Genomic DNA, 55,886 nt, shown 5'->3' on the forward strand with positions numbered 1-55,886 from the left:
CGTCGTGCTTTCTTACCGAGTTGGGTGGAAAAGACAGCCGCTTGCTTTGGCGCGAAGAAAGCGTTGATATCGGCACCAGGGGGAAGGGCCTGATTATAATCGGCTTTGCGCGGTACCGTGGCATCCGGATTAGCAGCCAGAAAAGCGGCGAGCGTGGTTCGAGCGCTGTTTGCTAGATCCGTCTGTAATTTCACATCATTGCCGAACCAGAACAGCGCCCGTTTTTCCTTTTCGGTCAGGTGCTCCTTGACGCCTGCCATCAAGGGCCAGCCCGCACCGATTGCAGCCTTCGCGGCGACGTTGGTGCGAAGCTGCGTGAGTAGGGAGGTCGCCACTACGAGCCGTAGAGCATCGTTGTAGGCGTTCTCGTAATCTGCTCGGCGATCTCGGGCCTTGTGGTGGTCGGCGAGCTCAAGGATGCGCTGGCGCTGCCGGTCTATGAACTTGGCGGGGCTTTCTCCCGCTCGACCGATTGAGTAGGTAACGTTCTCTCGCAAGTTGAAACTGCCCTTTGTCAGAGCTTCCATCCAGGCGAGCCCGTCAGGTTCAGGACCTACAAGCGCTCGAACGAGCTTGGATAGAAATTCCTCCCGACCACCTTGCGGCTTCACGATTGCGCGGACTGCTGCTTCCGCCTGCGCAGAGGCAGCGTCGGGCTCGCTCGACCATTGTGCCTGAAACGCAGCGACGATGTCCGGACCGAACAGCTCGTCTAGGGATAATTTTAACATGTCTGACACCAGATCTAGAAGTCCACAGTTTGAACGTATGAATGATGTCAATCGCTCCCATTTTGTTGATGAAGGAGGAAAGCAGATCATAAAAACGAAGGACAACAAGTCAGAAATGGCAGGACAAAAAACCAGATTACACGGGACAACAAGTCAGTTTGTCCGTGACAAGGCAGTTGGCGCAATACCGCAAAACTGGGGCACCCACTTTTGCTTTGGCGGCGCGTGCGCGCGCGGCGGCCTGCGGCCGCTGTGGAGGCGACGCCTCCAGGTCCTCTGATACCGCTGCAACGGCATCTCCGGAAGGCGGACTAGGAAGGATCGACCCGCAAGCTGGCTTAAAAAGAGATAGCGTCCATCGTCGCCCTAGTATCCATCGCGAGCATAGGAGTGCCCGCTGAGAAGATGCCATTCGGACTCTTCGACCGCATACGGCTCAGCAGCGTCGACCAGCGTTAGCCCAAACCCGTTTCCAGTCCGCAAGGCCGCGATCTCGTTCACCCGCGTCGTCGGGTTTTAAGCGCTCGTCCATGCGTGCTGGCGGAAAGCGGGAACGACGGTGCCGCAGTGACGGCGATCGTCTTCAAAGTCGGGAAACACATGCTGGGGCATTCTCGGACCAGCCGGCAATTTCGGGTAGGGAGGTTGCCCCTCCGTGTCGTGATGGGGAGGAGAAAAGGCAGTCCGCCTCGGTCCCCGCGACGCCGGAGGACTTATGGGCAAACTCTACGTCGTGCGCGAGCAACACGAGAAACAGTCAGGTCTGAGCAGTATCGTCACGCTGCCGGAAGGACGCATCAGGATACCGGTCGACCGCCCGATCGCGAAAACCGCACACGGCGCTGAGCCAATCAAGGCGCGTGTGACCATCACCGATGTTGAATGCCTAGAGAGACTTGGCGTCATCGACACTGCGCGCGAGCGCGCTCAGATCGAGCTGGCGGCGCTGTGAAGGGCGGCCGACGGCTTGCCCTGCCGCATCACTGGACGACGACGCGGGGGCTGTGGTTGCGACAGTCCGGTCTAAACGGCAACGTGCTGACCGACAGAGAGATGATTCTCACTTTTGAGCAGCTGCGCGTCATCGAAGTGAATGTCCGCGGGTGGTCAGTGATCGAGATCATCGAATGCCTATCCACGATGCGAACGCCGCCGTTCGCCCAGCCCGAGTTGCGCCACCTTGCCATGGCCGACCTGGAACCGTTGGTCGGCTGCAAGGCGATCAACCATGTCGAGGTGATGCGGCTCATGTCGCTCGTGCCGGGGTGGCAACCATGATCGTCTGCACGTCGTGCAATCCCCAAGCGAGAGCCCGTGTTTGCACCGGTGTCGATCTGCGTTCCAGCCGGTGGTTCCGTATCCCAACTTGCGAGGCGGTGCCAGCCCGTAAGTTTGAAGTTGATAACTTGCTCTGACATGAGAGCAAACGCCTTTACGCCTGAAACCCGGGACATACGCTTCCGCCTACCCGCCGAAAATCGTTCAATCGTCATTCGGTTCGTAAGGGCAAGATTATCGCGCCTCGGTCCGCTTGTTGGCAAATGAGCCGAGCTCAGGAGAGGCAGGCTGACTAGCCAAGACCACATCCGCTTGCCTTCGTGAGCGCAATGTACGGGGCCGGCAAGACGAAGGAAGATTGCAGAGAGGGGGGGGGAGAGCCTTTCGGCTGAACCGGAAGGTGAAACGATCCCTGGCAAGACGACGCGAACAGCCCGCGCGCTTGCTTCCTTGAGAGACCAAGAAGATGACGCATTATTCTACCGAGGCTGCTGCGATCGCGGCGGCGCTGATGGTTGCTCGCCTGGCCGGGTTGCGTTTCGAGCGTGATCTCGAGACGTCAATGCCGATGCCGTCTGTCGGCAACTATCTTCACGCGCGCACTGCACGGCTGGTACTCGTGCCCTCCACCGTGTCGAACGGCAGCGATGTCGCCGCGGTGGGCGAGGTGATGGCGGCGTTCGGTTGCGATGCGCTCGTGGCGCGAGCAGATGGCGCCGATGCAACGCGTGCCCGCTTTACGGTCGGTCTGCATGGACATCGCCTGTTCTGGTCGGCGCCTGCCAGGCTGTGGCTCGGAGCAGGGGCGCCGGCGCATTTCGTTCCCAATCACCCAGACGACACCCTCTTCGCGCTCTTCAGCGTAGGGCTGCGCGGTTGCGAGGTGCCACCGTGGAGCAGCGACGAGGATCGCGACGATGGATTCGCGCTCGGCGCCGACGCGCTTGCGGCTTTGATGGTGGAACGCTGATATGAGCCAGCTCCAGGTTTGGGCCAGCCCCAGCGAAGCGTCGGACATGATGTTCGATGTGCGCCAGCTGGGCGTGACGGGGCTCGGTTACGCTCTACTGCGTCCGCGCTCCAAGGGGCAGGAGCGAAGTCTGTCGCGGCTTGCCTTCGCCAAGATGAACCCGATCGAACCCAGACCGAGCAGCCCACACACCCGCTGCGGCATGCCGACCACCGCTCGAGATTACCGTCTGCTGCTCGCGCCGGGTGTCGCAGACCCGGTGTCGCTCGAACGGCTGTTTGCCGATTACGACGCGGCGGTGCCCGAGCATCAGCGGCTCCTTGCTGCTGTCCTGACACTGCCATTCGTTCGCGGTGAACCGCTGCACGATCAGTTCGACAAGGTGACCACCTGGGCCATGCTGCATCTGGCACGGGCGAGGCAGCTCACCAGCCTCGCCGTGCTGCACGCGCCTGGTGATCAACTCGCCACGGAAGCGCCGCACGCTCACATCGTCGTGTTCAGCCGTATCCATAATGCGTGCGGATGGGCTCAGCTGCATCCGGACCTTGCCGAAAGCGAGCATGGCGCCTGGGCCGAGCGATGGCTCGACTTCTGCGAGGCATGGCGTCGCAGGCCGGAGGCGTGAAGGTGAGGGTTCCGAGCGCCGCCGGCATTCGGCACCACCGGCATCCGGATCCCGGTGGCGAGACGCTGGATGATCTCGATGGGGCAACAAGCCCGATGGAGAAAAGACGATGATCGCGCGCGATCCACCCATGGTGTTCCGCTTCGCCGCCATGCTGCTGCTCAATTCTGCCGTGCTCGGTCTGTGGTGGCAGCGGCAGCCGCTTGGCGCCGATAGCCATGCTTTGGTGACCATGATGCACTCCTATTGTCCTGGCGTCGGTGGCGATGCTGGCCCGCTCACCGTGGCGGACAGCGCCCGTCTGCTCGACCGCTGGGGCTATGCCCTCCTCGGCGATCTGACCGGATGGAACGGCCGGGATCGCTGCACGCTGCCGCGACCGCGGAAAGGGGAGGGGATCGGCAGGACGGGCAGGCGAAGCCCGGGAAGCGCGATGAAAAGCGAGCGGGCCTGATCCGAACCAGTCGGTTCGGGGATCACGCCAAAAAGAAGGTCTACTGTCATGCACCGCATGCTCCACGAACCGCTGCCGTCCACGTCGAACGCGTTGCTCGACTATTTCCTCGCCGCGCTCGGCGGCGAAACTTACTACCCGCTCGGCGGCAACACCGGCTTGCCCGCCGGCGCCCTCGAGAGCCTGGATCACAACGTCGTGCTGGCCGCCACCCCGGTCAGCGTCCGCGTTTTCGATGAGGCGCTGCTGCGCTCGGCTGAGTATCGTGACACACTCCTCGTGCGTCACGGTTTCAGCCCAGAGACGCTCGACCCGGTGCGGGTCGATGTCGCCCTGAGGTCGACAGCCGGGCCGATCCTTGTTCCCGACCTCAGTCTCTTCCGCGACATGGACGGGCAGCTCCACCTCGTGCCACAGCACCAGGACTTGTTTCTCACCGTTGGCCCCGACGGGATCTGGGTGTCGCTCATCGCACCGTTCGACCGCTGGACCGATCGAGCCGCCGGCCTCGAGCGCGCTGCGGCGGACGTTGTTCGCGCCTGCTCCCGCGCGCGTGCTGGTCTGTAAGGGATAAAAAGGCGGAGCGGCAAGTCGCTGCTCCGCCAATGACGCTTAGGATAACGCCGACGGTCGAATATAGCGACCTTCGCTGATCAGGCGGATTGGCTCCGACATCGCTATTGGTAGGCGCTTGTTCCGAGCAACGATAGAGTTGATTTACGCTGCTATAAACTATCGTTGCATATTTGGTCCTCTTTAGGATCACATCGTATGCATAAATGCCGCCCACGACTTGCGTCTACAATTGACCGACCAAGGGTATTAGCTCGACGAGTCGCGGGCCCGTGCCGCCGCGATCAAGCGTGGCCAGTCGATGAACCCGACCTTGAGGTTCTTGAGATGAACATGCTGAAGCTGGATAGAAACAAGCCCGTATTTCTCGCCCTCAGTCAGGTTCGCATGTCCTTTGATACTGTTAGCCACTCGTGTCGGCATTTGGCTCAGGTCGGCGCGGTCTGTAAACTCGTGCCGAGTGGAATGGAAAACATAGCGAGGATCGTCAGTGACTACTCTATCAAGATACCGGTTAAGACGTTGACTTAACCCCTTAGTCAGCGATGCGCCTTTGGTAGCTTTAAGATCAAACAGTCGCTTCTTGCCCGACTTTCGACGGCCTTCTACATAATTGAGGAAGCCGAGCTCGATGAGTTTTTCGTGAAGTACGACGTAGCGTTCGGAGGCCTCGTTCTTGGTCTTTTGCCCCGCACCGGTTCCCGTAATGTGCAGAAATGTGCAATTTCCCGTTATGTCGCCTCCAAACGTGCGATGCAGGTCACAGTCATGGACGTTGTCGAGGGCTAGCTGGCCTATTTCGCCCAGCCGCGGCCCGCCGACGACGCCGAACAGTAGGCACCAATACAGTTCGTCCTGAAACACGTGCGGTCCAGGCTGCGTCCGATCTATGTCGCTGATCCCGGCGCACCCGGTGAACAAGGGGCTGTCGAACAGCCGCTGCATCATTGCGGGTGTGAAAGGGAGGTGAGGTCGCTGCTGGCCCTGCCGGTTTTTGGTGTACCCAGCGATCTGAATACGTGCGGCCACGTTCGTTCCTTCGCCGAGATCGGACTGGACCGCGCCGAGAATCTGGCTGATTGAACCAACATCCTTTTTAACCGAACCCGGTGCCAGCCGGCCCGGCTCTGGCATCTGTCGGTCGCTTTTCTCCCAAGTTTGCCGCTCTTCGCGTGCCTGGTCGATGACCGAGCGAAGCGTTTGGCCTTTAGCGGTGAGCTTGGCGAGTTCGGTTTGAGGAGGAATGTCTGCGATGAGATTGCGAAATTCAATCACTTGCGCTCGGTTAATGGTGCCGATGATTACATCGCCAAACAGTGCGATGTAACGGGCTACACCACGGCGAGCTTCGTTGACTGCCGACTGGCCGGGCCGACGCTGGTCGATCCAGTATTGTAGCCCCTCTGACAAGCGCATCGCCAGAAGGCCCTGATAGCGCATTTCGACTGGGGCAGGTTGTGGTCTCGAAGTAGGGACCGGAGCCGCCCCCCGGCCAAGCGGTGCCAGCGCATCGGCAACATTTTCCGGCCAGCTTTCAAATCGGTATTCTGCCAGTCGACGGAGGAAGGCTTCGGCTACGACTTCGTAGGTCGCGTCCGGTGCGAGGGGCAGCCGGGGCTCAAGCGAGCGCATGTAGCTCACCACGCACCAGATAGGGTGGAACACTCGCCGATCTAAAAGGATGGCGGCAAGTTCCTGGTAAACCAAGCCATCAGCGATGCCGCGACCCTCAACCAGATTGGCTCGCAGGCGATACATCGCGCGCTCGCGCTCGTTGTCGAAAGAAGGGATGGCCTCATCGGAGTTCACGGGCTCGCGGACAAGGAAGTCACCCCACCATTGTGCGCCCATGTCCCTCCCCGTCCCGACCCATGAGTCGAGAACGAAGCTCCCCAGCAACTGTAGCGGTAGCTGAACTGCGCGGTCCATCGTCCCTCGGGCCTGAGCCAGCAAACTAAACGCGCGGTCGAGAAGCACAATAGCGTCGGCCTTTGCCCGGTCGACGATCCCCTCCCGCGCCTGTCTGATCTCTGCCGTGCACCGGATAATCAGCTCGGCGCGCTTTTCACGCGCCACGAACGGGTCAGTGGTGCGGAGCGACTCCGTCCACGCCGTTTTGCCGATGACCTCCCGGACATCCTCGGGAACGATCATGCGAAATTGTTCGAAACGCGATTTGCCGCGTTTGACGGAATGCGACATGCGACGCCCCATTTGTAGCACCCTTCTGTAGCACTGGGCGCCTAACGAAGCGTTGATTTTGTTGATGTTCCGCCAATCTCCGCCGTTTAGCGACGAGATGGTGACCCCTACGGGAATCGAACCCGTGCTTCAGCCGTGAAAGGGCCGCGTCCTAACCGCTAGACGAAGGGGCCTGCGTGGTGGAGGCCGACTAAGGGGAAGGGGGCGGGGCGTCAAGCGTTTCGGTACAAGAATTTAGTCGGCCCACGCCGCGTCCTCGACGTGAAGCTCGGCGGACGGGCGCGAAGACCAGTCGTCGATCTTCGCGCGGCCGGCGAGCCAGAGCTTGCGGTGGGGGGCGGCGCCCAGCAACGCTTGGCCTAGCGCGCTCTCGGCCGAGCGGAAGGCCATCGCCTTGATGCTGCGGCCGTCGTCGCCCGCGACGATCGTGCGGACGTGGCCGTTGCCGACGATGTCCGCCTTGATCACGCGGACCGGGCCCATCGCGACGCGGGGGGCTGGCCAGCCCATGCCGTAGGGGCCGCCGGCTTCCATCGATTCGACGAGGCCTGGGTTTACGCCGCCAGCCGCGAGGACCGCGTCGAGCAGGAGCGCGCGGTCGCCGTTGGAGCGTTCGACCGCGGCGGCGAGGCGCTCCTCAACGAAGTCGGTGAAGGCGGGGATCGCCGCCTCGCTGATCGTTAGCCCGGCGGCCATCGCGTGCCCTCCGCCCGCCACCAGCAGTCCGTGTTCGCGGGCTGCCATCACAGCCGCACCGAGGTCGACGCCAGGGATCGAGCGGCCGGAGCCCTTGCCGATGCCGTTCTCGTCGATCGCGATGACGATCGCAGGTCGGCCGAGCTTTTCCTTGAGGCGGCCGGCGACGATGCCGATCACGCCGGGGTGCCAGCCATGGCCTGCGACCACGGCGACGGTGCGGTCGCGGCTGGAGAGGAGGTCGGCGGCCTCCTGCACGGCGGTTTCGATCGCGCGGCGTTCCTCGTTGAGCCGGTCGAGCTCAGTGGCGATTGCGCGCGCTTCGTCGGGGTCCTGGGTAGTCAGAAGGCGCACGCCGAGGTCTGCGCGCCCGACCCGGCCGCCGGCGTTGATGCGCGGGCCCAGCGCGAAGCCGAGGTCGGTGCAGGTCGGGTTTCGGGTTAGGCGCGACGCCTCGATCAGGGCGGCGACGCCGATGTTCTTGCGCGCGCCCATGACCTTGAGGCCCTGCGAGACGAACGCGCGGTTGAGGCCGCGAAGCTGCGCGACGTCGGCGACGGTGCCGAGCGCGACGATGTCGAGCAGGTCGATCAGTTTCGGCTCGGCGCGGTCCTTGAAGAAACCGCGGGTGCGTAAGCTTCGGACCAGCGCGGCGGCGGCGAGGAAGCACATGCCGACCGCGGCGAGATGGCCATGCGCGGCGCCTTCGGTCTCGTCGAGGCGGTTGGGGTTGACCAGCGCGAGCGCGTGCGGGAGCGCGGTCGAGCATTTGTGATGGTCGATGACGATCACGTCGACTGCTGCGCCGCGGGCGGCGTCGAGCGCGTCGAATGCCTGTGCGCCGCAATCGACCGTGACGATCAGCGTGGCACCTTCGCCGGCGAGGCGGACGAGCGCTTCCCCCGACGGGCCATAGCCTTCGAGCAGGCGGTCGGGGATGTACGGGCGGGCTTCGATGCCGAGATCGCGCAGGACGAGCACCATCAGCGCGGCGGAGGTGGCGCCGTCGACGTCGTAATCGCCGAAGATCGCGACTTGTTCGTGCGCCTGTACCGCGTCGGCGAGGCGCTCGGCGGCGCGGTCCATGTCGCGGAAGATCGAGGGGTCGGGCATGAACGCGCGGATCGAGGGCGTGCGGTGTGCATCAAGCGCGTCGCGGGGGCAGCCTCGGGCGAGGAGGAGCTGGGTGATGAGGTCGTCGCCCGAACCGTTGACCCCGAAACCGTCACGGCCGTCTGCGGCGAGCGCGCGCCAGCGCCAGGGTTGACCGAGGATCGAGGAGGTTACGCCGAGAACTGTCATGCCTAGGACGTAGTGGCTCTGGGGGGATTGTCGAGCGGGGAGGGACGCGTGGTTGGGGCGATCTCGCAACCGCGTGCACCACGTGCGTCTTGTTCTCCCGCGAAGGCGGGAGCCCAGTATGGGTCCCCGCCTTCGCGGGGAAACAGTTTTGCGCGGACTGGCGGAATGTAAACTCTCCCCCCGTTCGTGCTGAGTAGCGACCGAGTAGCTTCGTAGAAGCGTATCGAGGGCGCGTATCGAAGCATGCGTTTCGTGCGCCAACCTGTCCTTCGATACGCCGTCTCGATACGCCGCCTGCGGCGCCTACTCGACGGCTACTCAGGACGAACGGGGAGGGGGCAAGATAAGGCATCCGCGCCGGGCGGATCCGCAACAAGGGAGGGGCGAGCGATGTTGGAGACGGTCTACGCAACCCTCACTTCATCCAAGGCCGCTCACGAAACCACTTCGTCACGATATACTTCACGCCCTCGACCACCGGCATGCCCTCATGCAGCGTCAGCCCGTTCGGGCTCCCGTCCGGGTTCATGTTGTTCCATGCGAGCAGCATGCCGCGCTTCGGCGCGATCTTCACGCCGGCCTGCGGAAACCACGTCGCGCCGCCTTCGGGGACGTCGTTGAGGAACACCATCGCGGTCCAGGTGCGCTGGCCGCCTTGCTCCTGCATCTTCGCCCAATAGCTTTCGGACTCGTGGAAATAGTCGTGGTGCGCGCGGAATTGCTGGCCGGGGGCGTAGCGCTGACCCTGCATCGTCTCGCCGTGGAGAAGGTCTATCCCGAGCAGCGTCGCGATCGCCTCGTCGGTCGGCTGCACGTCCGGCGACCAGCGATCCATGTCGCAGCTCTCGCTGGTCCGGAAATTGCTGTTCGGGCGATCGGACAGCAGCGTCGACGGCCGCCGCTTCGAATCGATCACCGCGATCAGCCGCTTGCAGGTCGCGGGGTCGAGGAACTTGTCCTGATAATAGAACTGCACCGTGTCCATCGCGATGCGCTGCACCGCGGGATTGGCGTCGAGGCGCGCGGCGACCTGCGATCCGAAGGCCTGGCGGACTGCCACGGCCGGATCGACCTTCTTGGCTTTTGAAAAGATACCCACGCCGCAGGATTTGGCGAAGTGCCCCCAAAACGCAAGAGCCCCGCGGTCATCTTCACCACCGCGGGGCTCCCCCTGTTACTGCGTGACGGCAGGCCGCAATTCTCAGAAAGGGCCTACCAGAAGATGTCGTACACCGTGTCGACCACGCGGCCGCTGTCGAGATCGACCAGCAACGCGTCGTTGTAATAGCGCACCCAGCGATACGGGCCGTACGCCTCGGGCAGGCGGTAGGTGTACGGGTCCTGGATCCAGTAATTCTGGTTATAGAGGATGCTGTTCAGCGAAAAGCCGACGCCGAAGCGGCGATAGCCCGAACCCCAGCCGCTCGGCGCGTAGTAGCGTGGGAGGCGGTACGCACCGCGGTTCGACGCGCGGTAGTTGCTCCAGGCGTAGCGGTTGTCGTTGCGCCAGCCGCGGTTCCACGCGCCGCCCTGGTTATAGTGACCCTGGTTGTAGCCGCCGCGACCATAGCCCTGGACGTTGCCGTAGGCGCGGTTGGGCTGGCGGTTCTGGTAGCCATCACGGCCGCCGTTGCGCCAGTCGCCGCGGCTGTCGCCCCGGTTGTCATTGCGTCCGTCGTTACGCCAATCGCCGCGTCCACCGTTGCGGTCGAACTGGCCTCGATCCGCTTGCTGGTTGCCGCGATCGAAACCGGGGCGTCCCTGGTCGCGGTTCCAGTCGGGGCGGTTCTGGCCGGCCTGAGGGTCGGGACGGGTCTGGCCGTTCCAGCCTTGGCCGGGGCCGCGCTGGCCGTTCCAAGCCTGACGGTCTCCACCCTGTCCGCCGCGCTGGCCGTTCCAATCGGGACGGCCTTGACCATCGGGACGGTCGCCGCGGACCTGCGGTTGCGTGCCGAGATCGGCGCGTTGCGGGCGCTGGCCTTGGTCGGGCGCGGCGGGGCGGTCGGGGCGCTGCTGCTGGAAGGGTTGTCCGTCCGGACGTGGGCCCCGATCGCCGCGATCCTGGCGCTGGCCGCGGTCAGGGCGCTGGCCCCGGTCACCGCGGTCCTGGTCGACCTGTTGCGCGGTCGCGGTCGATGCCATCATGGTTGCCGGCACCAATGCGGAAGCCGCCATCAAGAGTTTGAGAAACTTGCCCGTCATCGCCGTCGTCCTCGACCGCCGGCGCACGAGCCGGCTCCTATGATGTGTCGGGTCTAGACGTTGCGGGGTGTGGCGAGGCTGAATGGGTTCGTCAGCGATTAGACAGGTTTAGTGCGAATACGTCGCTACGTCTCTGAAGCATCCACCCCGGCGAAGGCCGGTGCCCAATTGGGGGCGGAGAGTAACAAGGCGCGCGGCCAATCACCTTGGACGTTCCAGTTGGGCCCCGGCCTTCGCCGGGGTGGTGCAGCAGGGGTAGCGGCAGTTACGCGGGCTGTAATCGGGTACGCTACCGAGTCATCACAGACATCTCGTTCTTCCTTGTTCTCCCGCAAAGGCGGGAGCCCAGACTGGACTCCCGCCTTCGCGGGAGAACATGCTTTGGTTGGGTAGTGGAGCGTGCGCTACCGCGTCGGCGGCGGAACCAGCGCCGGCACCAGCCGCGCGGAGTCCGCCGGGTCGATCCCCGGGCGCGGTCCCGCAGCAATAACCTCTTCCCCCCGCGTCGCGCGCCCGGCACGCTGCACCGCCTCGACCACCCGCGGATACACCCCGCACCGGCACAGGTTCGTGATCTGCTCGCGGATCAGATCCTCGCTCGGGTCGGCATTGCGCTTCAGCAAGGCTGCAGCGGCCATGATCATCCCCGGGATGCAGAACCCGCATTGCGACACAGACTCCCCGATAAACGCCAGCTGCACCGGATGATTGCGCTCGCGCGACAACCCCTCGATCGTCGTGACGTACGCGCCTTCGATCGAGCCGATAGGCACCCGGCAACTCCGCACCACGCGCCCATCGATATCGACGGTGCACGCGCCGCACTGCCCCGTGCCGCAGCCATATTTGGTCCCCGTCAGGTTCGACGCATCGCGCAGCGCCCACAGCAGCGGCGTCTCGTTGTCGAGCTTGTATTCGATCGGTTCGTTGTTGACGGTGAAGCGGCTCATGCGCGCCGTCCTAGCCCCGCGAAACGGATCGCACCACGCGGCATTGCCACGCGCTGCCGCCCCGGCTTATGTCGCGCAGATAATACCGCGAGGGGGCGCACTACGATGCACGTCGATACCAAATCCACACCAGCGGCCGGAGGCGATGCCAGCCACGGCTACGACGCGCCCGACCTGCGCGTGTTCGTGTTCGCGCTGTTCTTCATCTTCGGCGGCATCACCTCGCTGAACGACATCATCATCCCCAAGATGAAGGAGCTCTTCACGCTCGACCATGCGACCGCGATGCTGGTTCAGTCGGCGTTCTTCCTCGCCTATGCGCTGTTCTCGATCCCCGCCGCCGCGATCGTGCGCAAAGCCGGCTACATGCGGACCGCGTCGATCGGCCTCGTGACGATGACCGCGGGCTGCCTGTTGTTCATCCCCGCCGCGGGGCAGGCGAGCTTCGGCATGTTCCTGTTCGCGCTGTTCGTGCTCGGCGCAGGCATCACCGTCGTGCAGGTCGTCGCCAACCCGCTGATCTCCGCGCTCGGCCATCCCAAGTCCGCGTCGAGCCGCTTGACGTTCGCGCAGGCGTTCAACTCGCTCGGCACCACGATCTTCCCGTATGTCGGCTCCGCGCTGATCCTCGGCGGACTGGCGACGGTCGACTCTTCGAAGCTCACCGGCGCCGCGCTCGACGCCTACCGGACCGAGTCCTCGCGAACTGTCGTGCACACCTATATCGGCCTCGCGATCGCGCTGCTCATCGTCGCCGCGGTCGTCTGGACCCGTCGCAACCGGCTCAACGAAGAGCAGGACCAGACCGGCAGCATCTTCCACGCATTCACGCTGCTGAAGCGCCCGCGCTTCGCGATGGGGACGGCGTGCATCTTCCTGTACGTCGGCGCCGAAGTCGCGGTCGGCTCGCTGATCGTCAATTACCTGATGCAGCCGAGCGTGATGGGCCTGAGCGACGTCGCCGCGGGCAAGCACGTGCCGTTCTACTGGGGCGGCGCGCTGGTTGGCCGGTTCATCGGCGCGTACGTGCTGAACAAGGTGTCGCCGGGCAAGGTGCTCGCGGGCGTCGCGACCGGCACGCTGATGCTGATCCTGATCTCGGCGAACACCGAGGGCGCGCTGTCGGGTTGGGCGTTGCTGGCGATCGGCCTGATGAACGCCGTGATGTTCCCGACGATCTTCTCGCTGGCGTCGGAAGGTCTCGGCAAGCGCGCGGCGGAAGGCTCGGGCGTGATCGCCACGGCGATCGTCGGCGGCGCGATCGTCCCGTATCTGACGGGTATGCTGGCAGACAAGTCGGGCAGCCTGCACTTCGCACTGCTGCTCCCGGCGATCTGCTACGCGCTGATCCTGGCGTACGGGTTGTATGCCCGGAAGCCGGTGGTCGAAGCGGCCTACTAAGCGTGTTCCCCCGCAAAGGCGGGGGCCCAGACTGGGTCTCCGCCTTCGCGGCGAAACAATTCTACGTTGGTGACCCCAACATCGGCGCCGCCCGCTCAGTCGCGAGATCGGCGTCCGAAAACCGGATCGGCGTACGCAGCCCCGGCACCAGAGACCCATCCGGCCGCACGACGTCGATTGCCATCCCCCGCGCGACAACCTGTGGATCGTCGAAAGCCTGCGCCACCGTATTGATCGGCCCGGCCGGCACACCCACCGCCTCCAGCCGCGCCAGCAACTCGAGCTTAGGCACCAGAGACGTCGCCACCTCGATCCCCGCGAACAACACATCCTTGAACGCCAACCGCCCGGCATTGGTCGCGAACCGCGGATCGTCGCGCATCTCGGGCAAGCCCATCGCGTCGCAGAACCGCCCGAACTGCCCGTCATTCCCGACCGCCAGGATGAACCACCCATCGGCACACGGAAACACCGCATACGGACACACGTTCATATGTGCATTCCCAACTCGCGTCGGCGACACGCCGCTCGCGAACCAGTTCATCGCTTGGTTCGCCAGCACCCCGGTCATCGTATCGAGCAGCGCCATGTCGATCTGCTGCCCCCGGCCGGTGCGCTCGCGCATCGCCAGCGCCGCCTGGATCGCGATCACGGAATACAGCCCGGTCATGATGTCGGCGAACGCCACGCCGATCTTCTGCGGCGCGCCACCAGGCTCACCGGTCAGGTCCATGATTCCGCTCATCCCCTGGACGATGAAGTCGTAGCCTGCGCGCGGAGCGTAGGGCCCGTCCTGCCCGAACCCTGTAATCGAGCAATATACCAGCCGCGGGTTGATCGCGGCGAGCGCGGCGTAGTCGAGCCCGTATTTGACGAGCCCGCCGACCTTGAAGTTCTCGATCACGACGTCGGCATCGGCGATCAGGTCGCGGACGACAGCCTGTCCTTCAGGCGTGGTAAAGTCGGCAACGACCGACCGCTTCCCGCGGTTGGCGGCGTGAAAATACGCGGCGTCGCGCGTGCCGTCAGGGTTATCGATAAACGGCGGACCCCAGGTTCGCGTATCGTCGCCGGCGGGGCTCTCGATCTTGACGACATCTGCCCCGAGATCGCCAAGGACTTGCCCCGCCCAAGGACCCGCAAGGATGCGCGCGAGTTCAACCACCTTCAACCCGGCGAGGGGGGTATCCTTCAACTGTGTTCTCCCGCGAAGGCGGGAGCCCAGACTGGGTCCCCGCCTTCGCGGGGAAACAAGCTGCCTAGCTCGATCAAAACGCAGCGATGCCTGTGATCGCGCGCCCGAGGATCAGCGCGTGCACATCATGCGCACCCTCATACGTGTTGACCGTCTCCAGGTTCATCAGGTGGCGCATCACCTGATACTCGCCAGAAATCCCATTCCCGCCATGCATGTCGCGAGACATCCGCGCAATATCGAGCGCCTTGCCGACGTTGTTGCGCTTGACGATCGAGACCATTTCCGGCGCGAACCGGCCTTCGTCCATCAACCGTCCGACGCGCAACGACGCCTGCAGCCCGAGCGCGATCTCGGTCTCCATGTCCGCCAGCTTCTTCTGGAAAAGCTGCCGTCCGGCCAGAGGCGTCCCGAACTGGTTCCGATCCAGCCCATATTGCCGCGCCGCATGGAAGCAGAACTCCGCCGCGCCGAGCGCACCCCAGGAAATCCCGTACCGCGCGCGATTGAGGCACCCGAACGGCCCCTTCAACCCCTGCACGTCGGGCAGCAACGCGTCGTCGCCGACCTCGACCTCGTCCATCATCACCATGCCGGTGATCGACGCGCGCAACGACAGCTTGCCCTCGATCTTCGGCGTCTCCAGCCCCTTCATCCCGCGCTCCAGGATGAAGCCGCGGATGCCGCCGCCATGCTCGTCGGACTTCGCCCAGATCACGAACACGTCGGCGATCGGCGAGTTCGAAATCCACGTCTTCGCACCCGAGATGACATAGCCGTTGGCCGTCTTCTTCGCCCGCGTCGTCATCCCGCCGGGATCCGACCCCGCATCCGGCTCGGTCAGCCCGAAGCAGCCGATCCATTCGCCGGTCGCGAGCTTGGGCAGGTATTTCCGCTTTTGCTCTTCGGATCCGAACGCGTTGATCGGGTACATCACGAGGCTAGACTGCACCGACATCATCGAGCGATACCCTGAGTCGATCCGCTCGACCTCGCGCGCGACCAGCCCGTACGCGACATAGGACGCACCGACGCCGCCATATTCCTCCGGGATGGTCGGTCCGAGCAAGCCAAGCGCACCCATCTCGCGGAAAATCGCGGGATCGGTATGCTCGTGCTGGAACGCGTCGATGATTCGGGGTGCGAGCTTATCGTCGGCATAGGCCTTCGCGCTGTCGCGGATCATCCGCTCGTCCTCGCTCAACTGATCGTCGAGCAGGAACGGATCCGCCCAGTCGAACTTGCCCATCCCGGCCATATGTATCTCCTTCGTTGACCGCCGACTTCGTGGTTCGGCCAGCGAAAGTCCACCCCTGACGAGACGTTTAAGCGTCGATCAGCGTCAGCACCGCGATCGTCACATGCTCGCGGTCGCCGATCGACTCGATGCGGTCGACCACCAGATCGGCGACGATATGCCCGCGCATCGCGAACTCCGCTTCGGGCAACGCGTCGATCCAGTCTCGAAGACCGGGTACGGGCATTGCCGCGATCGTCAGCCGGTGCAGCGTGCCGACGAACGTAGCGCTTGCCCACGGCGTGCACGCGATCGACTCGACGTGCATCGTCAGGCCTGTCGCCGCCGCATGGCCGCGAACCGCGCGGATCAACAGCGTGCCCGCATCGGGGCCACGGATCGCGTCCATCCTCACGATCCGTGCCGTTCTATGAACGTTTCGATCCGCGCCACCATCGGCGCGCGCGGCTGGCGACCGAGTCGGAGATCGTGGACCAGCCGCGGATCGCCGACCGCCAACCGGCCAAATTTAGAAGTCGGCATGCCGGTCTGCCGTAGATATCGGTCGATCTTGATGAGAACGGACATGGTCGCTCCTTCCTGTTCCTGGCCCCGAGTCCCTGGCCCAGGTCCCTGCCTGTGTTCTTGATCTGTTCCGGAAAATCCTACTTGTCTAGGAAAATTCCTACGCTACGGTTCGGGCGTGGCTAGAACCGTGTCTGATCCCGATCCAAGAACCGCGCTGGCAACGCTGGCAGCGGCGCGTGGCGACAGTCTGGCGGCGCTGTCGGCGATGCTGGGGCGCAACGCTGCGTACCTTCAGCAATATGTCCGGCGCGGATCGCCGCGGGTGCTCGGCGAACGCGACCGCCGATTGCTGTCGGACTATCTGGGGGTGAGCGAGGCGAGGCTGGGCGCGCCCGCCGACCGGCCGGCAGGGTTCCGCATCCGCAAGCTCGACGTCGCGGCGTCGGCGGGGCCGGGCGCGCTGGTCGACGGCGAGATCGTGCTCGGCACGGACACGCTGGACCCCGGTCTCGCGCGGAAACTGGGGCTAAGGGACGGGCAGGTGGCAATCATCCGCGTGCGCGGCACTTCGATGGAGCCGGGACTGTTCGACGGCGATCACATCGTGGTCGACACCGCCGACCGGACGCCGCGCGCAAAGGGCGGGGTGTACGTCATCCGGATTGACGACGCGGTGATGGTGAAGCGCGTCGCCCTTATACGGGGAGCGCTGTTGGCTACGAGCGATAATCCGGACGCGGCGGCTGTGCCGGACGGAGCGATCGCCGTCATCGGCCGCGTAGTCTGGCAAATGCGCGAGCCGCGATAGCAGGCTGGCGTTCAATGCTTGAATCCTCCCCCGCAAGGGGGAGGTGTCGCCGAAGGTGACGGAGGGGGAGGACACGGAACGATGGTCATCGTTTGCCTCCCCCTCCGTCAGGCAAGTGCCTGCCACCTCCCCCTGGCGGGGGAGGATCGACGTGCCATCGATCCGCCGTTTACCGCCCCTGCAACTTGCTCAGGATGGTCATCGATTGTTCCGAGCCAGACTGCGGGACGATCTCACCCGCGCGGTCGATGATCGCATCCCAATGTGCCGCAACACCCTCCACCGACAGGTCGTCGCCGGTCAGCAGCTTGCCCTGAGTCAGCGTGACGTACGCCGCCTGGAACACGCCGGCGCCCGCGCCGACGATCATGTTGGTCGGCGCATCTTCCGACACGAGGAACACCGCGGCTGGCGCGACCTTGTCGGGGGAAAAGGCCTTGAACGCTTCCTCGGGGAAGATGTCCTGCGTCATCCGCGTGCCCGCGGTTGGCGCGATCGTGTTGACCTTGATGTTGTTCTTCGCGCCCTCGATCGCGAGCGTCTTGGTCAAGCCGGCGAGGCCCAGCTTGGCGGCGCCGTAGTTCGCCTGCCCGAAATTGCCGTAGAGACCGGTCGAGGATGCGGTCATCAGGATGCGGCCGTAATTCTGGCTGCGCATCGTGTCCCAGACCGCCTTGGTAGCATTGGCCGAGCCGTTGAGGTGGACGTCGACGACGAACTTGAAGTCGGCAGGCTCCATCTTGGCGAAGCTCTTGTCGCGCAGCACGCCGGCGTTGTTGATGAGGATGTGGACGCCGCCCCATTTCTCGGAGGCTTTCGCGACCATCTCGACCATCTGGTCGTACTCGGTGACGCTGCCGCCGTTCGACATCGCCTCGCCGCCGGCCGCTTCGATTTCCTCGACAACTTTCAGCGCGGCGTCGGAATGTCCGATGCCGTCGCGCGAAGCACCCAGATCGTTGACCACGACTTTCGCACCGCGGCGGGCGAGTTCGAGCGCATATTCGCGGCCGAGACCGCCGCCTGCGCCGGTGACGATCGCAACGCGGCCTTCAAAGCTGATAGACCCAAAGTTCTCAGACATGGAAAAGGCGCTCCTCTCTTATCGTTGGAGCGCCTTTCCTAGAACGTAAAGCTGGCTATGCAAGTCATCGGGCAAGCGGCAGGATCACCCGCCGCTTGCTCCGTCGCTTACTTGCCGCCGCGGTTGCGGCAGCCGTCCTTGACCGTCTTCGAGCACACCGGATACGTCGCCGGTGCTGGCGTCGGTGGCGTCACGGTCGGCTGGCCGAACGTCACGCCGCCAGCCGGGGCAGGGGCCGCCATCGGTGCAGCTGGTGCCGCTGCCGGATCGGCAGGAGCGGCCATTGCCTGATCCGCCGGTGCAGCAGGCGCTGCGGGATCGGCAGGGGCAGCCTGATCGGCCGGTGCCGTCTGCATCGCGGAATCGGCCGGTGCAGTCTGCGCGGCGGGGTCTGCCGGCGGCGTCGTCTGGGCGATCACGGGCGACGCGAGAAGAGCGGCAGCGGCGAGAAGGATGGACTTCATGTGAATCTCCTAAATGGGTGCACCATTTTGGTAGCGCGACGTCTGAACGCACTAAGTCGCGCTTGGGTCCTTCGTTTCGCATCCGATTCCATTCGCCCCATCGCGGGACAGGGTCCTTATCCGCCCGTATCGAGCGAATACCCCGCCGAACGGACGGTGCGGATGATGTCCGGACGCTCGCCGACGTTGATCGCTTTACGCAACCGCCGGATGTGCACGTCGACCGTCCGGCTCTCGATATCGCTGTCATGCCCCCACACCGCATCGAGCAGCCGCTCGCGCGAGAACACCCAGCCCGGGTGTTCGAGGAAATGCTTCAGCAGCCGGAACTCGGTCGGTCCGAGCGAGACGACTTCGCCCGAACGACGAACCTTGTGGCCGACCGTGTCCATCTCGATGTCGGCATAGCTGAGGGCTTCGCCGGCGAGGGCAGGGCGGACGCGGCGCAACACGGCCCCTACGCGGGCAACGAGTTCGCGCGGCGAGAACGGCTTGGTCACGTAATCGTCCGCACCGGTTTCGAGCCCGCGGACGCGATCCTCTTCCTCGCCGCGCGCGGTCAGCATGATGATCGGCACGTTCTGCGTCTCGGGCGCACGGCGCAGGCGACGGCACACTTCGATCCCCGACAGCCCCTCCACCATCCAGTCGAGCAGGACGATGTCGGGCACCTTCTCCTTGGCGAGCAGCAAGGCTTCCTCGCCGTCGGGGGTATGCGCGATCTCGAAATCCTCGCGCTTGAAATGCCAGACCAGCAATTCGGCCAGCGCGGCATCGTCTTCGACCAACAGCATTTTCGCGCGTGCCATTATGCCTGCTCCTTCTTTATGCCGCGTTCGCGATCGACCATCTGCGTGCCGGTCGCGGCGAAATAGACCATCTCGGCGACGTTGGTGGCGTGGTCGCCGATCCGCTCGAGGTTCTTGGCGACGAACAGCAGATGCGCGACCTGGCCGATCGTCCTGGGGTTCTCGACCATGTAGGTCACGAGTGTGCGGAATATGCTGTCGTAGAAATCGTCGAGTGCATTGTCGCATTCGACGACGCGGACGGCTTCCTCGGGGTCGCGCGCGGCGAATGCGTCGAGCACGTCGTGGACCATTTCGCTCGCCATCCGGCCCATCGCCGGCAGGATCGAGATCGGCTCGATCCGGTGCTCGCTCTCGATCATCGGCACGCGCTTGGCGATGTTCTTGGCGTAATCGCCGATCCGTTCGACGACGCCGGCGATCTTCAGCGCGGCGACGACTTCGCGGAGATCGACCGCCATCGGCGCGCGCAGCGCGATGATCCGCACCGCGAGCCGCTCGACCTCCGCCTCGATGACGTCGATCTGCTTGTCGGCGACGCGTACCTGTTCGGCGAGCGCGAGGTCGTTGCGTTGCAGCGCCTGCATCGCCTTGTCGATCGCGTCCTCGGCGAGCCCGCCCATCTGCGAGATCAATCCGCGGAGCTCGCCGATGTCATTGTCGAAGGCCTTGACCGTATGCGTGTTCATGGTCGTTTCCCGACTCAGCCGTAACGGCCGGTGATGTAATCCTTGGTCCGCTCTTCGCGGGGATTGGTGAAGATGTCCGAGGTGTTGCCGTATTCGACCAGCGTACCGAGGTGGAAGAACGCGGTCTTCTGGCTGACGCGCGCCGCCTGCTGCATGTTGTGCGTGACGATCACCATGGCGTAGCGTCCGCGCAGTTCGTGGATCAGCTCCTCGATCTTCGCGGTAGCGATCGGATCGAGTGCCGAACACGGCTCGTCCATCAGGATGACCTCGGGATCGACCGCGATCGCGCGCGCGATGCACAGCCGTTGCTGCTGGCCGCCGGACAGCGCCGTGCCGCTATCCGAGAGGCGATCCTTGACCTCGTCCCACAGGCCGGCGCGCCGCAGCGACTTCTCGACGATCCGGTCGAGATCCGCCTTTGCGCCGGCGAGCCCATGAATGCGCGGGCCATACGCGACGTTCTCGTAGATCGATTTCGGGAACGGATTGGGCTTCTGGAACACCATGCCGACGCGCGCGCGGAGCTGCACCACGTCCATGTCGGGCGAATAAATGTCCTGGCCGTCGAGCTTGATCTCGCCGGTAACGCGCGCGCTGGCGACGGTGTCGTTCATGCGATTGAGCGTGCGCAGGAAGGTCGACTTGCCGCAGCCCGACGGGCCGATGAACGCGACCACCTCGTCCTGATCGACGTCGATCGAGACGTCGTTGATCGCGATCTTGCTGCCATAGGCGACGGAGACGTTGCGCGCCGTCATCTTGAGGACGGGAGGCTTAGAATGTTTTGGCATCACCAGCGTGTCTCGAATCGGTTACGGAGGTAGATCGCGACGCCGTTCATCGCGAGCAGGAACACGAGCAGGACGATGATCGCGGCGGAGGTCTTCTCGACGAAGCCGCGGCTGACCTGATCGGACCACAGGAAGATCTGGACGGGCAGCACGGTCGCGGGATCGCTGAGCCCGGACGGCGGGGCTGCAATGAACGCGCGCATGCCGATCATCAGCAGCGGCGCGGTCTCGCCGAGCGCACGCGCCATGCCGATGATCGTGCCGGTGAGGATACCGGGCAGTGCGAGCGGCAGGACGTGGTGGAAGACGACCTGCACCGGCGATGCGCCGATACCGAGCGCGGCGTCGCGGATCGACGGCGGCACCGCCTTGATCGCGTTGCGCCCGGCGATGACGATGACAGGCATCGTCATCAGCGCGAGCGTCAGGCCGCCCACTATAGGCGCCGAGCGCGGCATCCCGAACGTGCCGAGGAACACGGCCAACCCCAGCAGACCGAAGATGATCGACGGCACCGCCGCGAGGTTGTTGATCGAGACCTCGATCAAATCGGTCCAGCGGTTCTTCGGCGCATATTCCTCGAGGTACAGCGCCGACAGCACGCCGATCGGGAACGCCAGCAGCAACGTGACGATCATCGTCAGCAGCGACCCCTTGAACGCCCCCCAGATCCCGACTCGGGTCGCATCGGTCGAGTCCGCCGAGGTGAGGAAACCCGCGTTGAACCCGCGGGTCAGCGCGCCGCTTGCCTTCAGCCGCGCGACGATCGCCTCGGCGTCGCGCGTGCCGTTGCCCTCGGCGGCGACGTCGATCGGGCTGGAGACTGGGACCTCGAATACGGTCTTGCGCCGGAGCAGCGACGGGTCGGCCTTGATCGCATCGCGGACCACCGCCCAGGCGCCGTCGGACAGCAGGTCGGTGCCGTCCTTGCCGAACGACTTCGTGGCGGCGAGGTCGACCGTGCCTTCCAGTCCTGCACCGGCAAGCGCGAGATCGGCGCCGCGACCGACGAGGCGGGCGGGCTCGATCGGCAGCTTGGCGGCGGCGAGATCGACCGGGAGCGACACGCGCGTCTCGACGAACCCGCTCGCGCCCTGCATCACCATCGTGATGAGCAGGTATGCAAGGAACGCAGCGGACAGCCACACCGCGGCGAGCCCGGCGAAGCGGAAGCGACGCTCGGATGCATAACGACGGCGGATGCGCGATTGCATCGCCTGCGTCGTCCAGTCGGTCGGGACGCGGCGCACGGGCTCGGCGTTGGTCACCGGGATCTGGGGCACGAGCGTGTCACTCATAGGCTTCGCGGTACCGTTTGACGACGCGCAGCGCGACGATGTTAAGAAGGAGCGTAACCACGAACAGCGTCAGGCCGAGCGCGAACGCGGCGAGCGTCTTGGGGCTGTCGAACTCCGCCTCGCCGGTCAGCAGGTCGACGATCTGCTTGGTGACGGTGGTGGTGCTCGCGAACGGGTTGAGCGTCAGCGTGGCGACGCCGGACGCGGCCATGACGACGATCATGGTCTCGCCGATTGCGCGGCTTACCGCGAGCAGCACGCCGCCGACGACACCGGGCAGGGCGGCCGGGAGCAGCACGCGGCGGATCGTCTCGGACGAGGTCGCGCCCATCGCAAGGCTGCCGTCGCGCATCGACGAGGGGACGGCGGCAATCGAGTCATCCGCCATCGACGACACGAACGGGATGATCATGATGCCCATCACGAGCCCCGCGGCGAGCGCGCTTTCCGACGACGCCCAGCTAATCCCGACCGATACGGCGAGGTCACGCACCGCGGGCGCGACGGTCAGCGCGGCGAAATAGCCGTAGACGACGGTCGGCACGCCCGCGAGCACCTCGAGGATCGGCTTCATCCATTTGCGCGTGTTCGGCGCGGCATATTGCGTGAGGTAGATCGCGCTCATCAAACCAAACGGAATGGCGACGATCATCGCGATCACGGCGCCGATGAAGAACGTCCCCCAGAACAACGGCACCGCGCCGAGCGACGCGCCTGGATCGCGGCCATCAATGACCTGCGGGCTCCAGTGCGTGCCGAACAGGAAGTCGGTAATCGGCACGACCGAGAAGAACCGCGCGGATTCGTACAGGAGCGAGGCGACGATGCCGACCGTGGTCAGGATCGCGATCAGCGACGCGCCAAGCAGCATCAGCATCACGACCCGCTCGACCTGCGTCCGTGCGCCGAACCCGGGTTTGACGCGCGTAAAGGCGAACGCGCCACCGGCGAAGGCGAGCAGCAGCGCGGCGGCGGTGGCGATCCAGTCGTAGCGCGATTGCGCCGCGGCGTAGGACGGGGCCAGCGTCCGCGCGAGCCCATGGAACGCGCCGAAGCTGCGACCCTCCGCAAGGCTGCGCGCTTCAGACAGGATCGATGCGCGGTCGAAGCCGGGCGGGGGGAGCTGGATCGCGGCCGGGGTCGCAAGCACGGCATCGGTGACGAGCGCGGGCGCGGTCATCGACCAGACGACGAGGAAGACGAGCGGCGGAATCGCGGTCCACAACGCGACGTACCAGCCGTGATGCGCCGGCAGCGAACTGAACCGCACTGTGCTGCCGGCGCGGAAGCGCGTGGCGCGGACGCGTGCGGTCAGCCAGCCGATGAGGCCTAGGCCGAGGACCAGGAAGAGGAGGGCGATGGGGGACATCAGGCGGGTCCTCCCGACGCTACTATTCCGGCATGCACCCGATGGATCGCCGAGGGGGATTCCCCCCCGGCGAAGGCCGGGGTCCAATTGGAAAGGTCGGGGTAAGGGGCCGCTGTACTCACCAATGCAACGGTGCCCAATTGGGCACCGGCCTCCGCCGGGGTGGTTGCTTTGTTATGCGAGGTTGTGACCGCCAAGTTATGGAAGGTTGTGACAACCAAAGTATCGTTCCCCCGCGGACGCGGGGGCCCAGCTAAGTTTCGGTGGCGCGCTTGGCCCCTGGGCCCCCGCGTTCGCGAGGGAACTAGGGTGTTGGAGAAACGCATCACGACAACACCGCCGGATCCAGCACCGTTTCATTCGCGATTATCGCCGCCGACCGCGCCTGGATCTCAGCCGGCGAAGCAATCAACCCCCGCTTAACCAACGGCCCCGTCGCCCCCCAGTTCGCCGCATACAGCTTCAACAAGTTCCGCAACCCCGGGATCGCGGTAAGATGCGCCTTCTTCACATAGATATAGAGCGGCCGAGACCCCGGATACGCATTGTCCGCAATCGTCGCATAGGTCGGCGCGACGCCCGAGATCGACACCCCGTTCACGTCGTCCTTGTTCTCTTCGAGATAGCTGTACCCGAACACGCCGATCGCATTGGGGTTCGACTGCAGTTTCTGGACGATCAGATTGTCGTTCTCGCCCGCATCCACATACACGCCGTCCTCGCGCACCCGCGTGCACAGCGCCTTGTGCGCCTCGGCATCCGACTTCGCGAGCGCCTTCGCGGAAGGATCGCTTGCCTCGCACCCCTTGGTCAGGATCAGCTCGGCCAGCGCATCGCGCGTGCCACTGGTCGCCGGCGGCCCGTAGACCTGGATCGGCACCGCAGGGAGCGCAGGATTGACGTCGCGCCACACCCGCGCGGTGTTCACCTTGCCCCCCGGATTGGCGGCGAGCGCCTTGTAGAGATCGGTCGGCGTCAGCTGCATCTTCGGACCGTTCTTCGCCTCGGCGAAGGCGATGCCGTCGATCCCGACCTGAATCTCGATCACGTCGCGCACGCCGTTCTTCGCGCACGTCGCGTATTCGCTCGCCTTCATCCGCCGCGACGCGTCCTCGATATCGGGATGCGCCGCGCCGACGCCTGCGCAGAACAGCTTCATGCCCGCGCCGGTCCCGGTCGATTCGATCACCGGCGCCTTCGCATCGGGATCGTTCGCGACAAGCTGTTCGGCGATCATCGTCGTGAACGGATAGACGGTGGAGGACCCGACCGCGGTGATCTGATCGCGCGAGCCCGCACCGCCGCCGTTCGCCTGATCGACGCACGCGGCCAGAGCCCCAATCACCCCTAGAAGAACGAACCGCTGCACCAGAATTCCCGTCATGCACCGGCCTTAGCGGTACTTAAGACGATCCTGTGTGACAGTTGGGTTACCCTTTTATGACAGCACCTTTGGCCGCGCCGCCGCTCGGGGGCAGGATGACCGAAACCACCGTCCCGACGCCGACCTGACTGGCGATATCGAGCCGTCCTCGGTGCCGCTCGACGATATGTTTGACGATCGCCAGCCCGAGACCCGTACCGCCCAGCGATCGGCTGCGCCCCGCGTCCGCGCGATAGAAGCGCTCGGTCAGTCGCGGGATGTGAACCGCGGCGATCCCGTCGCCCTCGTCGCGGATCGACAAGCGGATCATACCGGCATCGTCGCGTTTCAGTTCGATCGTCACTGGCGTCCCCGCACGCCCGTATTTCATCGCATTGCCTATGAGGTTGTGGAGCATCTGCGACAGCTGGACCCGATCCCCCGACACCGAAGAGAGGTTCGGATCGATCGTCGCGACCAGATCGTGCCCGCGATCACCCGCGGCATCGGCCAGTTCCTCGCGCGTGTCCTCGACGAGCTGGGCGAAATCGACCGCCTGGTCGGGCAGGCGAAACTTCTCTGCCTCGATTCGCGACAGCGAGATCAGGTCCTCGACCAGCCGCTGCATCCGCCGCGCCTCGTCGTCCATCACCTTCAGGAAGCGCGCGCGAACCTCGGCATCCTCGCCGGCTTCGTCACGGAGCGTCTCGATGAACCCAAGAATAGAAGCCAGGGGCGTGCGCAGTTCGTGGCTCGCATTGGCGACGAAATCGATCCGCATCCGCTCGGCGGCGTAATTGCCGGTCTGGTCGACGAGGTGGACGATGCGCTGGCCTTCCGACGTCTCGCTGAGCAGCATCTCCCAGCGCTGGTCACGCGTGCCGAGCCCGACCAGTTCGATCGGCCGCTCGCCGTCGATCGGCCCCGGCGTCCCGAGGCGCTCGGCGGCGGCAGGATGGCGGATCGCGACGCGCGCGTCCTCGCCGAGGATATGCGCGCCGAGCAACGTCCGCGCGGCGCGGTTGGCGACGATCACGCGGCCGTCCTCCACCAGCATCACCGGCGCGACGATCGCGTCGAGGACGTCGTCGAGCACCGACGGCGACACGCCGGCCGAGTCGTCCGTCGCCGGCGCCTCGTCCCCGGTGCCGGCCGCGACCAGCGCGGCGGCGATGCCACCGACCAGCGCGACGATCGCACCCTGAACGTCGCGCGTTATGGCAAATACCGCCACCGCAGCCACGACGACCACGACGATCGCCCAGAACGTACGCAGCCCAAATCCGGAAAGCATTGCGGTCTCCTCGGACGGAATCGGCGTCCACGCCTCGCGCCATACAGCGATGACGCGCAAACCGGTATGCTGTGTTCGTGCGTCGCAGCGACTTCCCACGATCTTGCAGGCGGCGGCAAAGCCGTCCTACTCCGGCACGGTCGCACCGCAGCTTGCGCGGCGATATTGTCAGCGCTTCAGGATTGTGAAAGGGCTAGGGTCTAGCAGAGGCATCATGAGCGACGACACGCAACCCAACCAGGACCCGGCCGAAAGCCCGGATAGCGATGCGCAAGCAGGCGTACCGACGCGTCGCCGCGTGCTGGCGATGGGTGCGGTGACCGCGGGGGCGGTCGTGTCGATTCGCCCGGCGCTCGCGCAAACCGCCGGCTCGGTGCTGAACTGCGAGATCCCGGTTCCCGATCCAGGCCGCGCGGGCAGCTATATCGATGCGAACGGTGGCGTCGTGCCAGCGCGTACCAAGGGTGCGTTCCCGCCGTCGACCCGCGCGTTCAAGGGCGAAGAGGTCAAGCGCGCGATGGCGAGCGGCAGCACGCTGCCCGGCACCGATTCGGACCGCAGCCGCGCGTACGTCAAATATATCCGCCGGTTGCAGCGCGGCCAGGGCGGCTTCACCTGCTTCGCATCGTTGCAGATGCCGCGCGGCTGACGCCGTGTCGGGGACGATCTTTCGGGGACCGCCCGACGGAGGCCTGCTGATCGCGCCGCTCGATGAATTCACTGCGGTCTATCACCGTGCATCGGGCATCACGCATTTGCTGACCGAGCCAGCACCGCAGATCCTAGCGGTGTTGGGTGAGGGAGCATCGTCGCTGGACCTCCTTCTGGAGCGGCTTGGACGGGACTATGATCTCGACGATGGTACGCGTGAGGCTTTGGCGGCACGGCTTGAAGAACTCGTCGAAGCCGGACTGATCGAGCGGGCATGAGGCACGCTTTTTCCGTCCGCATCGGGCCGATCGGTTTCCGCATCGGCTCCGACTGGCGGGCGCCGATCGCCGAACTCCAAAGCCTATACCGCGATTACCCGAAGCCGCACGACGGCGTCCCCGACTTCACCGTCCGCCTGTTCGCGCGCCGGTCTTGGCGACGGTTCATCCGCCCGTCCGTTGAGATCGGTGGCGACTACATGCTCCCCGAAGCTGCACCTTTGCCGCTCCGCCAAGGATTGCTCGCAGCCGAGATGGCGATGAATCTTCAGATGGCGCTGGGCGCCCGCCGCTATCTGCTGCTCCACGCGTCCGCAGTCGAGCGCGATGGTCGTGCCCTATTGATGACCGGCATCTCGGGCGCAGGGAAATCGACGCTCGCGACGTTGCTCGCGGCGAAGGGCTGGCGGTTCATGGGGGACGAGTTCGCGTTGCTCGATCCCGCGACCGGGCTGATCCACGCGTTCCCGCGATTGATCAGTCTCAAGAACGAAGCGATCGCTACGGGCGGGTCGGCATGGCCTGATGCGCGGATGGGGCCGCTGATGCCAGCGACGCCGAAAGGCGACATCCGCCATATGGTACCCGACGCGCGCGCGATCGCGGCGATGGACACGCCCGCCTTGCCGGCACTGCTCGTCTTCCCGCGCTACGGTTTCGAGCCGGAGACGCGACCGGTGCCGCCGGCCGAGGCGTTCGTGCGGATGACACAGGCCTCGACGAATTACGTCGCGCTGGGTGAGGCCGGCTTTCGGTCGCTGACGGGCTTGATCGCCGACGTTCCTTCGGTCGCGATCGATTATCCGGACGGTGCGAGCGCGATAGAGCAGGTCGAGGCGCTATGGTCCGCCCTGTGAACGATGCCCGCATCCTCGCTCGCGCGCTCGCCGATCCGGGCAGCGTCGTCGAGTTCGATGCGGAGGGTTGGACTGCGCTGCTGGCAATGGCACGCGCGGAGCAGTTGATCGGCACGCTGGCGATACGGGTCGATGGTTTGCCGATGCCAGCTACGGTGAAGGCGGTCCTCGCCGACTCAAGCGCCGCTGCCGAACACGGTCGCCGCGCCGCCTTATGGGAGGCGGAGATGGCGAGGCGGGCGCTGTCCGCAGTCGATTGCCCGGTCATCCTGCTGAAGGGCACCGCGTTCGTCGCGGCGGGTTTGTCGGCGGGGCAGGGGCGATCGATCGGTGACCTCGATATTCTTGTGCCGCGTGCATCGCTCGACGCGGTCGAGACGGCGCTGCTCACGGCCGGCTGGGAATGGGTGAAGCCAGACCCCTATGACGACGCCTATTACCGCCGCTGGATGCACGAACTCCCGCCGCTGATCCACCGCGAGCGCGACCGGATGATCGACGTCCATCACACCATCCTGCCACTGACCGCGCGGATCACGCCGGACGCGGAGGCACTGATCGTCGGCAGCGTGGCGCTGGAGAATGGTCTGCGTACGCTTTCCCCCAACGGCATGCTGGTTCATGCCGCAGCGCATTTGTTCGCCGATGGAGATCTCGCCGGTGGTCTCCGCAACCTGTGGGACATCCGCTGTCTGGTCGAGGAGTTCGGCACCGACGGCCTCGACGAGGAGGCACGACGTCACGGTCTTCACTGTGAAATAACGCGATCGCTTCGGCTGGTTGAAGTGTTGTTCGGCGCTGGCAAGGCAAGCAACTTTGACCGTCCCTACATTCGCCGCATCACCGCACGAGACGGCTGGGGCAGGGCGACCCGACCGATCACCCGGCTAGCCTTCTACGTCCGCTCGCACTGGTTACGCATGCCGCCAACGATGCTCGCCCGCCATTTGTGGACGAAGTGGCGCAAGGGTTAATTGAGCCGAGCGCCACGCCTGCGTCGGACGGCCCAGACGATCAGCAACACGACCGTGATCGCCAGCGTATCGGCGATCCAGTCGTAGATGTCGCAATCGCGGTGCAACGACGGGATCGCCTGCAGGACCTCGATCATCGCGCCGAGAAACGACAGCCTCTCGCCGATCCGGAACAGCCGCGCGGTCGGAAACGACAGCGCCGCCAGCAGCGCCATCGTCGCAAACGCGAGCATATGCCCGAACTTGTCGCCGAACTGGTCGATCGGCATGTGCGGCGGCTTCGGCAGCAGCGCCATCGTCACCGCGAACACGATCGCCACCACCAGCGCGATGCGCGTGAGCGTCGTCCGGTTCATGCGCCGAGCCTTTCGAGCGTCGGGACGAGTTCGTCGAAACCGTCGATCACCGCGTCGGCGCCAAGCTCTGCTACGGGCTGCATCAAGAAACCGAAGCTGCAAGCGATCGTCGGCAACCCCGCCGCTTGCCCCGCCTGGATATCGAACATCGAATCACCGACGAACGCGGCACGTCCTCCGCCACATATTTTCACCATCTCGTGGATCGGCATCGGAGAGGGCTTCGGCTCCGCCATCGTATCGCCGCCCAGGATGCAGGCAAATCGATCGGTCAGCCCGAGCTCGCCCAGCACGGTCCGCGCGAACCGTTCGATCTTGTTGGTGACGATCCCCAGCGTCACGCCCTTCGCAGCCAAGGCGTCCAGCGCATCGATCACACCTGGATAAGGCTTTGTCAGCACGCAGATATTCGCCTCGTAATAGGCGAGCAGTTCGGCGTGCAGCGTGTCGAGCATGGGCTCATCATAACCGCCGGTCGCGGTCAGGCCCTGCTTGAGCATATGCCGCGCGCCGCCGCCGATCATCGGCTTGACCTGCGCGACGGTGAGGGGCGGGCGACCGACAGTAGCGAGCGCGTGGTTGACCGCGGCGGCCAGGTCGCCGCTCGTGTCGAGCAACGTGCCGTCCAGGTCGAACCCGACGATATCGAAAGAAAAATGCGTCATTGCGTGCTGGCCTGCCAGCGAGACTATGGAATTGGCAAGGCTTTCGTGGCAGCGATCCTTCCATGACGACGCATTCCATCGACCAACCGATTCCAGCCCACCCCATCGCAGTCGTGATCCTCGCCGCCGGCAAGGGTACGCGGATGAAATCCGATCTTCACAAGGTGCTTCACCCGATCGCTGGCCGACCGATGCTGCTACATCTCGTCGCAAGCGCGGCGGCGTTGCAGCCGGCGAAGACCGTCGTCGTGACAGGGGCAGGGCGGGAACAGGTCGAGGCGGCGGTGGCGCCGCTTGGGATTGCCACTGCGCTCCAGGCGGAGCAACTCGGCACCGGCCACGCGGTCGCGCAGGCACGCGAGGCGCTGGCCGGGTTCGAGGGCGACGTCCTGGTCCTCTACGGCGATGTACCGCTGGTCGCTGCCGCGACGATGCAGCGGATGATCGACCGGTTGCACGGCGACGACATGCCCGCCGTCGTCGTGCTCGGCTTTCGCCCGAAAAACCCTGGCGCCTATGGTCGCGTGATCGCCGATGCCGCGGGCCGGATGGACCGGATCGTCGAGTATAAGGACGCGTCGGAGGCGGAACGGGCGGTGACGTTGTGTAACTCCGGGCTGATGGCGGTGCACTCGACCGACCTGTTCGCGCTGCTCGACCGGCTCGGCAACGACAATGCGGCGGGCGAATATTACCTCACCGATATTGTCGGCCTGGCAGGGGCCGACGGCCGTTCATCCGCCGTCATCGAAACCGGCGCGGACGAGGTCGCCGGCGTCAACAGCCGCGGCGAACTCGCCAGCGTCGAAGGCGCATGGCAGGCAACGCGTCGCGCGCAGGCGATGGCCGACGGCGTCACGCTGATCGCGCCCGATACGGTCTGGTTCTCGCATGACACGGTCCTCGGCCGCGACGTCGTCATCGAGCCCAACGTCGTGTTCGGCCCCGGCGCGCGCATCGCTGATGGCGCGACGATCCACGCGTTCAGCCACATCGAGGGCGCCTCGGTCGGCAAGGGTGCGAACGTTGGTCCGTTCGCCCGCCTCCGCCCCGGCGCGGACCTGCATGCGGACGCCAAGGTCGGCAATTTCGTCGAGATCAAGAAGGCGGTCATCGGCGAAGGCGCGAAGGTCAGCCACCTCACCTATATCGGCGACGCGGATATCGGCGCGGGCGCGAACATTGGCGCTGGCACGATCACCTGCAACTATGACGGCTATTTCAAATACCGCACCGTGATCGGCGCGGGCGCATTCATCGGCTCGAACTCGGCGCTGGTCGCACCCGTCACGGTCGGTGCAGGCGCGATCGTTGCAGCGGGATCGGTTCTGACAGAAGACGTCGAGGCCGATGCCCTTGCGCTGGTCCGCCCGCCGCAAACCGCGAGGGCCGGCTGGGCCAAGCGCTTTCGCGACGGCATGATCGCGCGTAAGGCCGCGCAGGCAAGCGGCAAGTAAGACCCGTTCCACGGAGTATGATGTAAATGTGTGGTATCGTTGGAATCCTGAGCGGCGAGGATGTTGCCGGTCGTCTCCTGGATGGCCTGAAGCGGCTAGAATATCGCGGCTATGATTCGGCTGGCATCGCGACCGACAATGACGGCGCGATCGAGCGGCGTCGTGCGTCGGGCAAGCTGGTCAATCTGGCGAACGAACTCGCCGCGCATCCGTTGCCTGGCAAGACCGGTATCGCGCATACGCGTTGGGCGACGCATGGCGGCCCGACGACCAACAACGCGCACCCGCATGCGACCGGCGAGGTCGCGGTGGTCCACAACGGCATCATCGAGAACTTCAAGCCGCTGCGCGACGAACTCATCGCGCGCGGCCGGACGTTCACCAGCGAGACCGACACCGAAGTCGTCGCCCATCTCGTCAGCGAGAAGGTCGAGGCGGGGATGGACCCCGTGTCGGCGGTCCGCGAGATCCTGCCGCGCCTTCACGGTGCTTTCGCGCTCGCCATCCTGTTCCGCCAGCATCCCGATCTCCTGATCGGTGCGCGGCTCGGCTCGCCTCTGGTCGTCGGCCACGGTGAAGGCGAGATGTATCTTGGCTCCGACGCACTGGCGCTCGCCCCGCTGACGCAGCGTATTGCCTACCTCGACGAGGGCGACTGGGTCGTCCTGACCCGCGACGGCGCGCAGGTCTATGACCGCGACAACGCGCCCGTGGAGCGCGCCATCACGATCTCGGGCATCACCGGCGACGTGATCTCGAAGGGTAACCACAAGCATTACATGCTCAAGGAAATCTACGAGCAGCCGATCGTCGTCGCACAGACGCTGCGCTCGTATCTGAAGCGGATGGAAGGCGAGATCACGCTGCCGATCCCCGAGTTCGACCTGTCGACGATCAAGCGCGTCACGATCGTTGCGTGCGGGACGAGCTTCTACGCGGGCATGGTCGCCAAATACTGGTTCGAGCAGTTCGCGCGCGTCCCCGTCGACCTCGATGTCGCGTCGGAATTCCGCTACCGAGAGCCGGTGATGGAGGAGGGCGGCCTCGCTCTCTTCATCTCGCAGTCGGGCGAGACCGCGGACACGCTCGCGGCGCTGCGCCACGCCAAGGCCGAAGGCCAGAAGATCGCGGTCGTCGTCAACGTGCCGACCAGCACGATGGCGCGCGAGGCCGACCTTCTGTTGCCGACCCATGCGGGGCCTGAAATCGGCGTGGCATCGACCAAGGCGTTCACCTGCCAGTTGGCGGTTCTCGCGGCACTCGCGGCCAATCTGGCGCATGCCAAGGGTCTGCTGACCAAGGATCAGGAGCGCGAGATCGTCCGCCACCTCGCCGAGGCGCCTGCTGCGCTCAACGGCGCGCTGGCGTATGACGAGGCGATCGAGGCGATGGCGCACAAGATCGCGGGCGCGCGCGACGTGCTGTATCTGGGCCGCGGGACCGATTACCCGCTGGCGCTCGAAGGCGCGCTCAAGCTGAAGGAAATCAGCTATATCCACGCCGAGGGCTATGCGGCCGGCGAGATGAAGCACGGCCCGATCGCATTGATCGACGAGCATGTGCCCGTCATCGTCATCGCGCCTTCAGGCCCGCTGTTCGACAAGACCGTCAGCAACATGCAGGAAGTCATGGCCCGCGGCGGGAAGGTCGTGCTGATCTCGGATTACGACGGCATCCAGGCCGCCGGCGAAGGCTGCATGGCGACGATCACCATGCCCAAGGTCCACCCGCTGATTGCGCCGCTGGTCTATGCGGTACCGGTGCAGCTGCTCGCGTATCATGTGGCGGTGCTCAAGGGCACGGACGTCGACCAGCCGCGAAACCTGGCGAAGAGCGTGACCGTCGAATAGCTTTCGCGAAAGGGAGCTCTCCCTTTCTAGTTCCCCCGCGAAGGCGGGGGCCCAGGACCACAAACGATACCGTATGTAACCCTGGGCTCCCGCCTCCGCGGGAGAACAAGAAGTTGGCGAAGAACCCAAACCCTCGATTGACTAAGATTGTGCGCCGCGTCACAACTCGCGGCGTCGATGTCGGGAAACCGGCATGGCACCGCGCGGGAGAGCGTTTCCGGTCCTTTGAGGGTTGATGGAACCGCCGAAGGAGCAACCACCCCGGAATCTCTCAGGCACCAGAGACCGCGCGAGGCTGATCGACACTCTGGAAAGCGTCCTGGCGTAAGTCGAGGGCCACCGAAGGGGTAAGCGCTGGACATATCCCGCGCGAAAGCTCTCAGGTCCCGTGACAGAGGGGGTTCGGATCGTTGCACCCATTGGTGCCGCGCGCCCCTTCGACGGAGACGACCATGAGCGATTACGCCAGCATCATCGATCAAGCCGACGATTACGTTGAGCCCGAGATCCTGCCATTGCCGCTCGGCGCATGGCACCGCGCACAAGGCGCGCGGATGGTCGAGTTCGCCGGCTACGAGATGCCGATCCAGTATGAAGGCATCATGGCCGAACACGCCTGGACGCGCGACTCGGCGGGGCTGTTCGACGTCAGCCACATGGGCCAGCTCGTCTTCTCCGGCGAAGGCGTCGCACACGCGCTCGAAACCGTCCTGCCGGGCGACATTGCGGGCTTGGGTGAAGGCAAGATGCGCTACTCGCTGCTGCTCGCACAGGACGGCGGCATCCTCGACGACCTGATGGCCACGCGCCTCCCCGACGATCAGCCATCGCCGTTCTCCGCGGCCGAAGTCGAGCCCGAGGCGTACGACCCGCTCCACCCGTCGCCGACCGCAAGCGGCAGCTTCTACGTCGTCGTCAACGGCGCGACCAAATATGACGACATCAGCTATCTGATCGAGCATCTGCCCGACGACGTCACGATCAACATCCTCGAAGACCAGGCGCTGCTCGCGGTGCAGGGCCCGAAAGCGGTCGAGGCAGTCGCGCGGATCGTCCCCGGTATCGACGGCCTCGTGTTCATGACCGCCGGCGCGTTCCACTGGAACGACGTGCCGCTCTGGATCAGTCGCTCGGGTTACACCGGCGAAGACGGCGTCGAGATCTCGCTCCCCGCCGAACACGCGGTAGCGTTTGCCGACGCCTTGCTCGCGCTCGCAGAGATCAAGCCGATCGGCCTCGGCGCGCGCGACTCGCTGCGTCTCGAAGCCGGCTTGCCGCTCTACGGCCACGACCTCGATCCCGAGATCACGCCGGTGATGGCCGACCTCGGCTTCGCGCTATCGAAGCGTCGCCGCGAAGCCGCCGACTTCCCCGGCGCCGAGCGTATCCTCACCCAGCGCGAACACGGCCCCGCCACCAAGCGCGTCGGCCTGATCGTCGAGGGCCGCCAGCCCGCGCGCGAAGGCGCCGAGGTGATCGACGATACCGGCGCGACGATCGGCCGCCTCACCAGCGGAGGCTTCGCGCCCACGCTCGGGAAGCCGATCGCGATGGCCTATGTGCCGCTCGCGCTCGCCGCCCCCGGCACCCGCATTGAGATCGCGCAACGCGGCAAGGTCCACACCGCCACCGTTACCGCGATGCCCTTCATTCCCCACCGCTACGTCCGCGCAGGAGCCAAGTGATATGAGCCGTTACTTCACGCAGGATCATGAATGGGTCGACGTCGACGGTGATGTCGGCACCGTCGGTATCTCCGAATACGCGCAGAGCCAGCTCGGCGATGTCGTGTTCGTCGACGTCCCCGAAGCCGGCAAGACGCTCAGCAAGGGCGACGAGGCCGCAGTCGTCGAGTCGGTCAAGGCCGCGTCGGACGTCTATTCGCCGGTCTCGGGCACCGTCACCGAGGGCAACGCAGCGCTCACCGACGATTCCAGCCTGGTGAACTCGGACGCCGAAGCGGCCGGCTGGTTCTTCAAGCTGACGCTCAGCGACCCGAGCGAACTCGACAGCCTGATGGACGAAGCCGCCTACGCAGCCTTCGTCGAAGGGCTGTAATTTCTAGAACCCCCTCCCGCTAGCGGGAGGGGGCAGGGGGTGGGCGCGCGCTCACCTCCAGCGTTCCGCCCGCAATAGGCCGGGCGCCCACCCCCGACCCCTCCCGCATGCGGGAGGGGGGAGTTGATGCCGATGCGCTACCTTCCCCTGACCCAGCCCGACCGCCAGGCGATGCTCGCCGTCATCGGCGCCGCGACCATCGACGACCTCTTCGTCGACGTCCCCGAAGCCGCGCGCCTCGACGGCCCGGTCCGCGACCTCCCGATGCACGCGTCCGAAATGGCGGTCGAACGCCACATGTCGGCACTCGCCAAGAAAAACCTCACCGCCGGCGAAGCGCCGTTCTTCCTCGGCTGTGGCGCCTACAAGCATCACGTTCCCGCGTCGGTCGATCACCTGATCCAGCGCGGCGAATTCCTCACCGCTTATACGCCGTACCAGCCCGAAATCGCGCAGGGCACGCTGCAGATGCTGTTCGAGTTCCAGACTCAGGTCGCTCGACTGCTCGGCACCGACGTCGCCAACGCCTCGATGTACGACGGCTCGACCGCGTGCTGGGAAGCGATCGTCATGGCGCGCCGCATCACCAAGCGGGGCAGGGCGATCCTGTCGTCGGGTCTCCACCCGCATTACGTCTCGGTCGCGAACACGATGGCCAAGTTCACCGGCGACGTGCTCGACACGACCGCGCCCGAATTGGTCGCCGACATGGATCTCGACCAGCTGATCGCGAAGATCGACGACGATACGTCGTGCGTCGTCGTCCAGTATCCCGACATCCTCGGCCGCATCGCCGACCTGCGCCCGCTTGCGGACGCGTGCCACGCGAAGAAGGCGCTGCTGATCGCGGTCGTCACCGAGCCGGTCGCCTTGGGCGCGATCACCTCGCCCGGCGAGATGGACGCGGACATCGTCGTCGGCGAAGGCCAGTCGCTGGGCGTCGGCCTCCAGTTCGGCGGGCCTTATGTCGGCCTGTTCGGCTGCAAGGACAAATACGTCCGCCAGATGCCCGGCCGTCTCTGCGGCGAGACCGTCGATTCCGACGGCCGCCGCGGTTTCGTCCTCACGCTGTCGACCCGCGAGCAGCACATCCGCCGCGAAAAGGCGACGTCGAACATCTGCACCAACTCCGGCCTCTGCGCGCTGGCCTTCTCGATCCACATGACGCTGCTCGGCGAAGCCGGTCTGCGCCGCCTTGCGGGGGTGAACCATGCGGGTGCGGTCCATGCCGCGCGTCGACTGGCGAAGGTGCCGGGGGTCGAGCTGCTTAACACGCACTTCTTCAACGAATTCACGCTGAAGCTCCCCGTCGAAGCCCGCCCGGTCGTCCGCACTCTGGCCGACCGCGGCATCCTAGCGGGCGTCTCGCTGGGCCGGCTCTATCCCGGCAATGACGACCTCGCCAACGGCTTGGTCGTCGCGGTGACCGAGACGACCACGGCGGAGGACGTCGAAACGCTTGCGTTCGCCCTATCCACCGTCCTTGGGGAGATACTGGCATGAACGTTCGTTTTACCCCGTTCGTGCCGAGTAGAGACCGAGCCTGTCGAGGGCTCGTATCGAGGTACATGTCTCTCGATACAGCATCTCGACAAGCTCGATGCTTACTCGAGACGAACGGAATGGGTTGGGAGATACTGGCATGAGCATCAACCAGAGCGGCTGGCGCCCTACGGCTCCCGAGGCGAGCACCGGCGGCGTTCCCGCAAGCGTCACCGGCAACAAGGCGCTGATGCTGGAGGAAGCGCTGATCTTCGAGATCGGCGACGCGAAGACGACGGGTGTCGACTTCGGCGAAGGCGACGTCGCGCACGACATGCTCGGCGATCTGACGCGCAAGGCGCCCATCGGCCTCCCAGGTCTCTCCGAGCCCGAAACCGTCCGCCACTACACCCGCCTCTCGCGCCAGAATTACGGCATCGACCTCGGCTTCTTCCCGCTCGGCTCGTGCACTATGAAGCACAACCCGCGCCTCAACGAGAAGATGGCGCGGCTGCCCGGGTTCTCCGACGTCCACCCGCTCCAGCCGGTCGACACGGTGCAGGGCGCATTGGAGGTCATCCACCAGCTCGCCCACTGGCTCGTCACGCTCACCGGCATGACCTCGGTCGCGATGAGCCCCAAGGCGGGCGCGCACGGCGAACTTTGCGGCATCCTCGCGATCCGCGCCGCACTCGAAGCCAAGGGCGAAGGCGCGCGGAAAATCATCCTCGTTCCCGAGAGCGCACACGGCACCAACCCCGCCACCGCCGCGTTCGCCGGCTATAGCGTCGAGGATATCCCCGCCACCGCCGAGGGCCGCGTCGACACCGCCGCGCTGAAGGCCCGGCTCGGCCCCGACGTCGCCGGCGTGATGATCACCAACCCCAACACCTGCGGCCTGTTCGAGCGCGACATGCGCGAGATCTCCGACGCGGTGCACGCGGCGGGCGGCTTCGTCTATTGCGACGGCGCGAACTTCAACGCGATCGTCGGTCGCGTGCGGCCGGGCGATCTCGGCATCGACGCGATGCACATCAACCTGCACAAGACCTTCTCGACCCCCCACGGCGGCGGCGGCCCAGGCTCGGGCCCGGTGGTGTTCTCGGAGGCCCTGACTCCCTACGCGCCGCTTCCATTCGTCGAGAACCAGGACGGCCAGTTCGTCCTCGTCGAGGAAGAAACCGCAGGCGAACACCATGCCGGCAGCTTCGGCCGCATGGTCGCGTTCCACGGCCAGATGGGCATGTTCACGCGCGCGCTGACCTACATCCTCAGCCACGGCGCGGACGGTCTGCGCCAGGTGTCCGAGGATGCGGTGCTCAACGCGAACTACATACTGCGCAGCCTCGACGACACGCTCGACGCACCGTTCGGCCCGTCGGGTCCGTGCATGCACGAGGCGCTGTTCTCGGACTCCGGCCTCGCCGCCGGCTTCTCGACGATCGACATCGCCAAGGGCCTGATCGACGAGGGCTTCCACCCGATGACGATGTATTTCCCGCTCGTCGTCCACGGCGCGATGCTGGTCGAACCGACCGAGACCGAATCGAAAGCGGCACTCGACCAGTTCATCGCCGCACTCCGCTCGGTCGCCGAACGCGCCAAGGCCGGCGACCCCAGCCTCAAGACCGCCCCGCACTTCGCCCCCCGCGCGCGCCTCGACGAGACTCTCGCGGCACGCAAACCGGTACTGGTCTGGAAGGACCCGGCTCCGCTGGCGCAGGCAGCGGAGTAGGGGCCTAATCGAGCGGCGCCTCGGCACCACCCATCGACGGCATCGGCGTCGGATCGGGCGTGGCCGGGGCTGCTGCGGTGCCGTCTTCGTCGGGCTTGCGAGGACCGGGGCGCCTCTTGCCGCCGCGCTTCTCGGCCCAAAGTCGCAGGCGTAAGCTACATTGACGTGCGCTGAGCGTAAGATCGAACACGGACTTTACTCCTGCTGTCTTATCGCCATACTACACCAGTATGTGGTTATGACCTAGGGGGAAGTGGTGCAGGCGCACGAAGCACAAGGCTGGATCAGCTACGCGATCACCGCGGTCGTCATCGGCATAGTCTTCGCGGTCCGCTGGCGCCGCATGAGTATCGTAAAGCCGCTCAAGCTCGAACGCCTCTGGATATTCCCCACGATCTACGCCGCGGTCACGCTCTATATGTTCGTCATGTACCCGCCGCACGGCCTTGCGTGGCTGTTCTGCGCGCTGGCCCTGGTCATGGGCGCGGCACTGGGCTGGCAACGTGGCAAGCTCATGCGGATCACGATTGCCCCCGACAGCCACGCACTCAACACGACGTCTTCCCCGGCAGCGGTTCTGTTCATCGTCGCGATCGTCGCAGTCCGCACCGGCGCGCGCGCCGTCATCGGCGACGGCCACGCCCTCCACCTAGACGCCTTTGCCATTACCGACATGCTGGTCGCGTTGGCGCTAGGCCTGTTCAGCACCCAACGCATCGAAATGTACCTCCGCGCCAAACGGATGCTCGAAACGGCCCGCGTCCGCTAACCCACCGCTACCGTACGATCCTCCCCCGCAAGGGGGAGGTGGCTGGCGCTTGCCAGACGGAGGGGGAGGAAAGGAAAACCGCTGTTGTCGCGTCCTCCCCCTCCGATACCTTCGACGCCCCCCCCCCTGGCGGGGGAGGATCGAGGGGACGCCATCAAGCGATCGCCTGCTCCGTCTCTTCCCGCCGCCGCACGTGCTCGCGCCACACGATATACAACCCGCTCGCCACGATGACCGGCGCCCCGACCCAGGTGGCCTCCGCCGGCAGCGTGTCGAACACCAGCCACCCCAGCAGCGTCGCCCAGAGCAAACTCGAATAATCCATCGGCACCACCACCGACACCGGCCCAAGCCGCAACGACGTCGTCATCGCGATCTGCGCCAGTCCCCCGAATATCCCGACGCTCGCTAGGCAAATCCACGCGACCAGATCATGCGACTGCGCCGCCCGCCCATAGAAGACCGACAACGGAATCAGCGATAGAGCCGAGAACCAGAACACCGTCGTCAGCGCGCTCTCGGTCTTGCCGATCTGCCGCAACAGGATCGACACGCTCGCCGTCCCGAACGCCCCCGCCAGCGCACAGCCGGCGCCCCATAACGGAAAGTGATCGCCGCTTCCGGGCTGTGCGACGATCAACACGCCCGCGAACCCGGTCGCGACCGCCGCCCAGCGATGCCACCCGGTCGGCTCGCGCAACACCAGCGCCCCCAGGATCGTCGCGAACACCGGCACCGTGAACCCGATCGTCGTTGCCTCCGCGAGCGGCAACGCGACGATTCCGTTGAAGGTAAATGCCATCGCCGACAGCCCGACGATCGCGCGGACGATGTGCGCGGGCAGCCGCTTGGTAGCCACCGAAGGCAGGCCCGGCCCGGCAAGGATAACCCCTGACACGAGCAGACACGCGCCGAACTGCCGGAAGAACAGGATCTCCGACACACTGGCACCGTGCCGCTCGGCCAGCTTGATCGCGGTGTTCATCAGCGCGAAGATCACGACCGACAGCAACCGCATGCCGATGGCGGGAAGGATGCGGTCGGTGGGCATGCGCGACCCCTACGCAAACCACCGCCGCGTCGCCACCCCGCAACTGATACGTGACGAAGCGCCGCGTTCGCGATAAGCGCACTCCATGATAAAGCGCGCACTCCCCGTCACCCGCGAGGCGGATTTCTCCGCCTGGTACCAGGCCGTCATCTCCGAGGCCGATCTCGCCGAGGAATCCGGCGTCCGCGGCTGCATGGTCATCCGCCCGTGGGGCTACGGCATCTGGGAGCGCATCCAGCGCCTGCTCGACGACCGGATCAAGGTGACCGGTCACGAGAACTGCTATTTCCCGCTCTTCATCCCGCTCTCGTATTTCGAGAAGGAGGCCGAGCACGTCGACGGGTTCGCCAAGGAAATGGCCGTGGTCACGCACCACCGGCTCAAGGCCGACGGCTATGGCCGCCTGATCCCCGATCCCGACGCCAAGCTTGAGGAGCCGCTCGTCGTCCGTCCGACCTCCGAAATGGTCATCGGCGCTGCTTTCGCGCGCTGGGTCCAGTCGTGGCGCGATCTGCCCGTGCTGATCAACCAATGGGCCAACGTCGTCCGCTGGGAAATGCGCACCCGCATGTTCCTGCGCACCAGCGAGTTCCTCTGGCAGGAAGGCCACACCGCGCACGCCACCGCCGGCGAAGCGCGCGACGAGACGCTGAAGATGCTCGAAGTCTATCGCGATTTCGCGGAGGAATGCCTCGGCGTCCACGTGATCGCCGGCGAGAAGCCCGAGAACGAGCGCTTCCCCGGCGCGGTCGCGACCTATTCGATCGAGGCGATGATGCAGGACGGCAAGGCGTTGCAAGCCGGTACCTCGCATTTCCTCGGCACCAATTTCGCGTCGGCGCAGAACATCCGCTTCCAGAATGCGGGCGGCGAGTTCGAGCTGTGCAACACGACCAGCTGGGGCGTGTCGACGCGGATGATCGGCGCGGTCATCATGGTCCACGGCGACGACGACGGTCTGCGCGTGCCGCCGATGATCGCGCCGTGGCAGGTGGTCATCGTGCCGATGCTGCGCGACGTCCCCGAGGACGCGGCGATCGTCGAATACTGCAAGACGCTCCAGGCCGAACTCGCCAAGCAGTCCGCGCTCGGCGAACCGGTCCGCGCGCTGCTCGACCTCAAGCCCGCCAAGGCCGCGACCAAGCGCTGGGGCTGGGTCAAGAAGGGGGCCCCGATCGTGATCGAGGTCGGCGGCCGCGACATGGCCGGCGGCAACGTCACCGTGATCCGCCGCGACCGCCTCTACCGTGAGGACGGCAAGCTCGACAGCGTCGCCACGCCGCGCGACGCGTTCGTTGGCGACGTCTCGGGCATGCTGCACGACATCCAGGCGACGCTCCACGTCGAGTCGATGAACCGCGTGAAGGGCAACATCGTCCCCGCGAACGACTTCGCCGCAGTCGAGGCGCATTTTGCGGACGGCGTGAAGAACCCCGGCTGGGTCGACGTCCGCTGGTCGAAGCCGACGGGGGCGGCACTCGACAAGGTCGTCGAGCGTCTCAAGGCGCTCAAGCTCACCATCCGCAACGCACCGATGGGGCAAACCGGGTGCGACGATGGCGCATGCATCTTTACCGGCGAACCCGCGGTGGAACGCATCCTGATCGGCCGCGCCTACTAGGCGCGCTGATCGGCTACGGCCGAAGGCAGGTCCAGGGGCTCGACCGAAGTAAGGGGCGGGGTGCCGAAACGGCCCGGATACCCAGTGCTACGGAGCAACCGAAACGGACCGGTCTGTCGGCTGCGTCGCGGTGCTTCGTGAGGTATCATCGCGTCGGCTTTGAGCAACGCGACCTTGGGGGCAGGTATGAGCGTGACGGGGATCGGCGGGTTCTTCTTCCGGGCAAAGGACCCGGAGGCGATACGCGCCTGGTATGTCGAGCATCTCGGCGTCGGGTCGGTGCCATATGGATCGTGGGAGACGCAGGCAGGTCCCAGCGTGTTCGCGCCGTTCGCGGTCGACGCCGACTATTTCGCTGCGGATCGCCCCTGGATGCTCAATCTGCGCGTCGACGACATCGACGGCCTGATCGCGACGCTCCGCGCGGCCGGAATCGCGGTAGTCACCAATCCCGAATGGGACATGCCCGGCTTCGGCCGCTTCGCCCGCATACATGATCCCGAAGACAACCCGATCGAACTCTGGCAACCCGATCCTGCGTGATGAACCCCATTGATACTTGGTCTGGTACGCGGGAGTAAGTCGCTGTCCGGACGAGGATGGGTTTCAGTCGAACCTCGCTCTATCATGCCTGTCATCGGTCGCGAGCGAACGGTAAACCCGGTCATGGCACGTCGTAGATTGCGACGCCCTCGACGCCTTCCGCCACACGCGCCGCGATCGTGCCATCGGGACGGACGATCATCGTGCAGCCATGGCTCAGCCGCGCGCCGCACGAGCCCGTCACGTCGGCGGACACGATCCAGCACCCCGTCTGCACGGCGCGCGCGCGTAAATTCTCGACGCTGCGCGATCGCCAGCGTGCTGTGGTATCGGGCGGCGGCATGTTGTCGAGTAGATAGCAGATCATCCTCGCGCCCTGGTCGGCCAAACTTCGTGCTGCGTCGGGATGGTTGGCGTCGTTGCAGATGTTGATGCCGTACCGCCCGCCGTCCCGTTCGAAGACCGGGCTTGCGCGCCCCGCGACCACGCCCGGTTCGTTCGGATTCCGCTTGGCATAGCGGCTCACGACGCGACCGCGTTCGATCACGAATGCGCTGTTCGTTACGCCGTCCGCGCGGCGTTCGAAACTGCCGAGGATCACGGTCGTTGCGACCGGTGCGAGTGGAGCGAGGATCGCGCGCCACCGGTCGTCCTCGACATCGATGGCCCGCGCGGCGATCGTCGCCGGATCATAACTGTGCCCCAGCAGATGACATTCGGGGAATACCGCAAGGTCCATGCTCATGTCCGCTCGCGTCAGGTCGTCGACGATCCGCGCGATGACGGCGGCAGCGTCGTCCTCGACCCGCAAGCGCTGGAACGCCGCTATCCGCCCGGCCGCAGCGCAGGGCGATCGGTCAGAACAACTCACCCTGAGGTCCCCGCGGCGCCCGGAACAGGTCGTTCCGTAACGCAACGCGCTCTTGGTTCAGCCCATGTTTGGCGCAGGCGATCCGGAACCGCGTACCCAGCAGGTCGGCCCATGGTCCTTGCCCCTTCATCCGCGTGAAGAAGTTCGGATCATTGTCGCGGCCGCCTCGCAGCGAGGCTATCGTCGCCATCACCTTGCTCGCGCGATCGGGGAAATGCTCGTCGAGCCACGCACGGAACAGCGGTGCGACTTCGAACGGCAGCCTGACGGGGATGAAGAACGCCCGCGTCGCCCCAGCCTCGGCCGCACGCGCGATCAGATGCTCGATCTCGTGATCGGTGATGGCCGGGATCACCGGCGCGATCGACACGTACACCGGTACGCCTGCATCGGCGAGTTTGCGCCCCGCCGCCAGCCGCCGCTCGGGATGTGGCGCACGCGGCTCGACCGTCGACGCGACTTTCGGATCGAGCGAGGTGATCGACATCGCTACCGCCGCGAGGCCCTTGGCTGCCATCGGCGCCAGCAGGTCCAGATCGCGCACCACGCGGTCCGACTTGGTCGTGATCGTCAGCGGATGATCGGTCTCGCTGAGCACTTCGATGATGCTGCGGGTGATCCGCCAGTCGGTCTCGATCGGCTGGTACGGATCGGTATTCGTGCCCAGCGCCATCGGCGCGACGACGTAGCCCGGCTTGCTCAACTCCGCCCGCAACAGCGCGGCTGCCGAGGGCTTGGCGAACAGCTTGCTTTCGAAATCGAGCCCGGGCGACAGGTCGTGAAACGCATGACTCGGCCGCGCGAAACAGTAGATGCAGCCGTGTTCGCATCCTCGATAGGGATTGATCGAGCGGTCGAACGGTACGTCGGGCGAGGCGTTGCGGCTGATGATCGTCCGCGGCGTCTCGACCGTCACCGTCGTCCGCAGCTTCGGCGCGATCCCGTCGATCCCCTCGCGCATGTCAAGCCAGTCGCCATCCGCCTCGGTCTGCGGCAGGTTGAACCGCCGGCTCTCGCTATTCAGCGTCGCACCACGACGGGCCTGTTTCATGGCTTGAAACTAGGTGTTGCCAAGGAACATAGCAAGAACGAAATTAGGAGCGAACGCCGAGCCCCGCTATTACCTGATGCCGGCTGAAATATAGGCTGGCCTTGTCAGTGGCGTCGGTGACCTCGTAGCCGTTATAGTCGGTGTAGACATATTCGAGCTTGCCGTAGAAATTGCGTCCGAACGCGGTCTGCACGCCTGCGCCGGCATGGAAACCGCTCAGATTGTCCGACACGCGGAAATTGTCCTGGGGAAAGTCGCGGTCCGAATAGCCGATGCGGATCTGGCCGTTCGAATAGCCGCCCTTGATGTACAACACCGTGTTGGGGTTCAGCAGGAAGCCGCCGCGTACGCCCGCCGTTAGGTTGCGGCCGGGGGTAAGGCACGTTTCCGTTCCGTTGTCGGGGAAGCACGGCTCGACGCTCGATCCCTCGATGCCGCCATAGACGCTCAGCATCATGTCGGTGTTCACGACCATGTCGTAGCCGAGTTCGCCACCATAAGTGACGCCGCTCTTGCCCTCGCGCACGCTTGCCGAGTCGTCCGCGGTTTCGACGTTCAATTCCGTGATCACGCGGTCGTACCCGATGCGCGGCTCGGCACGGAAGCCGCTGACGCCGTCGGTTGCGCCGTAGCCCGGTCCAGCGTCGCGGCCGAAGTCCTGCCCGGAATCGGACGCGCGAACGCGGGCGCCGCCGGCGTTGCAGCTAGTGCCGCGATAAGCATGAACTTGTACATTCAACGATTTCCCCTTTGGAACGGCCCCCCGGCCGATCCCAAGCCGGGTTCATAGATTCGACGTGCCATCCACATGGTTAATTGGGCGGTGAAACAGTCATTTTCGACTTGTTTCGCACCAGTGCGAATGATCACTCGCGGAGACGCGGCAGAGCGCTTAGGGCAGGGACATGACGGAACAGATCACAACGGTGGAGCGCGCCTTCGAGTTAGCGCGATCGGGCGCGTGCAGCTCGGTCAACGACTTGCGACAACGGCTTCGGCGCGAGGGGTATGACGCAGTGCATCTCCATCTGCACGGCGCTTCGATCAATAAACAGCTCGTCGACCTGATCCACGCCGCGAAAGGCTAAACGTCCGGTCGTGCAATACGTCGTGACGCGGCCCGCAATTCCGGCGAGCCGCGCTACGCCGGTCACTTCTGTGCGAGTTCGGTCGACTTGGGCATGCTCAGTCCGGCTTCCGACCATTGTGCAGCGGTTCGGCAGATTTTTCGATTGATCCGTGTTCCGGTCATAGCGGGTTCGGTCACGCAATATTGTCCGGTCTTCGCGTCGAATTTGAGGACGGTCTTCTGCTGTAGATTGGACGGCGCTGCAAAGGCGGGCGCGCTGGCGACGAGCACGGTGGCGAGGGCTAGGCTCTTCAGGATGATTGAGGTCATGGTGGCGTCCTTCAGTGGTTGAGACGCGCCCGGCTGGGCGGTATCTCGACTACTGCATCGAGCGTGCCAGTTATGTAATACAGCAGCACACAGCGGTGAAGGTGTTCAATTGGCGAGATATTCTCGCCAGTTCATGACACAGCCCAGGTCAGTTCTGACTGGTGGGATGCGCCACAACTTGGCAAAAATTGCCGCAAAATGGGAGGGGCGATCTTCACGTACCCCTCGGTCTTTCGCACGCCAGGCAGGGGCCGCAGCAGCTAGCCGGGGACGGGGGAAGGCAGGGGATTTACCAACACCCCCTAAAACAAAAGGCTCAGCGTTCGAGCAACCGCGGCATCAATTCGACGAAGTTGCAGGGGCGGTGGCGGCTATCGAGCTGATCGCGGAGGATGCCGTCCCAGCCGTCCTTCACCGCGCCGGTCGAGCCGGGCAGCGCGAAGATATAGGTGCCATGCGACACGCAGGCGCACGCGCGCGACTGGACCGTCGAGGTGCCGATCGTCTGATAGCTGAGCATCCGGAAAAGCTCGCCAAATCCAGGGATCATCTTCTCGGCGACCTGTTCCACGGCTTCAGGCGTCACGTCGCGCCCGGTGACGCCGGTGCCGCCGGTGGTGATGATGCAGTCGATTTCGGGATCGCCGATCCACGCGTGCAGCCGCGAGACGATCGTCTCGACGTCATCCTTCTCGATCCGGCGGTCGGCGAGGACATGGCCTGCTTCGGTCAGACGTGCGACCAAAGTGTCGCCCGAGCGATCCTCGGCAAGGCCACGCGTGTCCGACACGGTCAGCACGGCAATACGCACCGGGAGGAACATCCGGCTTTCATCGATCGGCATGAAACTCAGTCCGCGCGCGTGACGGTGGTGGATTGCGGTCCGACGCTGGCATTCACCGCGACGGTGGCATTCAAGGGCACCGTGCTGGCACGATATTGCGTGTACGGCTTGGCTGCCATCCGCACCGCGGTCGCCCCCGGCAGGCCGGGGAAGCGCGGCCACATGCCCTGCGCGAGCGCGTTGCGGCTGGTCGATGCCCTCTTGCCGCCCTGTGCCTCGTACATCCAGTAGTTGCGCAGCACGGTCGTCACGTAGCCGCGCGTCTCCCAATACGGGATGCTCTCGATATACATCAGCGGGTCGCCGTTATCGTGGACGATCGCGTTCCAGTCGCCGACCGGGCGCGGGCCGGCGTTATACGCCGCGATCACCTTCGGTAGCAGTCCGCCGGTGACGCCCGCCATGTCGCGCAGCCGCTCGAGATGACGCTGGCCGACATCCATGTTGGTGCTGGGCTTGGTCAGCGCTTTCACGTCGATCGAGGTGCCACGCTCGCGCGCAAAATCGGTCGCAGCGGCGGGCATGATCTGCATGAGGCCGTACGCACCAGCCGGGCTCTTGATCGTGTTGCGGAACCGCGATTCCTCAAGCGTGTGCGCATAGACCAACGCCTTGTCGATGTGCCAGCCACTGTCGGGCGTCCAGTTCGGCGTCGGATACCGCGCCTCGGCGGTCGACGTGACCCCCTGCGGGCAATTGTGCGCGAGCCAGACGGTCGTTGCCGGCAGGCTCAGCGCTTCCGCCACCCGGACCAAGTTGGCGAACTCGCGCGGGTCGCCGATCTTGGCCTGCTGGCGGATCACGGTGTCGGCCAGATCGGTCTCGCCGACCTCGACCAGTGCCGCTGCGACACGGACGTTGGGGCGTTTGCCGACGACCTTCCAGTCGCTGGCGACGAGCCCGCCGACCGACGTCCCCTTGTCCTTCATCGCGAGCTGCTGGCGCGCAAGCTGGCCGTAGAAGCTCTCGCCGAACTGTGCCGCCGCCTTCAGTCGGCCTTCAATCTTGTCGGGCCGCGAGCACACCATGTCCGCGCGCGACGCCCAGTATAGCGCCGCCGCGCGGAGATCGACGTCGCCGGCACGCGCCGCGACACCCTCGAACCCGGTCTCGGCGTTCGCGCAATCATTCTGTCGCCACGCCGACAATGCGCCGACCCAGCGGCCTTGCACTGCCCAGTCGCCGACGCCGTCCTGTGCCTTTGCCGCCATCACGCGCGCGTTCACGTCATCGCCCTGGAGGAAATAGATCCACGCGATCTTCTGCTGCCACTCGGTCAGCGCCTCGGGAGTGAGCCCCGGCGTGCTTTCCAGCAGCGACTGCGCCTCGCGGCCCATGTCCGCCTTGACGTAGGGCTGCATCTTCAACGCGAGATCGGCGGCGATCATGTCGCCCTGCAGGCTTTTCGCACGGACGCGACGCGGCGCGCCGTCCTGCCAGATCAACCGCTGTGCTGCCGGGAGGGGAGGCAGGTCGACCGCGCCGCGGGTCGTCGCAAGGCGCGAGATCTGTGCAGCTTCGGGCAGTTCGGGCGCTTCGTTGAGCAGCGCGACGAGCGGCTCCATCTCGACGCGCGGCGAGCCCTTCGCCGTATACATCTCAGCGCGTGCGATCGCGTGCAGCGGGCCCGGCTTCATCGTGTCGAGCCCGATCTGCGCGTCGGTCCACTTGCCGTCGCGGATCGCGGCAAACACGGTCCTGTAGGCCTCGCGCTGGCTCGCATCGAGCTGGTCGGGGATCTGCTCGATCGTCGGTGCGCCGATCAACTGCGTCGTGCCGAGCCGCGCGTCGCCGGCGGGCTCGCCAGCAACGGTCGCCGCGAGTGCTGGAAAGGGGAGGGCGCTGAGCCCCAGAACGATAGCTAGAGTCCGAATCATCTCACACCCTCTTGCGACGTCAGTCCGCGCATCAACATCTGCAAATCCTTCCAGGCCTCGGCCTTGGCCGCGGGCTTCTCGATCAGAAACCGCGGATGAAAGCTCGCGACCACACCGGTCTCGCTGGATGCTTCGCCAGACGCCGAACCGGACCCCATTTGTCCGGTCTTATGGTTAAATCCGTGCAAACGCCCGCGCGCCGCCTGTAATTCCGTCCCGAGGATGGCACGGCTCGCCGCATTGCCCAGCAACAGCAGCCGCCTGGGCGCAACCAACCCGATGTGATGCTTGGCGATTTCCGACAGCCGCGCCTCGACCTCGCTCTGGATCCGCCCCGCCGTCGGCCGCTTCGCGCAAACCGCCGCGAGATGTACTTCGTCACGTGTCAGACCGATCGCTGCGAGCATCTTGTCGAGCAACCGTCCCGATGCGCCACTCAACAACGCGCCCGCATCGCCGTCGTCGCGGTCGGGGCAATCGACAAGCACCATGACCGTAGCGTCAGTCGGGCCCACCGCCGAAAGCGAAACCCCGCTCCAGTCCGCCTCGGGAACCTCCGAACTGTTCCGCCAGGCGAGGAAATCAGCCAGCAAATGCGGCATCGCGGACGGTGCGACGACCGGTGCAGCAGGCGCAGCGGAGGGAACGACAAGCGGTTCGGGCGCCGCGAACCAGTCGCGTGGAACGTCGTCGACCAGCGTGTCAACGCCAGCCTCGTGCCACCAATCGAGCGCGCTCGCGGCGGCGTTTCGCCAATCGATAGTTTGGTCCGCCCCCACGGGGTAACCTATGCTGTATGGTTGACGTGGCGGTCAACTCGCGCAATCGCCGTATTGGACAAGATGGTGCCCGCCCGAGCCCGAACGAAGGGTGGGGCGCAAAGCTATGGCAATAGGGGACATCCCCCGGGAGACGATGATGACGACACGTGAATCGATGCCGTACGACGTGGTGATCGTCGGCGCTGGCCCGGCCGGTCTCTCGGCAGCGATCCGCCTGAAACAGCTGGCCGCGGAGAAGGACGCCGAGATCAGCGTCTGCGTGCTCGAAAAGGGCTCCGAAGTCGGCGCGCACATCCTGTCGGGCGCGGTCATCGATCCCAAGAGCCTCGACGAACTGCTGCCGACCTGGCGCGAGGACGGCTGCCCGCTGGCCGAAGTCCCGGTGACCGAGAACCATCACTGGATCCTGACCAAGACGAAGAAGAGCGAGATGCCGCACTTCGTCACGCCCTCGTTCATGCACAACAAGGGCACGTATACCGGCTCGCTCGGCAACCTTTGCCGCTGGCTCGCGGGCAAGGCGGAGGAACTCGGCGTCGAGATCTTCCCGGGCTTTGCAGCTGCCGAGATCCTGTTCAACGATGACGGCTCGGTGAAGGGCGTCGCGACCGGCGACATGGGCGTCGCCCGCGACGGCACGCACAAGGGCGACTACACCCCCGGCCTCGAACTCCACGCCAAATACACCTTCTTCTCGGAAGGCTGCCGCGGGCACCTGACGAAGGAACTGATCCGCACATTCGCGCTCGACAAGGACAGCGATCCGCAGGTCTACGGCCTCGGCATCAAGGAGCTGTGGGACATCGATCCCGAACTCCACGTCCCCGGCCGCGTCATCCATACGCAGGGCTGGCCGTTGTCCGAAACCGACGGCTCGAACGGCGGCGGCTGGATCTATCACCAGGCGAACGGCCAGGTCTCGATCGGCTTCGTCACGTGGCTGAACTACACCAACCCGTATCTCTCGCCGTTCAGCGAGATGCAGCGCTGGAAGACGCATCCCGAGATCGCCGCGCTTCTCAAGGGCGCCAAGCGCGTCAGCTACGGCGCGCGCGCGATCAGCGATGGCGGGCTGCAGTCGATCCCCAAGCTCGTCATGCCCGGTGCCGCCCTCATCGGCGACAGCGCGGGCTTCCTCAACGTCCCGCGGATCAAGGGCACGCATACCGCGATGAAGTCCGGCATGATGGCCGCCGAAGCCGCGGTCGAGGCGATCGTCTCGCAGCGCGGTCACGACGAACTCGCCGCCTATCCCGAGGCGTTCGAGAAATCGTGGGTGAAGAAAGAGCTGTCGGTCGTCCGCAACGTCGTGCCGCTGGTCAAGAAGTTCGGCGACCTCGTCGGCTCGGGCCTCGCCGGCGTGACGATGTGGATGGAGCATCTGGGCATCAAGGTGCCTTTCACGATGCACCATCATCCCGATAATGAGAGCCTGTGGCGCAAGGATCTCGTCAAGCCGATCGTCTATCCGAAGCCCGATGGCGTCCTGACGTTCGACCGCCTGTCCTCCGTCTTCATCTCGAACACTAACCACGAGGAGGACCAGCCGGTCCACCTGACGCTCAAGGACGCGAGCGTGCCGATCGCCTACAACCTGCCGATGTACGACGAGCCCGCGCAACGCTATTGCCCGGCCGGCGTTTACGAAGTCGTCGGCGAGGACACTGCCGATCCGAAGTTCGTCATCAACGCGCAGAACTGCGTCCACTGCAAGACCTGCGACATCAAGGACCCCACCCAGAACATCAACTGGGTCGTACCCGAGGGCGGCGGAGGCCCCAATTATCCCAACATGTAAGCGTCTGTTTCTCGCACTCGGTCTCGTCGTGGCGGCGCCCGCCACGGCGGCGACAACCGATTTGTCCGCCTATCTGAAGGCCCGCGCTGCCGATGCCGCCGGCGAGACCGACCTCGCAGCGGCCAGTTACGCCAAGGTGCTGGCGGCATCGCCCGACGATCCCGTCGTCGCGATCCGCGCCTATCGTGAAGCGCTCGAGGCGGGCGACATGCCGCTCGCCACGCGCGCCGTCGCGGTACTGGACAAGGCCGGCGTTGCCCCCGCCGACGCCGCGCTGATCCCGCTCGCCGATGCCGCCCGCCGCAACGACGCGAAGGCCGCCAGCGCTGCGATCGGCACGTTGTCGAGCGGCCCCCTCGTAGTCCTCGCGCCCTCGCTCTACGCGTGGGTCGCGCATGCCGAGGGCCGTGATCCCGAACCGTCGCTAGCGACCGCAGCGAAAGACCCCGTCGCCAACCGCTTCGCCACGGAAACGCGCGCTCTCATCGCCGCGGCACCGCGCAAGCAACCGCTGTCGATCGGCGTCTCGCGCCTGCTCGCCCGCCTCGCCAGCGACCTCAGCGCAGGCGAACCCTCGCCGCTGTCGATCGCACTCACCCAGGCAGCCCTGCGCGCCGACCCCACCTACGACGCAGCGCGCGTCCTCCTCGCCGACGCGCTCGCCCGCAACAAGCTGGTCGACCGGGCGCTCGTCGTTCTCGACGGCGTCGACGCAAAGAGCCCGTCCGCCCCAGCAGCCGCCGCCGAACGCATCGACATCCTCGCCACCGCCGACCGCAACGGCGAAGCGCTCGCCGCCGCCAAGAACCGCGTCGACCAGAAGGGGTCGGAGCCCGCCGACTGGCAACGCTACGCCGACCTGCTGCTGACCACCGGCAACCCCGCCGAAGCCGCGACCTGGTACCAGCGCATCATCGCCGCCGACGGCGCGAAGGGCGGCAGCTGGGGCAACTGGCTGCAATATGGCGGCGCACTCGACCAGGCCGGCCGCTGGCCCGAAGCGCGCGACGCACTGGAAAAAGCCGTCGCCCGCGGCCCCGCGCAACCGCTCGCGCTCAATTATCTCGGCTTCGCGCAAGTCGAGCACGGCGACGACATCCCCGCCTCGATCAAGCTGTTAGAACGCGCCAGCCGGATCGACCCGACCAACGCGTCGATCACCGACTCGCTGGGCTGGGCCTACCACCTCTCCGGCAACACCGCCCGAGCGCTCCCCCTGCTCGAAGCCGCCGCGCAAGCCGAACCCACCAACGCAGAAATTGCCGACCACCTCGGCGACGCCTATTGGAGCACCGGCCGAAACTACGAAGCGCGCTACGCCTGGCGCGCCGCGTTGCTGACCGCCGAACCCGCAGACACGGCGCGCATAACCGCCAAGATCGCCAACGGCCTTCCCGCCAATGCCCGCCGCTGAAACAACGACTCCCGCCCTAAAGCCGAGAGGGAAGGGGCTTGCTCGGCCAACATCCGTCACCCCAGCGAACGCTGGGATCTCCCACGAGGCGCGCACCGCCCGCCAAACGATAAGATCCCAGCGTTCGCTGGGATGACGGTCGATTGTTGGCTAAGCGCATAGGCAAAGCACGCACCAAGCCCGCCGCCAAACCCCGAGACCGACAATGCCCGCCATCACCGAACCCGCTCCCGCCAAGATCAACCTAGCCCTCCACGTCCGCCGCCGCCGCCCCGACGGCTACCATGATCTCGAAACGCTCTTCGCCTTCGCCACGGAAGGCGACCTGATCACGGTAGAACCCGCCCAAACCAACAGCTTCACCATAACCGGCCCCTTCGCCGCAGCACTCCTCCCCGTCGAGAGCATCACCCCGACCCCCAACACCACCCCGGCGAAGGCCGGGGCCCAATTGGGGACGGACAACAACGAAGCACCGCGCTTGTTTAGCCCCACTCCAGGCGCCGCCCCCTGGCAAGGCAACCTCGTAACCGCCGCAGCAGACGCCTTCACCACCGCCTTCGCCCCGAACACCCACCACGCCATAACCCTAGAAAAGCACCTCCCCATCGCCTCAGGCATAGGCGGAGGTTCAGCGGACGCCGCCGCCACGCTCCGCGCGCTGGCCCGCCTCCACGGCGTACCCCCAACCGACCCCCGCCTCTACGAAATCGCCGCACAGCTCGGCGCAGACGTCCCCGCCTGCCTAGCCAACCGCACCACACTCGGCACCGGCAAAGGCGACACTCTCACCACCCTGGAAGGCCTGTCCGGCACCCCCCTCCTGCTCGTAAACCCCGGCGTCGCGGTCTCCACCGCCGCCGTCTTCAAGACCTGGGACGGCCAAGACCGAGGCCCGATCCCCGAAGGCAATCTCCTCGATCGTGCAAAAGCCGGCCGCAACGACCTCGAACCCCCCGCGCTGGCCCTCGCCCCCGCAATCGCCGAAGTCCGCACGCTCCTCGACGCAGCCCAAGGCGTCCTCCTGTCCAGGATGTCTGGCTCCGGCGCCACCTGCTTCGCGCTGTTCGAAACCCCCGAAGCCAGAGACACCGCCGCCACCGCCGCCCAAGCCAAAGGCTGGTGGACGCTCGCAACGAAGCTCGCCTGATCGATCGATAGGCGGCGGCACCTTTGAGACGGGGCGTCACAGCGCCGCCACCGCCCGTCGTCCTGACGAAAGTCAGGATCCAGAGCCGCAAACGAACTGCCCGTCACAGACACCCTTCAAACTTTAGATCAGTCGGCCGTCAAAACCCTGCATCCAAACAACCCGAACCGATCTCGACCTAAGCGCCCACACCGCCGATCCCGTCCCTCGTCGGTCATCCCGAACGTGTTCGGCATTATCTCCCACAACAAAAGCACCTCCCCGGCGAAGGCCGGGGCCCAGTTGGGAAACGCTCCTGACGACAGCCGCACGCCGTCACGCCAACCTCTCCACTTGAACCCGGCCTCCGCCGGTGAGGTGCATTTGTCCGAATCGTGTCCGCATCGACCGTCTTCCAACGCCTGCACTCAACGATCTCACGAACTCGTAGGCCCGGAGCTTCGGGCATGCGGACACGGCGGATGCTAGAATGACGCCGTTCCCGCGCCCAACGGGCTCTGCACGACGCCACCGCCGCAAATTTCCCGCAACAAACCCACCGTTCCCCACTTGTTCCAAAAGAACAAAGAGAATACATGGTGTTTGACGCGTTGAATGGCACGCGCGCTTGCTTTAGCGATGGGAGCATATTCGATGGCCGCTAATCTGAAAGTGATCGACACCGGCATGGCAACCGCAACCAACGACCGGCAGAAGGCGCTCGACGCCGCGCTCGCGCAGATCGACCGCGCCTTCGGCAAGGGCTCGGCAATGCGCCTGGGCTCCAAGGAAACCATGCAGGTCGAGGTCATCTCGACCGGCTCGCTCGGGCTTGACATCGCGCTCGGCGTCGGCGGCCTGCCGCGCGGCCGCGTGATCGAGATCTACGGTCCGGAAAGCTCGGGCAAGACCACGCTCGCGCTCCACGTGATCGCCGAGGCGCAGAAGGGCGGTGGCACCGCGGCGTTCGTCGATGCCGAGCACGCGCTCGACCCGGTTTACGCCAAGAAGCTCGGCGTCAACATCGACGAACTGATCGTCTCGCAGCCGGACACCGGCGAGCAGGCGCTTGAGATCGTCGATACGCTGGTCCGCTCGAACGCGATCGACGTGCTCGTGGTCGACTCGGTCGCAGCGCTCGTACCGCGCGCCGAAATCGAAGGCGAGATGGGCGACAGCCATGTCGGCCTCCAGGCCCGCCTGATGTCGCAGTCGCTGCGCAAGCTGACCGGCTCGATTAGTCGCTCGCGCTGCATGGTGATCTTCATCAACCAGCTCCGCATGAAGATCGGCGTCATGTACGGCAACCCCGAGACGACGACCGGCGGCAACGCGCTGAAGTTCTACGCCTCGGTCCGCCTCGACATCCGCCGCATCGGCGCGATCAAGGCCGGCGAAGAGGTGACGGGCAACCAAACGCGCGTCAAAGTCGTCAAGAACAAGGTCGCACCGCCGTTCAAGCAGGTCGAGTTCGACATCATGTACGGGCAGGGCGTCTCCAAGCTCGGCGAGATCCTAGATCTCGGCGTGAAGGCGGGCCTGGTCGAGAAGTCCGGCGCGTGGTTCAGCTACGACAGCGTTCGTTTGGGGCAAGGCCGCGAGAACTCGAAGACGTTCCTCAAGGACAATCCCGAAACCGCCGACCGCCTCGAAAAGCAGATCCGTGCGCGCACCGACAAGGTCGCCGAAGAAATGATGGCTGGCCCCGAAGAAGGCGACGACGCCTAACCCTACTTTCCCTCTCCCTCCGGGGAGAGGGAGGGACCCATTGCCTTCGCAATGGGAGGGTGAGGGCATGGTGCTTGGCCCATGGCTCATGAGGCCGAAGATGCGCACGACTGATAGTTCGAACACATGGTGAACTGACGCCGCGCCAGCCCACCTCCCAACACCACCCCGGCGAAGGCCGGGGCCCAGTTGGCATGACCCTGCAAATAAAACTCTGTGCTAAACCAAGCTCTTTAGCGGCAATGACCCCACATTCTTGAACGAGCCCCCCCCCTTGTTCTCCCGCGAAGGCGGGAGCCCAGTCTGGATCCCCGCCTTCGCGGGGAA

The 55,886-nt window shown here is 65.4% G+C and carries 57 protein-coding genes, 1 tRNA gene and 2 riboswitches (1 of these 60 only partly in view); of the genes, 27 read left to right on the plus strand and 31 right to left on the minus strand.

What is annotated here, in order from left to right:
- A protein-coding gene (locus O6X71_RS00240) for a hypothetical protein (protein ID WP_353463889.1) crosses the window boundary here: on the minus strand, positions 1-731 show its 5' portion. The gene continues 427 nt to the left of window position 1, outside the view; the window shows 731 of its 1,158 coding nt (coding positions 1-731); the start codon lies at positions 729-731; its stop codon lies off the left edge, out of view.
- Between O6X71_RS00240 and O6X71_RS00245 the strand changes: the two genes are divergently transcribed.
- From O6X71_RS00245 to O6X71_RS00275, 7 genes are all read left to right on the plus strand, one after another.
- Positions 730-1,011, plus strand: a complete 282-nt coding sequence (locus O6X71_RS00245) for a hypothetical protein (RefSeq protein ID WP_353463891.1) — start codon at positions 730-732, stop codon at positions 1,009-1,011. The two genes, O6X71_RS00240 and O6X71_RS00245, sit on opposite strands and share 2 nt — an antisense overlap.
- Before the next feature lie 435 nt (positions 1,012-1,446).
- Entirely contained in the window at positions 1,447-1,683 is a 237-nt protein-coding gene (locus O6X71_RS00250; protein ID WP_353463893.1) for a hypothetical protein, read from the plus strand.
- Entirely contained in the window at positions 1,680-2,009 is a 330-nt protein-coding gene (locus tag O6X71_RS00255) for a hypothetical protein (RefSeq protein ID WP_353463895.1), read from the plus strand. Before O6X71_RS00250 ends, O6X71_RS00255 begins: the two co-directional genes overlap by 4 nt.
- Before the next feature lie 466 nt (positions 2,010-2,475).
- Entirely contained in the window at positions 2,476-2,979 is a 504-nt protein-coding gene (locus tag O6X71_RS00260; RefSeq protein WP_353463897.1) for a hypothetical protein, read from the plus strand.
- A gap of 1 nt (position 2,980) precedes the next feature.
- Positions 2,981-3,607 (plus strand): hypothetical protein, encoded by a 627-nt coding sequence (locus O6X71_RS00265; RefSeq protein ID WP_353463899.1) that lies wholly within the window; start codon positions 2,981-2,983, stop codon positions 3,605-3,607.
- A gap of 109 nt (positions 3,608-3,716) precedes the next feature.
- Positions 3,717-4,061 carry a hypothetical protein gene (locus O6X71_RS00270; RefSeq protein WP_353463901.1) on the plus strand — a complete coding sequence of 115 codons (345 nt, stop codon included), beginning with the start codon at positions 3,717-3,719 and terminating at the stop codon, positions 4,059-4,061.
- A 48-nt stretch (positions 4,062-4,109) separates the two neighbouring features.
- Complete coding sequence (locus tag O6X71_RS00275; RefSeq protein ID WP_353463903.1) at positions 4,110-4,628, plus strand: hypothetical protein; 519 nt, start codon at positions 4,110-4,112, stop codon at positions 4,626-4,628.
- Positions 4,629-4,883: 255 nt separating this feature from the next.
- Here the strand turns inward: O6X71_RS00275 and O6X71_RS00280 are convergent, their stop codons facing one another.
- From O6X71_RS00280 to O6X71_RS00305, 6 genes are all read right to left on the minus strand, one after another.
- The gene (locus O6X71_RS00280; RefSeq protein ID WP_353463905.1) at positions 4,884-6,836 is read right to left on the minus strand and encodes a site-specific integrase; all 1,953 of its coding nucleotides are present in this window, start codon (positions 6,834-6,836) and stop codon (positions 4,884-4,886) included.
- Positions 6,837-6,934: 98 nt separating this feature from the next.
- A tRNA-Glu gene (locus O6X71_RS00285) sits at positions 6,935-7,009 on the minus strand.
- A gap of 61 nt (positions 7,010-7,070) precedes the next feature.
- The gene (gene recJ / locus O6X71_RS00290) at positions 7,071-8,834 is read right to left on the minus strand and encodes a single-stranded-DNA-specific exonuclease RecJ (RefSeq protein WP_353463907.1); all 1,764 of its coding nucleotides are present in this window, start codon (positions 8,832-8,834) and stop codon (positions 7,071-7,073) included.
- A gap of 415 nt (positions 8,835-9,249) precedes the next feature.
- The gene (locus O6X71_RS00295) at positions 9,250-9,933 is read right to left on the minus strand and encodes a prolyl hydroxylase family protein (RefSeq protein WP_353463909.1); all 684 of its coding nucleotides are present in this window, start codon (positions 9,931-9,933) and stop codon (positions 9,250-9,252) included.
- A 113-nt stretch (positions 9,934-10,046) separates the two neighbouring features.
- On the minus strand, positions 10,047-11,036 hold the full coding sequence (locus O6X71_RS00300) for an RcnB family protein (RefSeq protein WP_353463911.1): 990 nt from the start codon (positions 11,034-11,036) through the stop codon (positions 10,047-10,049).
- Between the two features lie 404 nt (positions 11,037-11,440).
- Positions 11,441-11,986: a (2Fe-2S)-binding protein gene (locus O6X71_RS00305; protein ID WP_353463913.1), complete on the minus strand. Its 546-nt coding sequence runs from the start codon at positions 11,984-11,986 to the stop codon at positions 11,441-11,443.
- A 105-nt stretch (positions 11,987-12,091) separates the two neighbouring features.
- Between O6X71_RS00305 and O6X71_RS00310 the strand changes: the two genes are divergently transcribed.
- Positions 12,092-13,387 (plus strand): sugar MFS transporter, encoded by a 1,296-nt coding sequence (locus O6X71_RS00310; protein ID WP_353463915.1) that lies wholly within the window; start codon positions 12,092-12,094, stop codon positions 13,385-13,387.
- 61 nt (positions 13,388-13,448) lie between these two features.
- Here the strand turns inward: O6X71_RS00310 and O6X71_RS00315 are convergent, their stop codons facing one another.
- The 4 genes from O6X71_RS00315 to O6X71_RS00330 form a co-directional block, all read right to left on the minus strand.
- Positions 13,449-14,582: a CaiB/BaiF CoA transferase family protein gene (locus O6X71_RS00315; RefSeq protein ID WP_353463917.1), complete on the minus strand. Its 1,134-nt coding sequence runs from the start codon at positions 14,580-14,582 to the stop codon at positions 13,449-13,451.
- Positions 14,583-14,655: 73 nt separating this feature from the next.
- Complete coding sequence (locus O6X71_RS00320; RefSeq protein WP_056055772.1) at positions 14,656-15,840, minus strand: acyl-CoA dehydrogenase; 1,185 nt, start codon at positions 15,838-15,840, stop codon at positions 14,656-14,658.
- A 67-nt stretch (positions 15,841-15,907) separates the two neighbouring features.
- Entirely contained in the window at positions 15,908-16,228 is a 321-nt protein-coding gene (locus tag O6X71_RS00325) for a hypothetical protein (RefSeq protein ID WP_253070876.1), read from the minus strand.
- Positions 16,229-16,230: 2 nt separating this feature from the next.
- Positions 16,231-16,407 carry a hypothetical protein gene (locus O6X71_RS00330; RefSeq protein ID WP_165895153.1) on the minus strand — a complete coding sequence of 59 codons (177 nt, stop codon included), beginning with the start codon at positions 16,405-16,407 and terminating at the stop codon, positions 16,231-16,233.
- Between the two features lie 115 nt (positions 16,408-16,522).
- On the opposite strand from O6X71_RS00330, the gene O6X71_RS00335 reads away from it, so the two are divergent.
- Entirely contained in the window at positions 16,523-17,155 is a 633-nt protein-coding gene (locus O6X71_RS00335) for a S24 family peptidase (RefSeq protein WP_353463920.1), read from the plus strand.
- Positions 17,156-17,324: 169 nt separating this feature from the next.
- Here O6X71_RS00335 and O6X71_RS00340 read toward each other — a convergent pair whose 3' ends face one another.
- The 9 genes from O6X71_RS00340 to O6X71_RS00380 form a co-directional block, all read right to left on the minus strand.
- Positions 17,325-18,239, minus strand: a complete 915-nt coding sequence (locus tag O6X71_RS00340; protein WP_353463922.1) for an SDR family NAD(P)-dependent oxidoreductase — start codon at positions 18,237-18,239, stop codon at positions 17,325-17,327.
- Positions 18,240-18,346: 107 nt separating this feature from the next.
- Positions 18,347-18,703: a hypothetical protein gene (locus O6X71_RS00345; protein ID WP_353463924.1), complete on the minus strand. Its 357-nt coding sequence runs from the start codon at positions 18,701-18,703 to the stop codon at positions 18,347-18,349.
- 116 nt (positions 18,704-18,819) lie between these two features.
- Positions 18,820-19,512 (minus strand): phosphate regulon transcriptional regulator PhoB, encoded by a 693-nt coding sequence (gene phoB, locus O6X71_RS00350; protein WP_055873047.1) that lies wholly within the window; start codon positions 19,510-19,512, stop codon positions 18,820-18,822.
- The gene (gene phoU, locus O6X71_RS00355) at positions 19,512-20,201 is read right to left on the minus strand and encodes a phosphate signaling complex protein PhoU (RefSeq protein WP_056057297.1); all 690 of its coding nucleotides are present in this window, start codon (positions 20,199-20,201) and stop codon (positions 19,512-19,514) included. Before phoU ends, phoB begins: the two co-directional genes overlap by 1 nt.
- A 14-nt stretch (positions 20,202-20,215) precedes the next feature.
- Positions 20,216-20,995, minus strand: a complete 780-nt coding sequence (pstB, locus tag O6X71_RS00360; RefSeq protein ID WP_353463926.1) for a phosphate ABC transporter ATP-binding protein PstB — start codon at positions 20,993-20,995, stop codon at positions 20,216-20,218.
- A complete protein-coding gene (pstA, locus tag O6X71_RS00365; protein WP_353463928.1) occupies positions 20,995-22,293 on the minus strand; it encodes a phosphate ABC transporter permease PstA in 1,299 nt (432 codons plus the stop codon). Before pstA ends, pstB begins: the two co-directional genes overlap by 1 nt.
- Complete coding sequence (pstC, locus tag O6X71_RS00370; RefSeq protein ID WP_353463930.1) at positions 22,286-23,662, minus strand: phosphate ABC transporter permease subunit PstC; 1,377 nt, start codon at positions 23,660-23,662, stop codon at positions 22,286-22,288. The genes pstA and pstC overlap by 8 nt, the downstream gene beginning before the upstream one ends.
- Positions 23,663-23,987: 325 nt before the next feature.
- Complete coding sequence (locus O6X71_RS00375; RefSeq protein ID WP_353463932.1) at positions 23,988-25,046, minus strand: substrate-binding domain-containing protein; 1,059 nt, start codon at positions 25,044-25,046, stop codon at positions 23,988-23,990.
- 46 nt (positions 25,047-25,092) lie between these two features.
- The gene (locus O6X71_RS00380; RefSeq protein WP_353463934.1) at positions 25,093-26,319 is read right to left on the minus strand and encodes an ATP-binding protein; all 1,227 of its coding nucleotides are present in this window, start codon (positions 26,317-26,319) and stop codon (positions 25,093-25,095) included.
- Positions 26,320-26,533: 214 nt separating this feature from the next.
- Between O6X71_RS00380 and O6X71_RS00385 the strand changes: the two genes are divergently transcribed.
- The 4 genes from O6X71_RS00385 to O6X71_RS00400 are packed head-to-tail and all read left to right on the plus strand — an operon-like array spanning position 26,534 to position 29,079.
- Positions 26,534-26,968 (plus strand): hypothetical protein, encoded by a 435-nt coding sequence (locus tag O6X71_RS00385; protein WP_435368423.1) that lies wholly within the window; start codon positions 26,534-26,536, stop codon positions 26,966-26,968.
- Between the two features lie 4 nt (positions 26,969-26,972).
- A complete protein-coding gene (locus O6X71_RS00390; protein ID WP_353463937.1) occupies positions 26,973-27,248 on the plus strand; it encodes an HPr-rel-A system PqqD family peptide chaperone in 276 nt (91 codons plus the stop codon).
- Positions 27,245-28,105 carry an HprK-related kinase A gene (locus O6X71_RS00395; protein WP_353463938.1) on the plus strand — a complete coding sequence of 287 codons (861 nt, stop codon included), beginning with the start codon at positions 27,245-27,247 and terminating at the stop codon, positions 28,103-28,105. The genes O6X71_RS00390 and O6X71_RS00395 overlap by 4 nt, the downstream gene beginning before the upstream one ends.
- Complete coding sequence (locus O6X71_RS00400) at positions 28,090-29,079, plus strand: nucleotidyltransferase domain-containing protein (RefSeq protein ID WP_353463940.1); 990 nt, start codon at positions 28,090-28,092, stop codon at positions 29,077-29,079. Before O6X71_RS00395 ends, O6X71_RS00400 begins: the two co-directional genes overlap by 16 nt.
- Here O6X71_RS00400 and O6X71_RS00405 read toward each other — a convergent pair.
- Entirely contained in the window at positions 29,076-29,435 is a 360-nt protein-coding gene (locus O6X71_RS00405; RefSeq protein WP_353463942.1) for a hypothetical protein, read from the minus strand. The two genes, O6X71_RS00400 and O6X71_RS00405, sit on opposite strands and share 4 nt — an antisense overlap.
- Positions 29,432-30,100, minus strand: coding sequence for an HAD family hydrolase (locus tag O6X71_RS00410; protein ID WP_353463944.1), 669 nt, complete (start codon positions 30,098-30,100; stop codon positions 29,432-29,434). Before O6X71_RS00410 ends, O6X71_RS00405 begins: the two co-directional genes overlap by 4 nt.
- 62 nt (positions 30,101-30,162) lie before the next feature.
- On the opposite strand from O6X71_RS00410, the gene glmU reads away from it, so the two are divergent.
- From glmU to gcvPB, 6 genes are all read left to right on the plus strand, one after another.
- Positions 30,163-31,557: a bifunctional UDP-N-acetylglucosamine diphosphorylase/glucosamine-1-phosphate N-acetyltransferase GlmU gene (gene glmU / locus O6X71_RS00415; RefSeq protein ID WP_353463945.1), complete on the plus strand. Its 1,395-nt coding sequence runs from the start codon at positions 30,163-30,165 to the stop codon at positions 31,555-31,557.
- A gap of 26 nt (positions 31,558-31,583) precedes the next feature.
- On the plus strand, positions 31,584-33,407 hold the full coding sequence (gene glmS / locus O6X71_RS00420) for a glutamine--fructose-6-phosphate transaminase (isomerizing) (protein ID WP_353463947.1): 1,824 nt from the start codon (positions 31,584-31,586) through the stop codon (positions 33,405-33,407).
- A 194-nt stretch (positions 33,408-33,601) separates the two neighbouring features.
- Positions 33,602-33,705, plus strand: a riboswitch (glycine riboswitch).
- Positions 33,706-33,812, plus strand: a riboswitch (glycine riboswitch).
- A 47-nt stretch (positions 33,813-33,859) separates the two neighbouring features.
- Positions 33,860-35,092 carry a glycine cleavage system aminomethyltransferase GcvT gene (gcvT, locus tag O6X71_RS00425; protein ID WP_353463949.1) on the plus strand — a complete coding sequence of 411 codons (1,233 nt, stop codon included), beginning with the start codon at positions 33,860-33,862 and terminating at the stop codon, positions 35,090-35,092.
- 1 nt (position 35,093) lies between these two features.
- A complete protein-coding gene (gene gcvH / locus O6X71_RS00430) occupies positions 35,094-35,465 on the plus strand; it encodes a glycine cleavage system protein GcvH (protein WP_132735659.1) in 372 nt (123 codons plus the stop codon).
- 132 nt (positions 35,466-35,597) lie between these two features.
- A complete protein-coding gene (gene gcvPA / locus O6X71_RS00435) occupies positions 35,598-36,968 on the plus strand; it encodes an aminomethyl-transferring glycine dehydrogenase subunit GcvPA (RefSeq protein WP_353463951.1) in 1,371 nt (456 codons plus the stop codon).
- A gap of 139 nt (positions 36,969-37,107) precedes the next feature.
- On the plus strand, positions 37,108-38,682 hold the full coding sequence (gene gcvPB, locus O6X71_RS00440; RefSeq protein WP_353463953.1) for an aminomethyl-transferring glycine dehydrogenase subunit GcvPB: 1,575 nt from the start codon (positions 37,108-37,110) through the stop codon (positions 38,680-38,682).
- Between the two features lie 4 nt (positions 38,683-38,686).
- Here the strand turns inward: gcvPB and O6X71_RS00445 are convergent, their stop codons facing one another.
- The gene (locus O6X71_RS00445; protein WP_353463955.1) at positions 38,687-38,872 is read right to left on the minus strand and encodes a hypothetical protein; all 186 of its coding nucleotides are present in this window, start codon (positions 38,870-38,872) and stop codon (positions 38,687-38,689) included.
- Positions 38,873-38,938: 66 nt separating this feature from the next.
- Between O6X71_RS00445 and O6X71_RS00450 the strand changes: the two genes are divergently transcribed.
- The gene (locus tag O6X71_RS00450; RefSeq protein ID WP_353463957.1) at positions 38,939-39,451 is read left to right on the plus strand and encodes a CcdC protein domain-containing protein; all 513 of its coding nucleotides are present in this window, start codon (positions 38,939-38,941) and stop codon (positions 39,449-39,451) included.
- A gap of 154 nt (positions 39,452-39,605) precedes the next feature.
- Here O6X71_RS00450 and O6X71_RS00455 read toward each other — a convergent pair whose 3' ends face one another.
- Entirely contained in the window at positions 39,606-40,502 is an 897-nt protein-coding gene (locus O6X71_RS00455; RefSeq protein WP_353463959.1) for a DMT family transporter, read from the minus strand.
- 85 nt (positions 40,503-40,587) lie between these two features.
- Between O6X71_RS00455 and O6X71_RS00460 the strand changes: the two genes are divergently transcribed.
- A complete protein-coding gene (locus O6X71_RS00460) occupies positions 40,588-42,123 on the plus strand; it encodes an aminoacyl--tRNA ligase-related protein (RefSeq protein ID WP_353463961.1) in 1,536 nt (511 codons plus the stop codon).
- A 186-nt stretch (positions 42,124-42,309) separates the two neighbouring features.
- Complete coding sequence (locus tag O6X71_RS00465) at positions 42,310-42,666, plus strand: VOC family protein (RefSeq protein ID WP_353465022.1); 357 nt, start codon at positions 42,310-42,312, stop codon at positions 42,664-42,666.
- 121 nt (positions 42,667-42,787) lie between these two features.
- On the opposite strand, the gene O6X71_RS00470 is transcribed toward O6X71_RS00465, so the two are convergent.
- The 3 genes from O6X71_RS00470 to O6X71_RS00480 are packed head-to-tail and all read right to left on the minus strand — an operon-like array spanning position 42,788 to position 45,327.
- Positions 42,788-43,537 carry a carbon-nitrogen hydrolase family protein gene (locus O6X71_RS00470; protein ID WP_353463968.1) on the minus strand — a complete coding sequence of 250 codons (750 nt, stop codon included), beginning with the start codon at positions 43,535-43,537 and terminating at the stop codon, positions 42,788-42,790.
- Positions 43,524-44,588, minus strand: a complete 1,065-nt coding sequence (locus tag O6X71_RS00475) for a PA0069 family radical SAM protein (protein WP_353463970.1) — start codon at positions 44,586-44,588, stop codon at positions 43,524-43,526. The genes O6X71_RS00470 and O6X71_RS00475 overlap by 14 nt, the downstream gene beginning before the upstream one ends.
- Positions 44,589-44,631: 43 nt before the next feature.
- On the minus strand, positions 44,632-45,327 hold the full coding sequence (locus O6X71_RS00480; protein ID WP_353463972.1) for an outer membrane protein: 696 nt from the start codon (positions 45,325-45,327) through the stop codon (positions 44,632-44,634).
- Between the two features lie 166 nt (positions 45,328-45,493).
- Here O6X71_RS00480 and O6X71_RS00485 point away from each other — a divergent pair, with 166 nt between their 5' ends.
- Positions 45,494-45,676 (plus strand): hypothetical protein, encoded by a 183-nt coding sequence (locus O6X71_RS00485; protein WP_353463974.1) that lies wholly within the window; start codon positions 45,494-45,496, stop codon positions 45,674-45,676.
- Between the two features lie 62 nt (positions 45,677-45,738).
- On the opposite strand, the gene O6X71_RS00490 is transcribed toward O6X71_RS00485, so the two are convergent.
- The 4 genes from O6X71_RS00490 to O6X71_RS00505 form a co-directional block, all read right to left on the minus strand.
- The gene (locus O6X71_RS00490) at positions 45,739-45,987 is read right to left on the minus strand and encodes a hypothetical protein (RefSeq protein ID WP_353463976.1); all 249 of its coding nucleotides are present in this window, start codon (positions 45,985-45,987) and stop codon (positions 45,739-45,741) included.
- Positions 45,988-46,303: 316 nt separating this feature from the next.
- Entirely contained in the window at positions 46,304-46,831 is a 528-nt protein-coding gene (gene moaB, locus O6X71_RS00495) for a molybdenum cofactor biosynthesis protein B (protein ID WP_353463978.1), read from the minus strand.
- Between the two features lie 5 nt (positions 46,832-46,836).
- Positions 46,837-48,708 (minus strand): lytic transglycosylase domain-containing protein, encoded by a 1,872-nt coding sequence (locus O6X71_RS00500; RefSeq protein ID WP_353463980.1) that lies wholly within the window; start codon positions 48,706-48,708, stop codon positions 46,837-46,839.
- Complete coding sequence (locus tag O6X71_RS00505) at positions 48,705-49,487, minus strand: uracil-DNA glycosylase (RefSeq protein ID WP_353463982.1); 783 nt, start codon at positions 49,485-49,487, stop codon at positions 48,705-48,707. The genes O6X71_RS00500 and O6X71_RS00505 overlap by 4 nt, the downstream gene beginning before the upstream one ends.
- A gap of 139 nt (positions 49,488-49,626) precedes the next feature.
- Between O6X71_RS00505 and O6X71_RS00510 the strand changes: the two genes are divergently transcribed.
- From O6X71_RS00510 to recA, 4 genes are all read left to right on the plus strand, one after another.
- Positions 49,627-51,288 carry an electron transfer flavoprotein-ubiquinone oxidoreductase gene (locus tag O6X71_RS00510; RefSeq protein WP_353463984.1) on the plus strand — a complete coding sequence of 554 codons (1,662 nt, stop codon included), beginning with the start codon at positions 49,627-49,629 and terminating at the stop codon, positions 51,286-51,288.
- A 28-nt stretch (positions 51,289-51,316) separates the two neighbouring features.
- On the plus strand, positions 51,317-52,702 hold the full coding sequence (locus O6X71_RS00515; protein ID WP_353463986.1) for a tetratricopeptide repeat protein: 1,386 nt from the start codon (positions 51,317-51,319) through the stop codon (positions 52,700-52,702).
- A 205-nt stretch (positions 52,703-52,907) separates the two neighbouring features.
- Positions 52,908-53,852 (plus strand): 4-(cytidine 5'-diphospho)-2-C-methyl-D-erythritol kinase, encoded by a 945-nt coding sequence (locus tag O6X71_RS00520; protein ID WP_353463988.1) that lies wholly within the window; start codon positions 52,908-52,910, stop codon positions 53,850-53,852.
- Between the two features lie 633 nt (positions 53,853-54,485).
- Positions 54,486-55,559 carry a recombinase RecA gene (gene recA / locus O6X71_RS00525; RefSeq protein WP_056047175.1) on the plus strand — a complete coding sequence of 358 codons (1,074 nt, stop codon included), beginning with the start codon at positions 54,486-54,488 and terminating at the stop codon, positions 55,557-55,559.
- Positions 55,560-55,886 lie beyond the last annotated feature (327 nt).

This window comes from Sphingomonas faeni (assembly GCF_040407505.1).
GTDB classification, from domain to species: domain Bacteria; phylum Pseudomonadota; class Alphaproteobacteria; order Sphingomonadales; family Sphingomonadaceae; genus Sphingomonas; species Sphingomonas faeni_E.

Coding starts and splice junctions, on each gene's coding strand:
- O6X71_RS00245 (WP_353463891.1), top strand. CDS start 730: ATGTCTGACACCAGATCTAGAAGTCCACAGTTTGAACGTATGAATGAT.
- O6X71_RS00250 (WP_353463893.1), top strand. CDS start 1,447: ATGGGCAAACTCTACGTCGTGCGCGAGCAACACGAGAAACAGTCAGGT.
- O6X71_RS00260 (WP_353463897.1), top strand. CDS start 2,476: ATGACGCATTATTCTACCGAGGCTGCTGCGATCGCGGCGGCGCTGATG.
- O6X71_RS00265 (WP_353463899.1), top strand. CDS start 2,981: ATGAGCCAGCTCCAGGTTTGGGCCAGCCCCAGCGAAGCGTCGGACATG.
- O6X71_RS00270 (WP_353463901.1), top strand. CDS start 3,717: ATGATCGCGCGCGATCCACCCATGGTGTTCCGCTTCGCCGCCATGCTG.
- O6X71_RS00275 (WP_353463903.1), top strand. CDS start 4,110: ATGCACCGCATGCTCCACGAACCGCTGCCGTCCACGTCGAACGCGTTG.
- O6X71_RS00280 (WP_353463905.1), bottom strand. CDS start 6,836: ATGTCGCATTCCGTCAAACGCGGCAAATCGCGTTTCGAACAATTTCGC.
- recJ (WP_353463907.1), bottom strand. CDS start 8,834: ATGACAGTTCTCGGCGTAACCTCCTCGATCCTCGGTCAACCCTGGCGC.
- O6X71_RS00300 (WP_353463911.1), bottom strand. CDS start 11,036: ATGACGGGCAAGTTTCTCAAACTCTTGATGGCGGCTTCCGCATTGGTG.
- O6X71_RS00305 (WP_353463913.1), bottom strand. CDS start 11,986: ATGAGCCGCTTCACCGTCAACAACGAACCGATCGAATACAAGCTCGAC.
- O6X71_RS00310 (WP_353463915.1), top strand. CDS start 12,092: ATGCACGTCGATACCAAATCCACACCAGCGGCCGGAGGCGATGCCAGC.
- O6X71_RS00320 (WP_056055772.1), bottom strand. CDS start 15,840: ATGGCCGGGATGGGCAAGTTCGACTGGGCGGATCCGTTCCTGCTCGAC.
- O6X71_RS00325 (WP_253070876.1), bottom strand. CDS start 16,228: ATGGACGCGATCCGTGGCCCCGATGCGGGCACGCTGTTGATCCGCGCG.
- O6X71_RS00330 (WP_165895153.1), bottom strand. CDS start 16,407: ATGTCCGTTCTCATCAAGATCGACCGATATCTACGGCAGACCGGCATG.
- O6X71_RS00340 (WP_353463922.1), bottom strand. CDS start 18,239: ATGTCTGAGAACTTTGGGTCTATCAGCTTTGAAGGCCGCGTTGCGATC.
- O6X71_RS00345 (WP_353463924.1), bottom strand. CDS start 18,703: ATGAAGTCCATCCTTCTCGCCGCTGCCGCTCTTCTCGCGTCGCCCGTG.
- phoB (WP_055873047.1), bottom strand. CDS start 19,512: ATGGCACGCGCGAAAATGCTGTTGGTCGAAGACGATGCCGCGCTGGCC.
- phoU (WP_056057297.1), bottom strand. CDS start 20,201: ATGAACACGCATACGGTCAAGGCCTTCGACAATGACATCGGCGAGCTC.
- pstB (WP_353463926.1), bottom strand. CDS start 20,995: ATGCCAAAACATTCTAAGCCTCCCGTCCTCAAGATGACGGCGCGCAAC.
- pstA (WP_353463928.1), bottom strand. CDS start 22,293: ATGAGTGACACGCTCGTGCCCCAGATCCCGGTGACCAACGCCGAGCCC.
- pstC (WP_353463930.1), bottom strand. CDS start 23,662: ATGTCCCCCATCGCCCTCCTCTTCCTGGTCCTCGGCCTAGGCCTCATC.
- O6X71_RS00375 (WP_353463932.1), bottom strand. CDS start 25,046: ATGACGGGAATTCTGGTGCAGCGGTTCGTTCTTCTAGGGGTGATTGGG.
- O6X71_RS00380 (WP_353463934.1), bottom strand. CDS start 26,319: ATGCTTTCCGGATTTGGGCTGCGTACGTTCTGGGCGATCGTCGTGGTC.
- O6X71_RS00385 (WP_435368423.1), top strand. CDS start 26,534: ATGAGCGACGACACGCAACCCAACCAGGACCCGGCCGAAAGCCCGGAT.
- O6X71_RS00395 (WP_353463938.1), top strand. CDS start 27,245: ATGAGGCACGCTTTTTCCGTCCGCATCGGGCCGATCGGTTTCCGCATC.
- O6X71_RS00400 (WP_353463940.1), top strand. CDS start 28,090: ATGGTCCGCCCTGTGAACGATGCCCGCATCCTCGCTCGCGCGCTCGCC.
- O6X71_RS00405 (WP_353463942.1), bottom strand. CDS start 29,435: ATGAACCGGACGACGCTCACGCGCATCGCGCTGGTGGTGGCGATCGTG.
- O6X71_RS00410 (WP_353463944.1), bottom strand. CDS start 30,100: ATGACGCATTTTTCTTTCGATATCGTCGGGTTCGACCTGGACGGCACG.
- glmU (WP_353463945.1), top strand. CDS start 30,163: ATGACGACGCATTCCATCGACCAACCGATTCCAGCCCACCCCATCGCA.
- glmS (WP_353463947.1), top strand. CDS start 31,584: ATGTGTGGTATCGTTGGAATCCTGAGCGGCGAGGATGTTGCCGGTCGT.
- gcvT (WP_353463949.1), top strand. CDS start 33,860: ATGAGCGATTACGCCAGCATCATCGATCAAGCCGACGATTACGTTGAG.
- gcvH (WP_132735659.1), top strand. CDS start 35,094: ATGAGCCGTTACTTCACGCAGGATCATGAATGGGTCGACGTCGACGGT.
- gcvPA (WP_353463951.1), top strand. CDS start 35,598: ATGCGCTACCTTCCCCTGACCCAGCCCGACCGCCAGGCGATGCTCGCC.
- gcvPB (WP_353463953.1), top strand. CDS start 37,108: ATGAGCATCAACCAGAGCGGCTGGCGCCCTACGGCTCCCGAGGCGAGC.
- O6X71_RS00455 (WP_353463959.1), bottom strand. CDS start 40,502: ATGCCCACCGACCGCATCCTTCCCGCCATCGGCATGCGGTTGCTGTCG.
- O6X71_RS00460 (WP_353463961.1), top strand. CDS start 40,588: ATGATAAAGCGCGCACTCCCCGTCACCCGCGAGGCGGATTTCTCCGCC.
- O6X71_RS00465 (WP_353465022.1), top strand. CDS start 42,310: ATGAGCGTGACGGGGATCGGCGGGTTCTTCTTCCGGGCAAAGGACCCG.
- O6X71_RS00475 (WP_353463970.1), bottom strand. CDS start 44,588: ATGAAACAGGCCCGTCGTGGTGCGACGCTGAATAGCGAGAGCCGGCGG.
- O6X71_RS00485 (WP_353463974.1), top strand. CDS start 45,494: ATGACGGAACAGATCACAACGGTGGAGCGCGCCTTCGAGTTAGCGCGA.
- O6X71_RS00490 (WP_353463976.1), bottom strand. CDS start 45,987: ATGACCTCAATCATCCTGAAGAGCCTAGCCCTCGCCACCGTGCTCGTC.
- moaB (WP_353463978.1), bottom strand. CDS start 46,831: ATGCCGATCGATGAAAGCCGGATGTTCCTCCCGGTGCGTATTGCCGTG.
- O6X71_RS00500 (WP_353463980.1), bottom strand. CDS start 48,708: ATGATTCGGACTCTAGCTATCGTTCTGGGGCTCAGCGCCCTCCCCTTT.
- O6X71_RS00510 (WP_353463984.1), top strand. CDS start 49,627: ATGACGACACGTGAATCGATGCCGTACGACGTGGTGATCGTCGGCGCT.
- O6X71_RS00520 (WP_353463988.1), top strand. CDS start 52,908: ATGCCCGCCATCACCGAACCCGCTCCCGCCAAGATCAACCTAGCCCTC.
- recA (WP_056047175.1), top strand. CDS start 54,486: ATGGCCGCTAATCTGAAAGTGATCGACACCGGCATGGCAACCGCAACC.